Here is a 56,589-nt window from a genome sequence, read left to right as displayed (position 1 = left end):
ACGCCGCCGAGCGTCGCGCCGACGGCCGTGCCCACGTAGGCCATCGCCCCGTTCAGGCTGAGCGCGACGGCGGCGACGTCGCCGCCCGCCACGAACACCCGGTCCGCCTGCGGGATGAACAGGAAGGATCCGATGAGGCCGAGGACGAACAGCGCGGCGAGCGTCGGCACGAACCAGTGCTGGACGACGCTCAGGACGACGTTCGCGCCGACCGCCACGGCCAGCGCGGCGGTGAGGGACGTCAGGGAGTCGAACCGGTCGGCGAACCGTCCGACCAGGCGGTTGCCGATGAAGAAGCCCGCCCCGAAGACGCACAGCGCGGCCAGGACGGCGCCGCCGGCCGAGGTGCTCACCCCCACGACGACCGCCGCGTACGCCGACACCAGGTAGAGCGGCGCGAGCACGAGCGCACTGACGACGAGCAGGATCAGGATGCGCGGGTCGACGAGCACGGCGAGCCTGCTGCGCAGTGACGTCGCCGGCAGGGTGACGGAGGGCAGGCCGGCCGCGGCCAGCACCGCGGCGGCGGCCGCGAGGGCGGCGATCGTCCACATCGCCCCTCGCCAGCCCAGCCACTGCCCGACCAGCAGCCCGAAGGGCACGCCGAGCACCGAGGCCAGGCTGGAACCCGCGCCGATCACCGCGAACGACCGGGCTCTGCGGTCCGGCCGGGACAGCACACCCGCCACGGCGAAGGCGTTGGCCTGGAACGCCGCCGCACCGAGCCCGGCGACGACGCGCCCGGCCAGCACGACCGCGTACGAAGGACCGGCCGCCTGCAGGACCATGCCGGCCAGGAAGGCGAACATGCCCGCGCCGATGACCACGCGACGGTCCATCCGGCCGGTCGCCGTGGCGATGATCGGCGATCCGACCGCGTAGGCGACCGCGAACGCGGTGGTCAGCTGGCCGGCGGTGGCGAGGCTCACGGACAGGTCCGTGGCGACGTGAGGAAGCAGCCCCGGCAGCACGAAGCCGTCGACGCCGAGCACGAAGGTGCCGACGGCGAGGATCAGCAACCGCCAGACGCCAAGTTCATTCGATGATTGTCGATCGGTCACACGATGGGACGTTAGGCTACGATTCGATGAGCGTCAAACAATTGAGAGGAGGCGACAGATGCCGCGCACGCTGCCCGAGCCCTCGGTCGACTCCTTCGACCTCACCGTCATCCTCAGCGCACTCGCCGACCCCGGCCGGCGGGCGCTCATGACCGCGCTGTACCAGAGGCCGGATCCGATCGACTGCTCCGTGCTCGCGGAGGAGGCCGACCTCGGCCTGAGCAACCCGACCATCTCGCACCACTACCGCGTGCTCCGCGAGGCCGGTCTGACCAGGACGCTCGTCGTGGGACGCCAGCGGATCGTCAGAGTGCGGCGCGACGACATGGAGAAGCGGTTCCCCGGGCTCCTCCAGGCGGTCCTCGGGGGCGAGTGAGCGCGCCGCCTCCCGAAAATTCACTTTCCTCGCGCGTCGGCCGCTGCCACAATCCGCAGCGGAGGTAAGTAACCGCAGTGGCCTTTGAACCTTACCGACGCGTGCTGGCCGTTCCGGGGGTCCGGCCGCTGCTGCTCGTCGGCATCCTCGCCCGCATCCCCGTCGTCGCCATCGGGGTGACCCTGACCCTGCACGTGATCACCGGCATGAAGCTCGGCTTCCTCCAGGCGGGCCTGGTCGGCGCGGCCTCGACGGGCGGTGTGGCCCTCGGCGCGCCGATCACCGGGCGATTCGTCGACCGGCACGGCCTGCGGCCGGTGGTGGCGGTCACCACGGTCGCCCAGCTGATCTTCTGGTCATCGGCCGCGTTCCTGCCGTACTGGCCGCTGGTCGGCGGGGCGTTCGCCGCCGGGGTGCTGGCGCTGCCGGTGTTCAACGTGATCCGCCAGTGCCTGGCCGCGGCCGTCCCGACCGAGCGGCGTCGTGCCGCGTTCGCGCTCGACGCGATGCTCGTCGAGGTGAGCTACATGGTCGGCCCGGCCGTCGCGGTCGCCGCCACGACGACGTTCGGCAGTGACCTCACCATGGCTCTCGTGGGACTGGGCCTGGTCGGGTCCGGTACGGCCCTGCTGGTGCTGAACCCGGCGACGCGCGGCGGAGACGAGCCGGAGGCGGGCGGGGCCGCCGTCCCCCGGCGGCAGTGGCTGACTCCCGCTCTGCTGGCCCTGTTCGGGGTGACGTTCGCGGCGACCTTCGTGCTGACCGCGACGGAGCTCAACCTGGTCGCGGTGCTCAAGGCCGACGCCGCCACCCGGTGGACCGGTCTGGCCATCGCCGTGTGGAGCCTGTCGTCGCTGGTCGGCGGCTTCGCGTATGGCTCGCTGCGCCGTGGCCTGTCCCCGCTGGTGACGATCGGCTGCATGGCCGCGCTCACCGTACCGGCCGGCCTGGTCGGCCTGGTCGGTCCGTGGCCGCTGCTGTGCCTGGCCCTGGTGCCGTCCGGGATACTGTGCGCCCCCGCCCTGTCCACCACGGTGGACACCCTCAGCGGATGGGTGCCCGCCGCCGCCCGCGGCGAGGCCGTGGGCCTGCACAGCACCGCTCTGACCTTGGGAATCGCCGTGGCCAACCCCGTCACCGGCTTCCTCATCGACCGTACGGGCACCGGCTGGGCGTTCGCGGTCACGGGCCTCGGCAGCCTCCTCGTGGTCGGGCTGGCCGTCCCGCTGTGGCGGCGCGCTCCCCGGCCCGCGCAGCCAGAGGCCGTCGCCGCCACGGCCGGTTGAGGCCGGGGGTCAGGCGCCGCCCCTCGCGCACAGGCCACCGTCCAGGGTGAGGATGACGCCGCTGGTGTAGGCGGACCGCTCGGAGGCCAGGAAGGCGATCGCGTCGGCGATCTCCCGCGGCTCGGCCGCCCGCCCGTACGGCAGGCCGGCCATCAGCTCGCGGTATCGCCCCTCGTCGCCGAGGCGCGTACGGGCGCGGGTCTTCATCAGTTCGACGATCCGCTCGGTCGCGACCGGCCCGGGGTTGACGCCGACGACGCGGATGTTGTCGTCGCGCAGGCTCCGCCCGCCCAGGGAGCGGGTGAACGCCATCAGCGCGGCGTTGCCGGAACTGCCGGCGATGTAGTCGAAGTCGAACCCCTCGCCCGCCGCGCCGATGTCGTTGACGATGACTCCGTGCCCGCGCGCCTTCATCCGCGCGTAGACGAGCCGTGTCAGGTTGATGTAGCCGAACACCTTCAGCTCCCAGCCGTGCCGCCAGGCGTCCTCGTCGACCAGGTCGAGGGATCCCCCGGGGATGTCGCCCGCGTTGTTGACGAGGATGTCGATGCCGTCGGTGGCCTCCGCGAGCCGGGCGAGGTCGCCGGGGTCGCGCAGGTCGGCGGGGTGGACGTCGACCGTCACCTCGTGCCGCTCGCGCAGCCGCTCGGCGAGCGCGTGGAGTCCGGCCTCGCCGCGCGCGGCGAGGTGCAGATGGCAGCCCTCCTCGGCCAGCACCTCGGCGGTCGCCGCGCCGATGCCCTTGGAAGCACCGGTGATCAGAGCCTGCTTGCCGCGAAGGGCGAGATCCATGGCCGTAGTCCTTTGCTGTTCGTGACAATCAACCGAGCGCACCCGCGACCGGCCTCGCGAGCCGGCCGTACTCCGCGAGACGCCCGCCCAGCTCGACCGCCGCGGGTACGACGGACCGCGCGTCGTCCGCGGCGCCGGTGTCGGGCTCGGCTCCCTCTACCGACGCCGGCCGACCAAGTATGCGCCGGCCGTCGACGCGTCGCGCACGGCCGCCCCGGCACGCGAGGTGTGAGGCGAAAGGTATGCGGCGGGGTGCGCGCGAGGATCCCGGGCGCGAGATTCGCGGCGTCGCCGGCGCTCTCCCGCCGCCTCCTCGGCGGGCCGGGACCGGGAAATCGGGTTGATCCGCCGTCCGGGCGGGGACAGCATGCGACCTGTGAGATCGCGCGAGATCAGGGCCGACTACGACCGTACGTCGATCGTCGTGTACCAGGCGTACGGGCCGCACATCGGACGGCCGGCGGTCGAGCAGGGGCGTTTCGTGCCGCCGTTCTCCCGGACGCGGATGACCTGGATCAAGCCGTCCTTCCTGTGGCTGATGGAGCGGAGCGGCTGGGCTCGCAAGGCCGGGCAGGAGATGGTCCTCGCCGTACGGATCTCCCGCGAAGGCTGGGAGGAGGCGCTGTCCCAGGCCGTACCCACGAGCGCCGACCGCCGCGTCCACCGGGACAATGACGAGTGGCGTGCGGCGTTCCGGCACGCTCGCGTGCACGTCCAGTGGGATCCGGAGCGGACGCTGCGCGGGCGCGCGCTGGACGCGCGCAGCATTCAGGTGGGGCTCAGCCGGCATGTCATCGACCGGTACGCCGATGAGTGGACCCTGGACATCCGCGACCTGACGCCGACGGTGCACCGGATCCGGCGCCTGCTCGGCGACGGCCATACCGCCAGAGCCGCCGCCCTCCTCCCCCGAGAGCGCGTCTATCCACTCCCGGCCGAACTCGCCCGGCGCATCGGCGCCGACGCGTGACCGACGGCTCCCCGGCCGGGAGCCGTCACGCCTGGTACGGCAGACGGCTCGCCATTGAAGTTCGTGGCACGAACTAATACAGTTCGTGCCACGAACTTGCTCTTTTTTGGGGGGAATCATGGGCAGAACCGTCGCGGTCGTCGGCGGAGGCTATGGCGGCGCCGCGGTCGCCAAGGCGCTGGACGAGGAGACCGACGTCGTACTGGTCGAGCCGAAGGACGCGTTCGTGCACGCCGCCGGATCGCTGCGCGCGCTGGTCCGGCCGGAGTGGGCGGGCAACATCTTCTTCCCGTACGCCCGGCTGCTACGGCGCGGCACCGTCGTCCGCGAACGGGCGGTGTCGGCGGACGCGGGCGGCGTCACGCTCGCCTCCGGCCGGCGTGTCGACGCGGACTACCTCGTCCTGGCCTCCGGCTCGACCTACCCCTATCCGGCCAAGATGGACACCGACGACTCCGGCGAGGCACGGGAACGGCTCCGCGCGACGCACAAGGGACTGGCCGACGCGACACGGGTGCTGATCACCGGGGCCGGGCCGGTCGGCCTGGAGCTCTCCGGAGAGATCAAGGCGGTATGGCCGGACAAGCACGTCACGGTGATCGACCCCGTCGGTGAGCTGGTGCCCGGCTTCGCCCCGGAGATGCGGGCGGACCTGCGCCGCCAACTGGACGCGCTGGGCGTCGAGGTACGGCTCGGCACCACGCTGCTCACACCGCCACCGACCGAACCGGGCGAGCCGAGGCCCTTCACCGCCGACGTCACCGGCGGCACGATCTCGGCCGACATCTGGTTCCGCTGCCACGGCGTACGCCCGAACAGCGACTACCTCGACGGCACCCTGACCACGGCCCGCAACGCGCGCGGACAGGTACGGGTCACCGAGAAGCTCAACGTCGACGGCCACGACCGCGCCTACGCGATCGGCGACCTGACCGATCTCGACGAGGCGAAAATGGCCGGCCACGCGATGCGGCACGCCGAGGTCGTGGCACAGAACATCCTCGCCCAGGTACGGGGCGAGCCACCGGCGGCGATCTACGAGCCTTCCAGGATCAACGCGATCCTGCTTCCGCTGGGCCCGACCGGCGGCGTCGGCCAGATGCCATCCCCCGACGGCCCGGCCGTACTGTCCGCGCTCGCGGTGAGCGAACGCAAGGGCACGGACCTGTACACGGGCCGATTCACCGCCCTGTTCGGCACCGCCTGACCCAACCCGGCCGAACGCGCGATCGACTTGTCCACAGCCGCCAAGGCACCCTTCCGCGAACGGATCCGAGCCCTGGACAATGGGAATGGGATGGAAACCCCGGGCGGGAGGGCTCCGCCACCGCACGGCTCCGCCACCGCACGGCTCCGCTGCCGCACGGCTCCGCTGCCGTGAAGGGGCTCTGTCATCAGCGGGCGTTGGTCACCGAGCCCGGGGCGTTGGCGGCTCGGGTCAGCTCTGGGCCGGGGGCACCGCGCCGAAGTCCATGAAGACGACCGGCACCCTGTTGTCGAACACGACTCTGGCGAGCAGGGCGGACAGCACGCGGCGGTCGGTCTCGTCGAGGTTCTCGGCCAGGCTCTCGACTCGGCGCGTGGTCTCGGCGTAGAACTCCTTGGCCAGCCGGGCGCCCTCCGAGGTCAGCGCGACGCGTACCGCGCGTGCGTCTTCCGGGTCCGGCTCCCGGCGCACCAGACCGCGTTGCGCGCTCCGGTCGACCAGGCCCGTCAGGCTCGACTTGGCCAGGCCCAGCACGCCGCCCAGCTCGCTCATGCCGTACGGCCGCGGCATCAGGACGCACAGAAGCTGTCCCTGCTGAGGGGTCAGGCCGTGCTCGCGGCTCGACTCGGCGTACACGGCGTTGACCAGGAACGATGAGCGGACCAGGGCGGTCGCGACACCCATCCGTTCGCCCTCCGCCTCGCTCATTCGCCCACGATAACACCGCCGGTTCGCGGCACGAACTTTCTAGCAAGGATGTCGACGCCGCAGGTCACACCTGACCAGACGGCGGGGCGCCATCGGCCCCCTTCGCCGTCCCGAGGTCGCCGGGTCGAGCCGGCGACCGCCGCCCGTACCTCTCTCGCCACTTTTTATGAGCGCGTTCAACCGTTATCGTGGCAGTAGGAAATGGACGGCCGGCAACTCTGTTAAATGGATGTTAATTGTTCGTGTCTTTCCGGATGAAAACGGAGAACTGTCGGCGAATTCTTGGTGAACCCCGGGTGGCCGGCCTGGTCGGCGCGGCCATCATCACGCCGACCTGCGATGGCATGCCGACGACCGGAGGGAAGTAGCCCATGTCCGGATACCTGGCGCATCCCAAGACCTGGGTGGGGTCGGGGCGCGGGATGCTGGATTCGGGAGACACTCTCGGCACGGTGGTTGACGCCTTGTGTTATGGCCTGATGGGCACGGGCGACTGCTGGGGTCAGGACGACATCGGCCGCGCTTTCTTCAATGGTGATGAAAAGACGCCGGGGTATGGGGCGTCGCGGACCCAGGTGCTGGACGCGCTGGCGGACATGGTGAACCTCCTGCGCGCCACGGGCGGGATGCTGATCGTTTCGGGTCACACCTATGCGCTGGCGGAGGAGGCGAGCACCGTCGGGTCCGCGTTGCCGCCGGGAGCGGACAAGGGGGCGTTGGCGGAGACGCGGCCGTACACGTTGCCGCCGGAGACGAAGGCCTTCCCGCAGTCGGACCCGGAGCCGTCGTCGTTGTCGCAGATGGCGGCGTTCCTGGAGACGCTGGTGGGCGGGTGCCCGTGGCCGGACGGGAGTCTCGGCTATATGAGCGGGCTGGCGCGGGAGTGGCGGATCGCGGCCTATCAGGTACGGCTGGTGGCCGAGGACGTGTCGGGCCACGCGCGGGCGGTCACGGCGAACAACGCGGGTGAGGCGACGCAGCAGTTCGCCTCGTACGCGGACGCGCTGCAGGGCGGCGGGGAGGAAGGCGGCCTGGTCTGGCTGGCGGAGGCGTGTGAGGGCCTGGCGGGCTCGGTGGACAACCTGATCGCGCAGAAGAAGGCAGCGCGGTTGCAGTGGACCCTGACCCTGGACTTCCTGGTGGCGACCTGGGCGATCGCCATGGCCTGGTCGGCGTTCACCGCGGGTGGGTCGGTGGAGTCGGCGACGTTGGTGTCGCGGGCCGCGGGCCTGACGCTGAAGCAGTTCTTGCGGAACGTGGCCAAGGCGGTGCTGATGGGCGCCTGGTACGCGGGGGGAATGGACGCGGCGGGACAGTACGCGCGCATTCAGTACGGGCTGCAGGACGGCTTCGACGGGGGCGAGTTCCTCAAGGCCGTGGGAGAGGGCGCGATCGCCGGTGCGGTGATGGGCGGCGCGGGCTCGTGGGTGGCGAAGCGGGGAAACCGGCTGACCACGGCATTGGCGAACCTCATGGGCGCCGACGGATTCAAGGGCGGGGCCGCGCGGTTCCTGTTCTCCGGCACGACGGGTACGGCGGGCAACCTGGCGGGCCAGGAGGCGGTGGAGCATCACATGGATGTGGGGCAGGCGGCCGCGTTCGGCTTCGGGATGGCCGCGCTCGACGCGGGCAAGCACGGGGTCGCTTCGGCCGCGCTCTCCGGGAAGAGGGGCTCCACCGGCACTGGTGGCGACGAGGTGGTCGAGGGCGAGATCGTTCCCGACGAGCCGACGCCCCCGCCCACCGGGCCGTCGGCCCGCCCCCACGACTTCTACTCCGAAACCGGCGAGGGCTACGACCATGAAGGCGAAGTCGTCTCCGATTCCGGATGGCAGCTCGAGCCCGGGCCTTCCAGCAGCGAACCGGCCCGGCTCACGACCGGCCCCACCGGGCCCGTACCGCACACCGAACTCGCCAGGGCCCCCGAGCCGCCCGCCTCTCCCTCCACCGGCCGAACACCGCCCGGCCACGGCGTGGGAACGGTCCATCCCGACACGCCGACTCCCAAGCCGTCCGCTCCCGTGGTCCCCCACGCTGGAGACGTTCTCGTCGCCGGCCCCCACCCGGAGAACTCCGCGTCCGCCGGGTCGTCGTCGAACGGCGGCTCCGGGAACCGGATCGCCGACGTCCTGAACCGCCCGGTACGCCGCGGCGGGCAGGCGGTGACGCCCGAGCAGCCGCCGCCTCACGAGCAGGGCACCGCCGCTCCGGCACAACCGCTCCAGCCGGGCGAAGGCGCGTCCCCTGCCGGTTCCGCGGGAGGCACCCACGGAACATCGGGTGACCGCCCCGAGGTCATCTGGCCGGACTACGCGAAGGACGGCGTGGCCGGGGACGGAATGGACGTCCGGACCGCCGAGCTTCCCGCCGACCCGCTCGCCGCGGCCCGGCGCTGGGGCAAGGGCTTCGCGCCCGATCTGGATCCGCGCGTCCGCGACGCGATCGAACGGCACCTCGCGGACGTGCTCGCCGACGGGAGCCCGGACCGGTTGCTCGACCTGCTGAAGAACGGCGAGACCTTCACCGTACGGGGCAAGGACGGCAAACACGCGGTGACGCTGTGGCTCAACCCCCGCGATCCGGTCCACCTCCAGGGGACCGGCGGAGCCCGCAAGTACTCGGTCGAGTTCGGAAGCTGGGAAGCGGCGGTACGGGAGGGCCGGAGCAACGAGAAGGATGCTTCGATCGGCGCCGCGCACAACGAAGAGATCTCCGACATGACCGACGACAATGCCCTGCCCGGCGTCGCACGGTCGAAGACGTCGAGTGAGACCCACGCCAGAGTGACGCGTGTCATGCCCGGTCACAAGGTGATGGTGGCCGCCCACGACGCCTTCGACGTCCGCGGATCGGTCGAGGTGTACCTCGACGGGGCCAAGGTCGCGAACGACGCCCGCGTCCCGGACCTTTCCATGACCATCGCCTACCCGGAGAACTTCCGGGGAGAGAATCCGGCCGACGGCACGCTGCCGCCGCTCCCCCGGCACGCGGTCCCGGACGACAGGGCGGGCGCGGTACGGCCGTACCGTCCCATCCTCACCGCGGTGGACAACCGCCCGATCGTCGCGAAGCTGGTCAGCCACGCCATCGCCAAGGGCATGCGGCCCGAGGCCGCGAAGGAACTGGCGAACAGGCTGGCCGCCGGACCACTCGGCCAGCAGCAGCTGGCGAACCAGGGCGCGGCCCTGCTCGACGGTTTCAGCGTCGGCGGCATCGAGGTCCGGGCGAAGGTCGTGCGTATAGAGCATCTGGCCAGGACCCACGGGACGATCCGGGACGACCTCGCGACCAGCACGATCCACCGGGACGGGGAACGCAGCAAGGCGAAGTGGCAGGCCGCGGGCCGGATCAAGATCAGCTGGTTCTTCGACCCGTCCGGCCGGACCCTCAAGTGGTCCCTCGGCGGGCACTACCAGAAGGGCCATATCCACGTCACCATGAACACCGACACGAGCATGGTGAAACTGACCGCGCTGCAGAAGCAGGTGCCGCTCGACGTGTACCGCGCCCGGCTGGAAGTCGAGATCAAGTACAAGGACCTGGGCACGTTCACGACCGAGGCGCCGAGCTGGCTGACCGTACGAGCCGAGGACGCCGCCCAGATGGAACGCGACATCTGGGGCGCGGAGAAGACCGACGGCCTTCTGCCGCCCCCGCCGAGCGCCCATTCCGCGGCACCGGCCCTGGCGCATCACGGGCCCGCGCGGATCCCGGAGGAACCACCGGCTCTGGCCGCCGGCCGTGGTACCGGCCGGGCGACCCTGCACGAGCTGCCCGGAGCCGAACGCATCGTTCCGCAGATCAGGGAAACGGTCACCGGCGCGGTCCCGGGCCTCACCGACGCGGATTCCAGCCGCCTCGCGGAACTGCTCGCGCCCTCGTTCGGCCAGAGAGGTCTCGAAGGACGCACGGTCGCCGATCTGGTGAACGGCGTGGACTTCAGCGCCGTGGTCAAGGGGCATCGCGTCGACGTGTCCCTCACCGCGAATCTGGGGGACGTCGTGAGCCGCTCCACGTCCGACGTCACGGTGAACACCCGGGACCTCACCATGTCCGGGGTCGTGGTGGGACACGGCAAGGTCTTCGGAGTCGGGGCGGACACCGTCGGCGCGGTGGAGCTCAAGCTCGACGGCGTGGCCGACATGCCCGGCAGCCCTCGCCTCCGCCGGCTTCTCGCACCGCTGAAGTGGGTCAAGGTCAGCCCCGCCAAGCTCACCGGAAGCGTGGGGCTCGACCGGACCAGGGGCGACGAGCTCGTGAAGAACATGACCACGTACTCGCGGAGGGAGACGAGCGGGCCGACCATAACGATCAAGAAGAGCGTCTCGTACACGGCGCGGGTGCGGGTTCACGGACCGGACGGGTCCCCCATGACGGACGTCTCGTGGAACATACACGGGAAGGACATGACCGCCAATGTCCTGGTGCCGGAGGTGCACGTCCCCCGCGGCGCCGACGCCGACGTCGCCGACATCGGCCGGCTCGAACGGACCACGGACTTCCCCGAGAACTCCCTGGACCTGTCCGGTCAGGTCACCGGCATCACGCCGACCATCGCCGCCATCCGGGGCCTGGACCTGGAGGTCGCCAGAACCCTGGCGGACCTGAACGGCCACGAGGCTCCGCACGACCGCCTCGACGTTCCCCTGCGGATCCGCGACGCGACCCAGCCCTCGCGGCTGCAGACCGACTTCGGCAGGTACACGGCCCCCGGCGGTCTGAAGATCCCCGTCGGCGAGACGGCGGACGGCTGGCAGCAGGCCGTACGGATCGAGCTCAGAGTCGGTGCCCCGCGCGACCAGTTCCCGGTCCGGGGGATCGAGAGCGAGCACTACCGCACCACGGGCTATGAGGGCGTCGCCACGACGGAGGGCGGCTGGCACCTGGCCGGGCAGGCACGGCTCCTCGGCGTCCACGTCCACGCGGGAGACGTGGAGGGCCTGCACGAGGTCGGCCTCACCCGGGGCATCGGACGGAACACGAGCGTCACCGCGGCGGAGGGCTCGACCGGCGTCCTGCGCGGAACGTACTCGGATGAGAGCGTGTCGCACATCATCGACCGCGCGGACCTGCACATCAAGGTCACGCCGGTGCGCTGGAAGGGGCACACGGTCGAGGAGGGCACGCCCGTGCACCTTCGCGCCCACGAGAGCGTCGACCTGACCATGCCCGACCGCATGGCGCAGAGGCACGCCCTCGCCGGGCCGCCTACGGCCGTGGTCCCGGCGACCGAGCCGCGGACCTATCTGCCCGAGGCGGCGATGCCGTCGGCGTTCCCCGAGGTCGTGGAGGCGCCGCACCTGCTCGACCGGATCGTCGGCGCGCTCGAGGACGCCGGGACGCTCTTCGAGGGAGAGCGCCTCACCGCGAGCCAGAACATGCGGATCCTCGAGAAGCGGTTCGCGCCCGAGGCCCTCGCCGCGGACCTGCCGACGCTGGTCGACCACGGTGTGACACAGGTGTTCCACACGCCGATCGGCGACGGCCACACCCGTGTCACGCGCGTCTCCGTCCGTGCTGAGCTGAACGAGGGCAGGCACACCGGCGATCGCCCCGAGCTCCGTCAGATGATCCGGACCCAGCCCGAGGACGCGACCAGCACGACGAGCAAGGCCACGTCCAGCCGCGGGTTCAAGTGGCGCGTCCGCGGGATCGTCGGCTACCACGACGTGGGCATCGGCGGTCAGCACACGTACGGGAGGAGCTCCCAGACGGAGACCGGCCACAGCGCCAGGGAGAGCCGGCGACGGTACGACCGGCGCCAGACGCTCGAGGGCTCGCAGGAGTTCACCCACGACGTCGACTTCGAGGTCTCGATCCGGTCCGTGGACCTGCCGGCCAGGGTCGCCGAATCCCTGGTCGACACGGCCCGGAACGCCAGCGGCTGGGTCGCGGCGCGGACCGGCAACCGTACCGCCGCGGCGTTCGGCGACCACCGGCAGAACGTCCGAACGCACACCGAGCACACCTCCGGCCGGATCGTGGTGGCGGTCTCCAACCACCTCACCCGGCCCGCCACGGCGGGCGAGCCGGTGCCCGGATGGAGGCCGGTGGCCGGCGAGGCGCACCGCTGGGCGAGGTACACCCCGCCGCTGGCCCACCAGGCCACGCTGCTCGAACCCGGCCTGCTCCACCGCATCGCGCTCCCCGGGGCGCCGGCGATCCGGGAGATGGCCGCGATGGCCGCGGTGCCGAAGAAGCTGCGCGGCCCGGTGCCGCAGCTGTCCGAGCCGCTCCGGGAACCTGAGCTCAACCGGTACCTCGACGCGGACCTCGATGAGAGGTTCAGCGAGCGGAACCTGCTGGCCCACGTGGACCAGCTCCTCGCCCATGAGTTCACCGTCGAGGGCGGTGACCACCGTCCGGGCGAGAAGATCCGGCTCGGGATCAACATCTCGAGTCTCGTCAAGGTCACCGACGCGACGTACAAGATCCGCATGTACCAGCAGGACACCACGCTCCACAAGGACACCCAGGCACAAGGGAGGAGCACGAACCACCAGACCGGCGTCTCGGGCGGCCCGGAGGTCCTCACGGGCCTGGGCAGCCGGGGCGGCGAACGCGGCACGACGTTCTCGAACGACGCCGGCGCCACCGACATCCGGGAGCGGGACGAGGAGGCGGTCTCCCCGACCAACCTCTTCGCCGCCAACGTGACCGGGGTCGCTCACCTGCCGGACGGCACGGACCTGCTCGTGGACATCCCGCGCGGGTTCTACCTGGCGCTCACCGAGGCCGACCTCGCCTTCCTCAGAAGCCGGCACCCCTCGTTCACCATCGTGGCGTGAACGGAACGCGGAGCCGTCAGCGGCGCCCGCGGCGGGTGACGGTACGGACCAGGTCGCGGGCGCGGTCGGTCACCGAGGCGAAGACACCGAAGATCATGTTGCTCTTCGCCGACTCCACGCCCGGGTGCGGGTGCGTGGGCGCCATGGCCTCGGCCGCCTTGATCGCGGCGGCCAGCCCGCGCAGCTCCGCCTGACCGCGCCGGCTCAGCACGGGGAACTCCTGCTGCTCCTCGCGCTCGGCGTGCTCGAGAACCGCCGCGCGGAAGCGCGCGAACATCGGCGGGAAGCTCGGGTCGTGGGTGCCCATCCGCTCCAGGTCACGGAGCATGATCTTGCCCCGCTTCTCCTCCTCCAGCAGCCGGTCGACGATCTGGTCGCCGCGCGGGGCGATGCGCCGGACGATCGGGTGGACGACCTGCTCCTCCGCGGTCTCGTGCACGGCGAGCAGGCGCCGGAGGCTCTCGAACGCCTCCTCCCGGCGCCGGCCGGTGTTCGCCTCGACCCGGTGACAGAGGCGGCGGATCTCCTCGTGCTGACGCAGCAGCAACGCGACGGCGCCGGTCTGCGGCATCGTCTCCGGACGTTGGGCCATGGCCGGACTTCCTTTCTCCGCGCATCGCCGACTCGCCCAGGGACCTACCCGGTGCCGATCGGCGAAACCCTGAGCCCGCCCAGGTCACCACCGCAGGACGCTGGCGGACAGGGTGAGCGCGAAGGCGACGCCCACGAGCACGAGCATCGCCCAAGCCTGGGCCCGCAGCCGCCGGCGGAAGCGCGGCAGCTCCTCCGGAAGGGCGAAAACGCGAGCCGGCCAGTGCCGCCAGGAGACGTTCACGAAGACGCCCGTGGCGGCGGCGTACGGCACGAGAGCGACGGCGTAGGCGGTCGCGACGGCCGGCCAGGTCGCCATGACGGCGACGGCGCTGAGAGACAGCCCGGTCACCACCGCGACGACGCCACGCCGGTTGCCGTGGGCGAGCACGAGGAGGAACTCCTCGCGGCGGCTCTCGTCGGTGAAGAAGCGCGCCACGCGAGGCTGGACGACGAACATGCTGTAGGCCATCGAGCCCAGCCAGACGGCCGCGATCGTCAGGTGGACGATGGCCGCCGGCATGCACGACACCGTACTCCGGGTAAGAGCCGGACGGCATCGGTGCCGGGAAGCGGGCGCGGCCCGTGCCCGCCACGCCGCGGGGACCGCGGGCGGGAGGAGGCCGTCGCCGTGACTCCGCTCAGAGCTTGGTCATCTTGTTGTACGGCGCCGTGATGCGCTCGCGGCGCGGGCGGAAGTCGACGAGTACGGCGACGTCGTCCTCGACACCGATGACGACGCCGAGGCCGAACTGGTCGTGGACGACCTGGTCGTCGACGGCGAACCGCTCGACCGGCGGAGCGTCGGCCGGAGGCTTGAACGGGCTGGTGGGCAGATGTCGCCGGTTCGCGGCGCGGGGTGGCTTCACTCTTCTCAGTATGGTCCTGTGCGGCCGCCGAGGATACGAATACCGTCAGGCCGGTCCACTAATTCACGACGCGGCGAAACTCGCCGGCCGGGTTCGGAGGCGGCCTCGCGGCGGTTCACACCGCCGCCGGGACGGCGAGACGCGCCGTCGACGGGGTGGTGGCGACGACCCGAGGGTCCACCTGAAGACGCGTCACGCCGAGCGGCGCGAGCATCGCGCGCATCGCGCGTTCGTGCAGCCGGATCCACGCCTGGCCGGCGCCCATGGCCTCGACCAGGCGCGCCTCGGTCGTGAAGGCGATCCCGACCCGTTCGCCGTTGGGAAGCCGGCCACAGCGGAGCGAGACCATCCCTGACCCGCTCCGTACCGGCACGACCATTAATCCCGTTTCGCTCATGACGGTCACGCTAGGGACGCATCAGACATCCCGGCGGCCCGTACACGGAGCCTTCACAGCGCCGCGGCGGTCCTTAACGCGACGCGAACGACCCGTCGCCCAGCTCCGCCAGCAGCGCGGTGAGCGTGGGCCCGAGCGGGGCGTCGAACGTCACGAGGGCGTGCTCGTCGCCCCGGGTGACGCCCTGATTGATGATGGCCACCGGGATGCCGAGCCGGGCCGCGTGGCGGACGAACCGGTAGCCGGACAGCACCGTCAGCGACGACCCGAGCACGAGCAGCAGCCCCGCGCGCGCGGTCAGCGCGTAGCACTCGTCCACCCGCGACTTCGGCACGTTCTCGCCGAAGAACACCACGTCGGGCTTGAGCAGGCCGCCGCAGTCGACGCAGTCCACCACGCGGAACGACGCGACCTCCTCGTCCGCGAGGACCGCGTCGCCGTCGGGGTTGATCGCGCTGACCTCGGCGCTCCACGCGCGGTTCGCGGCGGCCAGGCGTTCGTCGAGGACCTCGCGGGAGGTGCGCCGGCCGCAGCTCAGGCACATGACCCGGTCGAGGCTGCCGTGCAGTTCGATCACGTGGTGCCCGCCCGCGGCCTGCTGCAGGCCGTCGACGTTCTGGGTGATGATCCCGCCGACGAGACCGCGGCGCTCCAGTTCGGCGACGGCGCGGTGCCCGTCATTGGGCGCGGCGCGCGCGACGTGCCGCCAGCCGAGGTGGCTGCGCGCCCAGTAGCGGCGGCGGGCGGCGGCGCTCCCGGTGAACGTCTGGTAGGTCATCGGCTCGGCCCGCCGCTTCCGGCCGGTCTCGCCGCGGTAGTCCGGGATACCGGACTCCGTCGACAGGCCGGCGCCGCTGAGCACCACCACGTCGCCGTCCGCGACGAGGTCGGCCAGTGCCGCCAGGCCTGCTCGGGCGCGCTCCGGCGCGTCCCGGCGTTCGCCCACAGTTCCGGTCGCATCACTCATGTCGCTCATGTAACGCCATGGCCCGGCGATGCCTTCCCGGCCGTACGGCCGAGGGCGTTAGATGGGCGGCATGTGCAGAAGCATCAAGACCCTCCGGCCACCGATGACCGATGAGGTCACCGACGACGACATCCGCGCGGCCGCGCTGCAGTACGTACGCAAGATCTCGGGGTTCCGCAAGCCGGCGGCCCACAACGAGGCCGTCTTCGAGCGCGCGGTCGACGCCGTGACGCGGGCCACCGCCGATCTCCTGGCCGACCTCCAGGTCCGTGGCGCCCGCACCTGACGCCCGAGTGGCCACCGGCGCGCGACGCGTGTTATCCACAGCCTGTGGACAACGGAGTCGGGCCGGATTCCGGGGATCGTCTCCCCGGACCGGGCCGGTCCGGCGCGACAATGTCAGCGGATGCCTGCACAATGCATCCCAAGCTCAGTGAGAGGGCAAGGGATCGTGTCGACGTCTGTTCACCAGAAGATCGCCGAAGAGCTCGGCGTGCGCGAACGGCAGGTACAGGTCGCCGTCGAGTTGCTCGACGGCGGTGCGACCGTGCCGTTCATCGCCCGCTACCGCAAGGAGGCGACGGGCACGCTCGACGACGCCCAGCTGCGGACGCTCGAAGAACGCCTGCGCTATCTCCGCGAGCTGGAGGAGCGGCGCACCGCGGTCCTGGAGTCGATCGAGTCCCAGGGCAAGCTGACCGACGCCCTGCGCGCGCAGATCAACGAGGCCGACACGAAGGCCCGGCTCGAGGACATCTACCTGCCGTACAAGCCCAAGCGGCGCACCAAGGCGCAGATCGCCCGCGAGGCCGGCCTCGAGCCGCTCGCCGACCGGCTGCTCGCCGACCCGTCGCTGGACCCGCAGGCGGCGGCCGAGCCGTTCGTCAAGGACGACCTGGACGCCGCGGCGGCCCTGGACGGCGCCCGCGCGATCCTGGTCGAGCGGTTCGCCGAAGACGCCGACCTCATCGGTGAGCTGCGCGAGCGCCTCTGGTCCAAGGGCCGGATGGTCTCACGCGTACGCGAGGGCAAGGAGGAGGCCGGCGCGAAGTTCTCCGACTACTTCGACTTCGCCGAGCCGCTGACGAGCCTGCCCTCGCACCGGATCCTCGCGCTCTACCGCGGCGAGAAGGAGGAGGTCCTCGACCTCACCCTGACCCCGGAAGAGGAGGACGGCGAGGTCACCGCGTACGAGCGGTCGATCGCGCGGCGGTTCGAGGTGCCGCTGAGCAGCCGGTGGCTGGCCGAGACGGTGCGGTGGGCCTGGCGCACCCGCATCCTCGTCCGGCTCGACCTGGACCTGCGGCTGCGCCTGCGACAGGAGGCCGAGGACGAGGCGGTGCGCGTGTTCGCGGCGAACCTGCGCGACCTGCTGCTCGCCGCGCCCGCCGGCACCCGCACCACGATGGGTCTGGACCCTGGCTTCCGCACGGGCGTCAAGGTCGCGGTGGTGGACTCCACCGGCAAGGTCGTGGCCACCGACACGATCTACCCGCACAAGCCGCAGGGCCGCTGGGACGAGGCGCTCGCCACGCTCGGCAAGCTCGCCCAGCTCCACGGCGTCGACCTGATCGCGATCGGCAACGGCACGGCCTCCCGCGAGACCGACCAGCTCGCCGCCGACCTGATCAAGCTGATGCCCGGGCTCACCAAGATCATGGTGTCGGAGGCCGGGGCGTCGGTGTACTCCGCCTCGCAGTACGCCTCGCAGGAGCTGCCCGGCATGGACGTCTCGCTGCGCGGCGCGGTCTCGATCGCCCGCCGCCTGCAGGATCCTCTCGCCGAGCTGGTCAAGATCGACCCCAAGTCGATCGGCGTCGGGCAGTACCAGCACGACGTGTCGGAGACCAAGCTGTCCCGCTCGCTCGACGCGGTCGTGGAGGACTGCGTGAACGCGGTCGGCGTCGACGTCAACACGGCCTCGGTGCCGCTGCTGACGCGGGTGTCCGGCATCGGCTCGGGCCTCGCCGAGAACATCGTCCTCCACCGCGACGCCAACGGCCCGTTCCGATCGCGGAACGCGCTGAAGGAGGTGCCGCGGCTGGGCCCCAAGGCGTACGAGCAGTGCGCGGGCTTCCTCCGCATCCGGGGCGGCGACGACCCGCTCGACGGCTCCAGCGTGCACCCCGAGGCGTACCCCCTGGTCCACCGGATCTTCGAGTCGACCGGGCTGAAGAAGGACGGCGGCGACGTCTCCGCCCTGATCGGTAACACCACGGCGCTCCGGACGGTCCGGCCGGAGGATTTCGTCGACGGCACGTTCGGCCTGCCGACGATCACCGACATCCTCAAGGAGCTGGACAAGCCGGGCCGCGACCCGCGCCCCCAGTTCAAGACCGCGACCTTCAAGGAGGGCGTGGACAAGATCGCCGATCTCGAGCCCGGCATGATCCTCGAAGGCGTGGTCACCAACGTCGCGGCGTTCGGCGCGTTCGTGGACGTCGGCGTTCACCAGGACGGGCTCGTGCACGTGTCGGCGATGTCCAAGACGTTCGTCAAGGACCCACGTGACGTCGTCAAGCCCGGCGACATCGTCCGGGTCAAGGTGCTCGACGTCGACATCCCGCGGGCGCGGATCTCGCTGACGCTCCGGCTCGACGACGAGGCCGACCGGCGCAAACCGGGCGAGGGCCGACGCGACGGCGGCGGACGACGCCAGGGGGGCGGCGGACGCCAGGGCGGCGGCCGGAACGGCGGCGGACGCCAGGGCCGCGGCGGCTCGGGTGGTTCGGGTGGCTCGAGCGGCTCGGGCGGCGGCGCGCTCGCCGACGCCCTGCGCCGCGCGGGCCTCGACAAGGGCCTGCCCGGCCACTGAGAGCCCGGACGGTCCGGCGTCCGGCTTAACGGGCGTGCCCAAGACCCTGTGAATCAGCGGGCGAGCTCCGGCCCGCTCTCAGAGTCCACCGACACCCTGCGCCGCGCGGCCACTGAGAGCCCGGACGCTCCTGGCATCCGGCTTAACAGGCGTGCCCAAGACCCCGTGGATCAACGGGCGAGCTCCGACCGGCTCTCGGAGTTCGCCCGGCACATGACGAAGGCTGCGACCAGGGCGACGGTCAGCGTGCCGTCCCAGCCGACCGTCTTGGCCGCCTCCGCGATGCCGCCGTGGGCCGAGTAGGCGGCCGCGGTGACCGTCAGTGCCGCCTTGTTGGCGATCACCAATGCCCAGACCGCGCCATGGACTCGCGGCCTCAGCGCGAGCAGCGCGAACATCCCGCCGCACAGGAACAGGCCGTACATCCGCCAGGTCTGCACGACGAGGGTGGCATGGTCCGCCGCGGTCACATCGGAAACCGCGGTGACCGCCGCGAGCAGTGCGGAGACCGCGGCCAACCCGGTCAGAAGCTGCCCGGTGGTCCGCCACCGAGACGATGTGCCGGCCGTCGAAGCGTTCACGATCCACTCCCCTGACAAATCCATGCGCGACGAACTGTCGCATTAACGGCTACGATGACATGACCGAGCCCTTAATGCAACGATTCGTCGCATCAGATGTCGAGGCGGACATGACCCAGACCCGGCCCGGTGGCCGCACCGCACGCACCCGCGCGGCCGTGCTCACGGCGACCGTCGACGAGCTCATCGAGACCGGCTACGCGGGACTGAGCATGGAGTCCGTCGCCCACCGCGCCGGCGTCCACAAGGCGACGGTCTACCGGCGCTGGGGCACCCTCGAGGGTCTCCTGGTCGACGCCCTCACGTTCTTCGCCGACCAGTCCGTACCGACGCCCGACACCGGCGACATCGACGGCGACCTACGCGAGCTCGCCCGCTCCGCGCTGGCCGTACTCGCCGACCGCACCGGGCAGGCGCTGGTCCGGGCCATGGTCTCGGCCGGCCACCACAGCCAGGTCGCGCAGGTCATCCGTGCGTTCTGGGCCGACCACACCACGATGGTCGCCGAGATCGTCGCCCGGGCCGTCCGCCGCGGCGAACTTCCCCCTGACACTCGACCGGCGGACGTGTCCCGAGCCATCGGAGCGCCCCTCTACATGCGGCTGCTCGTCACGGCCGAACCACTCGACAGCGCCGCGGCCGACCAGGCGGCCGCGGCCGTCGCCGCCGCCGCACGCGCGGGCGTCTTCGCCTCGTCGTGACCGAAAGGGCGTGAGACTCCAGGCTTCCGCCGCGCTGATCGTCTGGCGGAGGGGTCGGCCCTGACCCGCTCGGCGGCTGTCGGCAACCGCGAACGCGGCGTGGGGATCTCCGGCAGCCACTTCGACGTGCCGTGCGCCCAGTGCAGGATCAGCCTCACGCCGATGTCGACCTCCCGCGGGCGCGGATCTCACTGACGCTCCGGCTCGACGACGAGGCCGACCGACGCAAACCGGACGAGGGCCGACGCGACGGCGGCGGACGACGCCAAGGCGGCGGACGCCAAGGCGGCGGCCGGAACGGCGGCGGACGCCAGGGCCGCGGCGGCTCGGGTGGTTCGGGCGGCGGCGCGCTCGCCGACGCCCTGCGCCGCGCGGGCCTCGACAAGGGCCTGCCCGGCCAATAGCGCTCAGCACTCCGGTGCCCCTTCGCTGCCGCCGGTTGCCCACAGCCGTGCTGCGGGCCTTCCGCCACCGGCTCACCGGCCGGACACTGGAGGGGAACTTGGGGCCGGAGGATCCGATAGCGGCGGGCCGGCCGGTGCAGGACGTGTTCAGCGCCCTGCACCGGCTCGCTCAGATCCGCCCCAGCCCGCCGCGCACCGCACCGACGCCGCCCGACACGCGGCGACCACGACCGCGCGCCCGCGGTGATCAGCCCAGTGGCGGACAGGCCAGCCAGATGCTCCGGGCGGGCCTTCTCGCGCCGTTGACCCTGACAGCCTGCCACCCGGCCGGCACGGTGGCCGCAGTGGCTTGAACGGTCGCTCAAGGAGCACCCGGGGCGGGCTTTCCACTGGGCGAAACTCGCCGCTTCCGCCCCGGGATGGGCGCCGACCAGGCTGGTGCGCATGGAAGATCTCTTGGATCGGCTCTCGGTCCGTGAAGTGGTGGAGAACTGGGCGGTGTGGCGCGACGCCGCCGATTGGGAGCGGTTCGCCACCGTCTGGGCCCCGCACGGACGCATGATGGCGACGTGGTTCCAGGGCTCCGCCGAAGAGTTCATCGAGGCCAGTCGCGCCGGATTCGACCGCGGGGTGCGCATCCTGCACTTCCTCGGCGGGTCACAGATCGACGTCGTGGGCACGCGCGCGGTCGCGCAGACGAAGATGACCATCTCCCAGCGCGGGAGCGTGCACGGGGTGGAGTGCGACGTCGTCTGCACCGGGCGCTTCTACGATCTGTTCGAACGGGTGCAGGGACGATGGGCGATCGTTCACCGGCAGCCGATCTATGAGAGCGATCGGCTCGATCCGGTCGACCCGGCCGCCTCTCTGACCCTGGACGGCTCCCTGCTGGCGGCGTTTCCCGCCGGATACCGACATCTGGCCTACCTCCAGACCCAACTCGGATACGAGGTCAAGCGCGACATGCCGGGCCTCACCGGGCCCGAGGTCCGCGCGTTGTACGCGCGCGGTGCGTCGTGGCTGGAGATCGACGACGCGAACCCGGCGGCGTCCGGCTCCGCCCCCGGCACCGAGCCGGCACGGGAGCTCCGATGAGACTGCACGTCGCCGAATGGGGGGACGGAGACCGGTACGCCCTGCTGGTGCACGGCCTGTTCAGCGACGCGAACTCCTGGCATCGCCTCGGTCCCGCCCTGGCGGAGCGGGGGTACCACGTCCTCGCCCCGGAGCTTCGCGGGCACGGCCGGAGCCCGCGCGGCCGGTACTCCCCGCACGACTGGGCGATGGACCTCATCGACACGGTCCGGATACGGCCCCACGTCGCCATCGGGCACTCGCTCGGCGGGCTGGCGCTCGGCATGGTCGCCGAGGTCCTCGAACCGGCCACGGCCGTCTACCTCGACCCGGCCTGGCGGATGTCGGCGGACCAGGACCGGTCGCTCGGAGCGGTCTGGTCGAGCTGGCTCGCGTGGACCGACGTCCAGCAGCTGCGCGACCACCTCGGCGCCCGCTGGCCGGAGATCGACGTGCGCCTGCGCTGGGCGTCGATGTGGCGGGCCGACCCCGCCGTCGTCCCCGGTCTGGCGGCCGGCTGCGGGTACGACCTGTCGCCCGAGCGGGCGAGCATGCCCTCTCTGGTGCTCGCCGCCGACCCCAGCGGGTTCATCCCGCCGGACCACGCCGCGGACCTGCGGCGCCGCGGCCTGCGGGTGGAGACCGTCACCGGCACCGGCCACTCGCTGTTCCGTGAGGACTTCCCCCGATTCTTCGGGCGGCTGGACACCTGGCTGCGCGAGCACGCCTGACCGGGCGCCCCCAACACTTACGAAAGGTCTCATCTCATGACACGACTGCACGTACGGGAATGGGGCGAGGGCGACCGGGTCGCCGTACTCGTCCACGGCCTCAGTGGAGACTCGTCCGGCTGGCTCCAGGTGGCTCCCGAGCTCGCCCGGCGCGGATACCGCGTCCTCGCCCCGGACCTCACCGGGCACGGCCAGAGTCCTCGCGGGGAGTACAGCCGCGAACGCTGGGCCGACGACCTCCTCGAAACACTGCCCGCGCGCCCCGACCTGGCCATCGGGCACTCGCTCGGCGGCGTGCTGCTGGCGATGATCGTCGACCGGCTTCACCCAGCCCGGGCCGTCTATGAGGATCCGGCCTGGTATCCCGCCGAGGGCGGTTACGGGGCGGGCATGCCCGCCATCGCCGACGCCAAGAATTGGACGATCGACGACCTCAAGAGGGCGTTCCCGCACTGGTCCGCGCAGGCCCACGAGGCGAGGCTGGCCGCGTTCGAGCGGTGGGACCCCGCCACGACGCATATGCGCTACGTCGAGACGGCGTACGTGCCCGTCATCCCGAGCGTCCCGTCTCTGGTGCTGCTGGCGGATCCCAGCGCGCTGATCCCGCCGCACCGCGCGGAGGAGTTCACCGCCGCCGGATTCGAGCTGCGGACGGTGCCCGGCACGAGCCACAACATCCACAACGACGATCTCGACGGCTTCCTCGCCGCCCTCGACGGCTGGCTGTGACGCGGTGGTGAGCGGGAGGACCGGTCCGGCCCTCCCGCTCACCGTGCTCAGTCTCGGATCGGCGTTCGGTCGCCGTCGCGCTCCGGGTCGACGAGGAGGGCGAAGGTGATGCCACCGATCGCCACCAGGGCTCCGAAGCAGCAGAACACGCTGCCGTACCCGGCCCGGGCCGTGGTGCTCGCGTCGAGCAGCATGCCCGAGACGACGGGGCTGAAGGCGCTGGCGCTGATGCCGAGCCCGGTCATCACCCCGATGATGGCCGGACGCTGGTGAGAGGGCACGATCTCGGCGAGTACGGGGTTGGTGAAGGTGTTGACGGTCACCGAACCGCCGTAGCCGAGCATCAGGAGGGCGATGGCCGGCACCGGGCGGTCGGTCCAGGGAAGGAAGACGAGCACCAGGCCGGCGCAGGCCGGCACGGCGCCGCCGAACAGCCCTCTCGCGCGTCGTGACCGTACGCCCCGCCGCACCAGGCGGTCGGCGATGAATCCGGTGGCGAACAAGGCGATGACGCCGCCGACGCTGGGGAGCCCGAGCAGCGAGCCGGATGACAGGGCGGAGAAGCCGAGCACATTGTGGAAGTAGGACGGCAGCCAGGTGATGACGACGGCGGCCAGGGCGTTCTGGGTGAGACAGGCGGTCAGACAGCCGATGAAGGTCCGGTTGAGCAGCGCCCTTCGCCAAGGCACCGAGGCCGGACGGGACGGCTCACCCGGCTCGGCGGAGGTGCGCGGCGACTCCGCCCCGTACGGGCCGATGCGCGCCGCGGCGAGACACGCTGCGCGGTGAAGCCCACGATCAGGCAGGTAACCCCGAACAGGGCGTACGAGGCGCTGGCGAGCGCGCCGAAGTCCGCCGCGGCGAGGTGCAGCTCACGGCTCATGGGCGTGGCCACGAGCCCGAGCAGGACCTTGTCGAGATAGACGACGACGGCGGAGGCCACCACCAGAGCGGTGACCACTCAGGCGCGAAGCCGGTCCGTACGGTGCCAGGCGGTGGTGAGCCCATCGCTTCCGGTGGGGGTCACATTCTCTGAGACGGCCATCACCGCTCCTCACCGAACGCGTCCCGCGACGAGACGTCGCCGGACGAGAGGGACAGTGTGGCGAGCCAGCGATCGATCTCGGCGTTCACATATTCGGGAATCTCCTGGTGCAGGCAGTGGCCGGCGCCCGAGACGAGGATCGCCCTGCTGGCCGGGTGGGCGAACGACCGCTCGTCGGCTCTCAGCCGTTCCGGGTCGCGGTGCAGGGCCAGCACCGGCTGGGAACGCTCCCGCAGCACGGCGTCGGCCTCGTGCCGGAACCGGAGGCCGCCCGGGCTGAAGGCGTTCTGCCGCCACGTACGCGCACGCGTCTCCGGCGACAGCCGCAGGACCGCCAGCCGCTGCCATTCGCCCACGTGCGGTGGCGTGTCCGGCCCTTCGACCAGACGGTCGACGATGTCCAGGGCGGTGGCCTCGGCGTCCGGGCCGTCCAACGCGTCGGCCAGTGCCCGCATGCGGGCACGGTCGTCGTCGGCGCCGGCGTAGTCGGGGTCCACTGAGACCACGGCGTGGACGAGGTCGGGCCGGCGCGCCGCGAGCAGGCTCGTCACCGAGGCTCCCATCGAGGCGCCGATGAGGACCACCGGGCCGGTCGCGAGCCGTTCGATCAGCGCCGCGACGTCGGCGGCGTACCGGTCGGTGGAGTATGCGTCGGCCAGGCCGGAGCGGCCGTGCCCCCGCAGGTCCACGGCGATCGTGCGGCAGCGGGCGCGGAAGTGCGGGAGCTGGTGGATCCAGGCCTCGGCATTGCTCCACAGCTCGTGGACCAGGACGGTCGGTGTCGCGAGCGCGCCGGTACGGGTGGGATCGGCCGGTGGGTGGTCGACATAGAACAGGCGGGCTTCGGGCAGATCGAGGAAGGGCATGCGGATACTCCTGCCGTGTGCGCGGCTCCGTGTGTGTCGGGATGTGGGTTCGGGGGTGCCGGGGGACCGCGCGTCGGCGACGGTGGTTCAGGGGGCGGGGGCCAGCTGGGCCCCACCGCAGACGTGCAGCACCTCGCCGGTGATGAAGCCGGCCCCGTCCGAGGTGAGGAACACGACGGCCTCGGCCACGTCCTCCGGTGTGGCCAGCCGTCTCATCGGGGTCATCCGCCGGTGCCGCTCGGTGAGCTCGCGCAGCCGGGCCTCGTCGCGTCCGGCGCTGGTGAGTGCCGTGACGATCATGCTGGGCGCCACCGCGTTGACCGTCACGCCGAGCGGGCCGAGCTCCACCGCGAGCGTACGGGTGAGACCGACGACGCCGGCCTTGGACGTGACATAGGACGTGGGGCCGCCGCCCAGCCACGTCCGGGAGGCGATGTTCACCACGCGGCCCGATCCCGTACGGCGCCACAGCGGCAGTGCGGCGCGGCAGAGCAGCATCGGTCCTCGCAGGTTGACGGCCATCACCTCGTCCCAGATCCGGGGATCCTGGTCGGCGAGGGTGTCCCGCCGGTTGACGCCCGCGTTGTTCACGAGCCGGTCCAGGCGGCCGTGCGTACGGGCGATCCGGTCGACCGACGCCCGGACGTCGTCCTCGTCGGCGACGTCCGCGCGCCAGCCCACGACCGAACCTCCCGTACGTGCCGCGACCTCGTCCGCCGCCGCGCGGGCCGCGGCTTCGTCCCGGTCCAGGAGCACGACGGCGTTCCCCTCTTCGGCCAGGCGCGTGGCCATCGCGGTGCCGAGCGTCCCGCCACCGCCGGTGATCACGGCCACCGGGCCCGGTGCGGCGCCGCCGGAAGCATGCCCGCTCATACCGCGGCCCGCGCGGCCGGGGCGGAGCCGGTGAAGGCCACGTGCCGGGACAGGAACGACGCGTTGAACCGCAGGGCATCCGCCGGCGGCCGGTCGGTGGACAGGTCCTCGACCGAGATCCAGCCCTGGTATCCGGCGGCGGCCAGCACGTCCAGGACCCGGGGAACGTCCAGGACCCCATCGTCCAGAGGCGTCCACTCCGGCCGCCACACACCCCCGCCGGGCGGGCGGGTGAAGGCGGCGTTCTTCAGATGCACGTGGGCGAGGTACGGGCCCAGGATCTGCAGGGCCATCGACGGGTCCTCGCTGCCCTCGAGGACGACGTTCCCCGCGTCGTAGATCACCCCCACGTGCTCGGCCGGCAGCTCGCCGACGACCCGTACGGCCAGGGACGCGCTGGGGCAGACGGTGCCCTGGTGCATCTCCAGCAGTGCCTTGATCTCGTACCGGCGGGCGAGCTCCGCCGCCGCGGTGAAGTACTCCGTCGCCGTCGCGACCAACCGGTGAAAGCCCGCGTCGCCCATCCGCGGCGCGCGGAGCCGGACACCGGCCGCGCCGGCGATGACGGCCAGTCGCATCATCTCCTCCAGCCCGGCCAGGTCACCGGGCTCCAGGTACGGGTTGAGGCCGATGATCCGCAGCCCGGCCTCGGCACAGCGCTCGCGTACGGCGCGGACGGCGGCGTCGGTGGGAGGCACGGTGCACCGGTTGTTCGTCAGGAAGTGCGCCGGGCCGGGGCCGCCCACTTCCGGAGACACGCGCCATTCGATTCCGGCATAGCCCGCCTGAGCCGCCAGGGGGATCGCCTGGTCCGGCGTCAGGTCGGGAAGGCCGACGGAACACACCCCGAGTCTCATCCACTCACCCTCAATTCGGTACCGGCCATGGCTTCTGCACGCCGAGTCGCTTCATTAGAGACCTTGGCCAGGACCGTCGTCCAAGTCCTGTCCAGCAGACCCGCTATGCTCACGCCGCATAACTCGGACACCCGGAGGCCGGACAGATGGAACTACGGCATCTGCGCTATTTCGTGGTCGTCGCCGAGGAGGGCTCGATGAACCGGGCCGCCCAGCGCCTCCTGACGTCCCAGCCCTCACTCAGCCGTCAGATCATCGACCTGGAGCGGCAGCTCGACGTCCGGCTGCTGGAGCGGACCTCCCGGGGCGTCCGGCTCACCCCGGCCGGAGAGACACTGCTGCCGCACGCCCACCAGCTGCTCGCGATGGCCGACGCGACCCGGGAGACCGTGGCCGGGACGACGGCCCTCCGCCAGTCCGTCACCATCGGGGTTCCGCCGGGAACCGACGGCCCATGGCTGATCGAGGTCGTCGACACGATCCGCGAGCGGGTGCCGCGGGCGGCTCCGGACTTCGTCGAGGCCAACAGCTCCGAGCAGCTCCGCATGCTCAGGCAGGGGCGCCTCGACATCTGCATCGTCCACCAAGCTCCGCCGGACGGGCACACCGTGCGGAAACTGCACGAGGAACCCCTGGGAATCGCCGTCCGGCCGGGGCACCCGCTCTCCGCCAAGGCCACCTATCGGCTCGGTGACCTGGACGGACTCCGCACCCTCCTGCACTCTCAGGACCAGGTGCCGACCCAGCAGCACGGCCTCATCGCGGCCGCGCAGGCGGCCGGCGTGCGGCCCCACTGGCACTTCGCCCGGTTCACCGAACACGCGTACGCGCACGCCTACGCGACCGAGGCCGACGCCGTCCTGGTCGGCGCGCACACCGCCGCGGCCCAGCTGCCCGCCTGGCGCTGGGGTGCCCTCACCGACCTCTCCCTGATGATGACCACCTGGCTGGCCACCGAACCCAACACCCGCGCGGTCGTACGAGAGGTCGCGGAAAGGATCATCGGCCGCTGACCCGCGTACCCGCTCAGCGGCTGTCGGCGACCGCGGACGCGGCGCGCCGGCGGCTCGCGTGCAGGCTCGTCAGAGTGACCGTCAGCAGGGTCACGACGATGACGGCGAGAGAGACCGGCGTGGGGATCTCCGGCAGCCACTTCCACGTGCCGTGCGCCCAGTGCAGGATCAGCTTCACGCCGATGAAGGCGAGGATGACCGCCAGGCCGTACCCGAGGTGGACCAGCTTGCTCAGCGTGCTCTGCAGCACGAAGAACAGGGCGCGGAGGCCGAAGAGCGAGAAGGCGTTGGCGGTGAAGACGAGGTACGGGTCCTGGGTGACGCCGTACACCGCGGGGATCGAGTCGACCGCGAAGACCAGGTCGGTGCCGAACACCGCGACGACGACGACCGCGAGCGGTGTAAGGGCCCGCCGGCCCTCGTGGCGCGCGGTGAGGTGCGGGCCCCGGTAGTCGTCGGTCACCGGCATCAGGCGGCGTACGAGACGGACCGACCGCAGGGACGACACGTCGACCTCGTGCCCCGCCCCCGTGACCGTGTCCTTCATGATCTTGATGGCGGTGAACAGGAGGATCGCGCCGAAGATCACGAAGGTCCAGGAGACCGCCTGGACCGCCGCGGCGCCGATCGCGATGAAGACGCCGCGCAGCACGAGGGCGCCGGCGATGCCGTACAGCAGCACCCGCTGGGTGAGCGCGGCCGGCACCGCGAAGGCGGCGATGAGCAGCATGAACACGAAGAGGTTGTCGACCGACAGGGATTTTTCGACCAGCCAGCCGGTGAAGTAGTCGACCGCGGTCTCCGAGCCCCACCGCTGCCAGGCGAAGAAACCGAAGACGATCGGCAGGGCGAGATAGAAGGCCGTCCACGCGAGCGCCTCACGAAAGGCGACCGCGTGCGGGCGGCGGGTCAGCACGAAGTCCACCGCGAAGAAGAACAGCACCCCCGCGAGGGTGACGCCCCAGACCAGAGGTGAAGCGACGGAAGATACGGCAGTGGGCATGCGGGCTCCTCGAACGGCTCATCGTCCGAGGTCTCCTTCACCCGCGAGGCGGGCCGCCGCCCGGGGCCACCGCAGGGGTGTCCGTGCTGACCGGGCCGACGCTGAGAAGTACTCCCCTCATTTGGAACGATAGCCGCTGACCGCGGGTTCCCGCTGGCAGAAGGGCGATCAGGCCCCGGCCGAGTCCCTGAGCCGTGCCGGTGCCGCTCAGGCCCGGCGGCAGTCGACCGCGACGGCTTGGCCCTGTACGGCGCTCCACGCCCTGATCCCGCCGCGCGGGTCGCGTGCGGCGGGATCAGGGGCCGGGAGAGGCCGGGGCCCGCGGGTGCCGCGGGCCGGGCCGGGAAGGTCAGTCGGAGCTCACGACCCAGCCGTTCGTGACGAAGCGTGCCGCGTCCGATGGGCGTTCGCCGTTGAGGACCACGTGGCCGTGGGCGTCGTAGGCGCGGACGCCGTCGACGTACACGCCTCGGCCCTCGTACAGCGGGTCGGTCGTGTAGCGCCAGCGCACCTGCGTGGTGCCCGCCGGCAGGGTCGCCGTGGCCTTCGCCCAGCGGCGGTCCTCGAAGCCGGAGAACGTGCCGTCCGACGTCCAGGAGCTGCGGCCCGCCTTCAGCGAGAACGGCGCCGGCGTCCAGTTGGCACCGTCGGACGAGGTCTCCAGCACGCCGAGGTCGGTCTCCTCCGTGTCGTACCACAGGTCGAAGGAGAGCCTCGTCGCGCCGGTCACCGGGGCGGTGAGCGTCGCGGTGGTCTTGTCCCTGGTCTGGGAGAACCACGCCGTGCGGCCCTCGGCCGGCCGTACCGGGATGGCGCGGGCCAGATCCTGGGCGACCGCGACGCGCGCCGGGTTGATGCTGCCCCAGTTGCGGCTCGGATGCACCCGGTTGGTCAGCAGGATGCTGAACGACCGGGACAGCGGGTCGATGACGATGTCGGTCCCGGTGTAGCCGGTGTGGCCGGCGGTCACCGGGGAGGACAGGCCGCCCATGTACCAGCGCTGGTCCAGCTCGAATCCGATGCCGTGCGAGTCGGAGGGGAACTTCTGGTTGAAGTTCGTGAAGATCTGCCGCACCGACGAGTCACCGAGCACCCGCGCGTGCCCGTACCGGCCGCCGTCCAGGATCATCTGGGCGATGACCGCGAGGTCGTGGGCGGTGGAGAAGACCCCGGCGTGTCCGGCGACGCCGCCGAGGGCGTAGGAGTTCTCGTCGTGGACCTGGCCCCACACGAGGCCGCGGTCGAGCGCGGCGACCGGCTTGTGCTCGTACTCCGTCGCGGCGATCCGCTGCTTCTTGGAGGCGGGCGGGTTGTAGCCGGTGTCCTTCAGCCCGAGCGGTCCGGTGATCCCGTCGTGTACGAGGACGTCGAGGGTCTTGCCGGTCACCTTCTCAAGGATGAACTGCATCGTGATGAGGTTCAGGTCGGAGTAGACGTACGCCGTGCCGGGAGGGTTCTGCAGTTGCTCGTCGTACAGCGCCTGCTCCTGCGCGGCGCGGCCGGTGTAGTTGTAGAAGGGCAGGTCCGGACGCAGGCCGCTCGTATGCGTGAGGAGCATGCGGAGGGTGATCGGGTCCTTGCCGTTCTTGGCGAAACCGGGCAGGTACGTCGCGACAGTGCTGTCCAGATCGATCTTGCCGCGCTCGACCTCCTGCAGTGCCACGATCGTGGTGAACAGCTTCGACATCGACGCCAGGTCGAAGATCGTGTCGTTGCGCATCGGGATCCACTGGTCCCGTGGCAGTTCGGTCGGCTTGTCGTCGGAGTAGCGCAGCGCGTAACCGGACGCGCTGTGCTGCACGATCGTGCCGTCGTGCGCGGCGAGCACGACCGCGCCCGGGTACAGCGGGTGCGCCGCGCCCGGCAGGGCGGTCTCGTACGCGGCGGCGTCACGGGCGATCGCCGCGACCTGGTCGGGCAGCAGCCCGGCGGAGGCGGCCGAGCCGTAGTGCAGGGTACGGCCGGAAGTGAACTTCAGGTCCGAGGCGGTGACGGTCGGCGGGCCGCTCGGGGGCGCGGCGGCGGGGGCGGCCTGGGCGACCGCCGGCGCGCACAGGCACGCGGCGGCCGTCAGGACCATGAGGGAGCGACGTGGGGGGCGACGCATCGGTTCCTCCTCAGCGGTACAGCAGATAACGGGCCCGCTGGGCGCGGAACCGTGCCAGCTCCCCCTGCCAGGAGGCGACGATCTGATCCGTGGTGGAGCCGCCGTCGACCCCCTTACGGACGAGGTCGGAGCCGGTGAGCTTGTCGATCCAGTACGGCGGGGCGCTCTCGCGCCAGGCGAAGTCCTTGGGGTAGAGCTTCTTCGCGGTCACGATCATCGCGATCGCGGTACGGATCGGGTCGAACCGGCGGCGGTCGGTCACCGTGACCTGGACGCCCGCGCAGTTCTGGTTCGCCCACTTGTTGAACGTGGGCACGAAGTACATCTCGCGGAACCGCACACCGGGCAGGGCGAGCGCGTTCAGGGCGTCGGCGTAGTGCCAGTCGAGGAACGGCGCGCCGATGATCTCGAACGGCCGGGTCGTGCCGCGGCCCTCGGAGATCGTCAGGGCCTCGAACAGGCCGAGACCGGGGTAGACGATGGCCGTGTCGAGGGTCGGCATGTTGGGCGAGGGCATGACCCAGGGCAGGCCGGTCTCGTCGAAGAACACGCCACGCCGCCAGCCGCGCATCTTGACGACCTGCGGCTTGACCTTCCCGCCGAGGAACTCCTTGTCGAACAGCAGGGCCAGCTCGCCGACGGTCATGCCGTGCTGTTCGGAGATCGCCTGCTTGCCGACGCCGGAGGTGTACTCCGGGTGCATGACCGGGCCGGTCGCCTCGGTGCCGCCGAGCGGGTTCGGCCGGTCGAGGACGACGAAGCGCTTGCCGGCGAGGACGGCCGCCTGCATGCAGTCGTACATCGTCCAGATGTAGGTGTAGAAGCGCGCACCCGCGTCCTGGATGTCGAAGACGACCGTGTCGATGCCGGCCTTGGTGAAGTCGTCCGCGATCGCCTGCACGCTCTTGGCGTACGCGTCGTACACGGGGATACCGGTCCGCGGGTCCTTGTAGGAGCCCTCGGAGCCGCCGGCCTGCGCGGAGCCGCGGAAGCCGTGCTCGGGGCCGAACACCGCCACGAGGTCGACGGCGCCGGAGCCGTGCATGACATCGACCTCGTGGGTCAAGTCGCGTACGACCGCGGTCGGGTTGGCCACCATGCCGACCTTCTGGCCCTTGAGCTGCTGGTAGCCGCTCGCGTGCAGCACGTCGAAGCCGGTCTGCACGCCGCCGGCCTTCTTCGCCTCGGCGGGCGCGGCGGCCAGGGAGGCGAACGGTGCCGCGGCTCCGGTGACGGCGATGCCGCGCAGTACTCCTCGTCGAGTCGTCATGTGATCCCCCTTCAGAAGGCCGTCAGGTCGGTCACGACGGGCCGGTGGTCGGAGGCGAGCGTGTCCGGCACGTGGGCGCCGACGGTACGGATGCCGTACCCCGCCGAGTAGGTCACGTAGTCGATCCGCTTGGTCGGCGTGTCGGCGGGCCAGGTCGGCGTGGTGCGCTGTCCCGCGACCGTCATGGCGTCGGTCAGCCGCGTCCACAGTGGCGCCAGCTCCGGGTCGTCCGGCTGGGCGTTGAAGTCGCCGAGGAGCAGCTTGGGGCCGTGCCGGCGGTCCATGATCGCGTCCATGTCGGCCACCTGCGCCTCCCGTACGCCCGGATCGGCGCGGTAGTCCAGGTGGGTGACGTACACCCAGAGCGGCACGCCGTGGGCGTTGACCAGCACCTCGGGGAAGCCCGGGCCGGGCGCGGGCACCGGGTCGGGCACCTGCGTGGACAGCCGGGTGATCTCGTGGTTCTTCGCGTACATGATCGGGAAGCGCGACAGCAGCGCGACGCCGAACTTCCGGTCGGGCGCGCCGTCGCGGTCCGGCGGGAGGTCGTAGATGGGCGCGAAGAAGACGTGCATGCGCAGCCGCCGGGCCAGCCACGCGGCCTCGTCGGTGTAGTCGCTGCGGGTCCCCCAGTCGACGTCGACCTCTTCCAGACCGACGACGTCGGGGTGCTCGGACTCGATGGCTTCGGCCTGTCGTTCCAGGTCGAACACATGATCGGAGCCGGCGCCGGCCTGGATGTTGTAGTTCATCACCCGCAACCGTACGCCTCGGCCGTGGTCACTCTGCGTGGCGGCGTGGGCGGATGGGCCGGTGGCGAGCGCGCCGAGCAGCAGTGCCACGAGGGCCGGTACGGCGGCGCTGTGGCGTACGAGGCGCGGGGAGGGCGAGGCGGGCCGGAACATGGATCTCCCGGTGGTTCTGGAAAAAACCAACGTCATCACGTGGTCGTATGGAAGTTAAGTACTAACGATCACGGCGTCAATAGCCTGCGACGTCAAGGTTGGCCGACATCGGCGCGCGGGCCGGGCCGCACGACCGCCCGTATCCGGCGATGCGGCCGCGAGCACATAGGCCGTACACCGATAATTGAGGCGTCATGCCGACCCGTCCGACGTACCGTGCCGCGCGCGCGGTGGTGTTCGCCACCGTGTGCGTCGCGCTGGCCGTCACCGGACACATGATGGCCTCGCACGCCACCGTCTCCCCGGTGGCGGCGATCGGCGGCCTCGCGGTCATGACCGCGGTCGGCACGGTCCTCGGCGGCGCCGAACGCTCCCTCGGGACGATCTTCGGTGGACTGCTGGGCGGGCAGTTCGTCCTGCACGCCCTGTTCTCGGCCGCCGAGCACGGGCAGCACCTGGCCCACGGCCACACCATGGCACCGTCGACGGCCGGCTGGACCATGACCTTCGCGCACGTCGCGGCGGCGGCCGTGTCCGCCTGGTGGCTCCGGCGCGGCGAACGCGCGGTGTGGAGGCTGGCCCGGCGCGTCGCCGCCGCTCTCGTACGCCCGGCGCGCGCCCTGCTGTCGGCGGAGCCGCCGGTGTGCGTGGCGCCGCGCCTTCAGACCGCCGCTCCCGGCGCCGCGCCGCGCGGCGCCCTCCTGCGTCACGTCGTCATTCGACGGGGACCTCCCGCTGCTCTCACGGCGGCGCTCGACGGCTGAGCGCCGCACCGCTCCCGGATCCTTACCGATCCGGCACTTCGGCGTTCCACCATCAAATGGAGAGAAGTCCCCTTATGCGCATGTCACAGCGCGTGGCGACCGTGGCCGCCCTGGCCGGGCTCACGATCACCCTGGCGGCCGGAGCCGCCTCGGCGCACGTCACCGCCAACCCGAGCACGGCCGAGCCCGGCTCGTACAGCAAGGTGTCGTTCCGCGTCCCGAACGAGCAGCCGGGCGCCGACACCACGAAACTGGAGGTCGACCTGCCCGCCGACCACCCGATCGCGTCCGTGTCGGTCCGCCCGGTCCCCGGCTGGAAGATCAAGGTCGAGAAGGCCAAGCTCGCCACGCCGCTCAAGACCGACGGCGGTGAGCTGACCGAGGCCGTCTCGAAGATCACCTGGAGCGGCGGGAAGATCGCGCCCGGCGAGTTCCAGGAGTTCGACGTCTCGATGGGCCCGCTGCCGACCGGCGTGGACCGGCTGATGTTCAAGGCGGCCCAGACCTACTCCAACGGCGACGTGGTGAACTGGAACCAGGACCCCGGCAACGGCGGCCAGGAACCCGAGCACCCCGCCCCGACCATCCACCTCGTCGCCACCGCGTCCGACGCCAAGGACGCGACGGCACGGGTGAACGCGGCGAAAGCCCCGGCGTCCTCGGACGACGGCACCGCCCGGCTGCTCGGCGGCCTGGGCCTCGCCGTCGGGATCGTGGGCCTGGCGGTCGGCGCGTACGGCCTGACCCGGAAGCGCGCGTCATGAGGTTCGCGGCGGCGGCGGCCGCGGCGGCGCTGCTGGGCGTACTGGCCACGGCCGCGCCGGCCGAGGCCCACACGACCCTGACGTCCTCCGACCCGGCCAAGGGCGCCTCGGTGGCGGCCCCGGCCCAGATCCGCCTGACCTACGCCGACCCGGTGCGCTTCCCCGGCGTCGTCCTGCTGGACGCCAAGGGCGGCCACCACGAGGCGGGCAAGGCGAGCGCGGTCGACAACCACGTGACCCAACAGGTCGGCGGTGCACTGGCGCCGGGCGTCTACACGGTCGGCTGGCGCGTGGTCGCCGAGGACGGCCACCCCGTGACCGGCGAGTACAAGTTCACGGTGACGGGCGGCGGCTCTCCGTCCGCGGCCCCGGCGGGCCCCACGTCGTCCGCACCGGCCTCCCCCGCCGCCGAACCGGTACGACACACCTCCAGCGCGGGCTGGTGGTGGATCGGGCTGGTCGTCGTCATCCTCGCCGCCATCGCCGGCGTGGTGGCACTGCTCCGCCGCCGCACCCCGAACGGCCGAGCCTGACACCACGTGGTCCCCGCTCCCAGCGAGCGGGGACCACCCCGACCGGCCGGGCGGCTCTCCGTCCGCCGCCCCAGCGGGCGCCGCACCGACCGCACCGACCGCACCGGCCGCCAAGGGCTTGATGTCAGTGGTCCCTACCGTTGAAGCATCCGGCCCGGCATAGGGTTCGGATGCCCCGGGAGGGGCGGGTGTGGCTTTCAGTGGTCTGCCCATCGGTGGCTTCCAACGACTCGCCGCCCGCCTCTCCGTGACGGACTCGGCCTCTGATTGAGAGTTGCGAGCACATCGCTGTGTAGGGACCTGACGGCGAGGTCGTCTGCGGGCTCGATCACGGTCAGAACGTCGTCTACGTGCCTGGGATGACCGTCAACCGGGCCGCTGAGGGGTACCGGGGAGCGGGCAAGACCGATGCCGAGGACGCCTTGATCATCGCTGACCAGGCCCGGATGCGCCTCGACCTGACGGTGCTGGATGCCGATGACGAGCTCATCGTCGAGCTGCGGCTGCTGGTGGCCCGCCGCCGGGACTTGGCCGCCGACCGCACCCGCGCGGTCAACCGGTTGCACGACCAGGTGCCGGCCATCTGCCCGGCACTGCAGCGTGCCTTGGACCTGACCAACCGCGGTCCGCTGGTGCTGCTGACCGGCTTTCAGACACCCGCGGCGCTGCGCGAGATCGGTGTCGCCGGTCTGACCGAATGGCTGCGTGTCCGCAGGGTCCGCGGCGCCGCCGCGCTGGCCGCCAAAGCGGTCACCTCTGCGAAGTCCCAGATGAGGGCGCTTCCTGGCGAGCAGATGGCCGCACGTCTGGTAGCCCAGCTCGCCGAGGGGGTGATCACCCTCACCGAGCAGATCAAGGACATCGACCAGCTCATCGAGGACCGGTTTCACCGCCACCTTTCCGCCGAGGTGATCACCAGCCTGCCGGGCATCGGTGTCCTGCTCGGTGCCGAGTTCCTGGCCGCCACCGGCGGTGACATGGATCGATTCGGCTCGGCCGACAAGCTTGCCAGCTTCGCCGGCGTCACACCCGTGCCCCGCGACTCCGGACGCGTCAGCGGCAACCTGCACCGACCCCAGCGCTACAACCGCGCACTGCAACGGGTGTTCTACACCTCCGCGCTGATCAGCGTCCGCTGCTGCCCGGACTCCCGGCGCTTCCACGACCGCAAGCGCGCCGAAGGCAAACGCCATACCCAGGCCGTGCTCGCCCTGGCCAGACGCCGCGTCAACGTCTTGTGGGCCCTGCTGCGCGATGGACGCATCTACCAACTCACGCCCCCGCTCGCTGCTGCGGCTTGACAACGTCATTGAGAGTCGTAGGCGGCCGGACGAGTCGGACCGGACGAGAGGCGGATGTTCCTCTCTCCGCCGCCGCACCACGAACGGCCGAGCCTGACATCACATGGTCCCCGGCCCCGGCGGGCGAGGACCACGCCGGACGGGCGGGCGGCCTTCTGTCCGTGCCTCCAACGGGCTCCGCGTCGACCGCACCGACCTTCCTCGCCGCCGAACCCCTATGACACCTCCAGCGCCGCCTGGTGATCGGGCTGGTCGTCCTTGCCGCCATCGGTGAGGTGGCGGCGCCGGGCGGGCGTTCGGCGCGGGCCGTGGGCCTGCGCGCATGCCTGCCACCGCGCACATCAGGAGCAGTGGCGTCAGGGCGCGGCTCCAGGTGCCGGTGGCCGTGCGCAGGGTCGGTGGCGGGTGGACAGGGCAGTCAGGTGATCCGGGCCAGCACTCCGGTGGGCGTACAGCACGTCGCGAAGCGCCTGCGCGGCGGATCGGCGCGAGGGTCTGTCTCCTAGTCCCCGCCATTTGCGGCCGCGGTGATGGACCGCGAGAAGGCACGGGACGGCACCTGATCCCGAGCGCGTCGGCGAACTCACCCGGGCCGCCGACGCGCCGCACTGCCGACCGCAATGACGACAGACGCCTAATCCACCTTTCCGGCGAGCCGAAAATCGCCTCGGCGGTCAGCCCTTCAGCGCGTTGAAGGCGACGCGCTGACCCGCTTTGCCGGGTGGGCGCAGTCGGCCGTTCACATAGACGCGCGCGGCGCTCGCGTCGCTCAGGACGACGCTCAGGCGCTGTTCGTCGAAGCGCAGCGACTGGCCGCGCACCAAGCTCCGGTTGACCAGGATGTCGCCGCCCGGCACCCGGACGAACACCTCGCATTTCGGTCCCGTCACCGTGAGCGCGAGGGTCAACGTGACCGGGGTCGGTGAGGGCGACGGCCGGCCGTGCCGGGACAGCGGCCGGCCTCGGGTCTCGTCCCAGATCCGGTAGCCGGCGAAGGCCGCCAGGCATACGAGAGCCGCGATCGCGAGAAGCGCGAGGAGGAACCGGCCACGAAGCGCACGTCTTCGCCCGGAAGAGACATGACGTCCCACAACCGCGAAGCTTAGTCAGTGACCTATGCGACGTCAGGTATTCCCATTGGTCAAGAGCCGACCGGCGGAAAGTCCTCCCGGTATCAGCTGTTAACAGAATGGCGTAAGGAAAGTTCTGTGACTCGTGTGACGACGGTCATCTCACTCCCCGGACACACTCCACCGGAATGTCAGGAAAGGGGCATTGGTCGGCGCTTAACCGGATAATCTCCGGGGCAAATGACGGGATGCCGTCGATGATCGGGGACGGGTGTTGGATGTCATACCGTCGCGGTGGCGCCGCCTGCGCCAGAGCACTGTTCCTCCTGCTGACCATCGTCCCTGGCTCCGCCGCCTGCGGCCTCGGCTCCCACGCCGACGGGTGCCGCGCCGAGGCGATCACCGTGGCGGCGGCGCCCACGATCGCCCCGGCCGTCGAGCAGACCGCCCGCCGCTTCAACGCCCGGACGACCTGCGTCCGCGTCACCGTGCGCAGCGAGGAGCCGGCGGACGTGGCCGGCGTCCTGTCCGGGCAGGGTTCCTCTCCCGGCGCCGTACGGCCCGACGCGTGGATTCCGGACTCCTCGCTCTGGCTGCCGGTCGCCCGGCGCACCCGCCTCGGCGCCGGCGCCGTACGGGCCGCGGGCACCTCGATCGCGTCCTCGCCTCTGGTGCTGGCCGCCGCCGAGGGGCGTTCGCCGAACGACGTGAGCTGGCGGCTGCTGCTGTCCTCCCGGCTGCCCGGCACCGGCGCGGCGCGGCCGGCGGTCCGCGTACGGTTCCTCGACCCCACGACGCAGGCGAGCGGCCTCGGCGCGCTGATGCTCGCCCACCAGGCGTCCGGATCGGGCAAGTCCGGGCTCGGCACGTTCGCGATCACCCTGTACTCCGACCTCGGCTCCGCCCTGCCCGACGACAAGGCCGCGTACGAGACGATGTTCCGTGGCGGGGACCCGCCGACCGCCGTGGTGCTGTCGGAGCAGTCGGTCTGGCAGCACAACCACGCGGACCCGAAACGGCCGGTCAGCGCCCGTTATCCGAGTGACGGCGCGCTCACGCTGGACTTCCCGTACGTCTCGGCGACCACCGACCGCGAGCGGTCGCGGACCGTGGAGGACTTCGGCGCCGCGCTGTCACAGTCGCCGACGCGCGAGGCCCTGCAGCCGCTCGGCCTGCGGACCCCGGACGGCGTCGCCGGGGCCGGGTTCGGCGCCCGGTACGGCGTCACGGCCGAGGCGCCGGCGCCGACGCGTCCCCAGGACCCGGCGACGGTCGGCCGGATCCTGCAGATGTGGCAGCGGACCGTGCTCGGCGCGCGCATGCTGATCCTGCTCGACGTCTCCCCCTCGATGGCCGATCCCGTGCCGCGCGGCAAGGAGACCCGCATGCGGGCGACGACCAGCGCCGCCATCGGCGGCACCCGCATCCTCAGCGGCAACTCCCAGGTCGCCCTCTGGGAGTTCTCCACGCGGCTGGACGGTGACCGCGACTACCGACAGCTCGTGCCGTACCGGCAGCTGACCCAGCGGGTGGGCGCCGGCACTCAGCGCGACGCCGTGATCGCCGCGTTCAACGCCGCCCAGCCCGCGCCCGGCACCCGCACCGCGCTGTACGACTCGGTGCTGGCCGCGTACAAGGAGGCGGTGCGGACCTACCAGCCGGACCGCAACAACGTGCTGGTCGTGCTCACCGACGGCATGAACTACGACCCCGGGCACACGATCCTCCTGCAGGAGCTGCTGAAGGAGCTGGAGCGCATCGCGGACCCGCTCAAGCCGGTGGCGATCGTGCCCATCGCCTTCGGGCCCGACATCGACCCCGGCCCGCTCCAGCAGATCGCCGGGCGGACCGGCGGCCAGGCGTTCGTCACCCTGGACCCCGGCGGGATCCAGCAGGTGTTCCTGGAGATGCTGATCCGCCTCACGTGCGGCCAGGAATGCCCCATGTCCTGATCAGACGGGTAAGGTCGAGTTTCTGTGAGCGAGCGTGGCGAGCGAACCAATGAACACGCGCATCTGGTCACTCTTCCGACGAAGGAGGACTCCTGAACGAAGTGGAGTGGCTGGCGATGGCCCGGCACGGGGAGAGCGTCGGCAACGTCGCCTGGCGCGAGGCCGAGACGCAGCGGCTCGAGGAGATCGACATCGGTCTGCGCGACCCCGACGTGCCGCTGTCGGAGACCGGCCGCCGGCAGGCCGAGGCGCTGGGCCGGCGGCTGGCCGCGATGCCGCCGGACGAGCGGCCCACGGTGGTGTACTCCTCGCCGTACGTCCGCGCCGCGGAGACCGCGCGCATCGCGCTGGCGGAGCTCGGCGACCTGCCGATCCGGTACGACGAGCGGCTGCGCGACCGGGAGAACGGGGCGCTGTACGCGCTGACGTGGCGGGGCATCACCGCCCGGTTCCCCGAGGAGGCGGCGCGCAAGCGGCTCACCGGCAAGTTCTACTACCGGCCGCCCGGCGGCGAGTCCTGGGCGGACGTCGCCCTCCGGCTCCGCAGCGTGCTGGCGGAGATCCAGGGTGAGCACCCCGACGGCCGGGTGCTCGTCGTCGCCCACGACGCGGTCGTGGTCCTCACGCGCTACATCGTGGAGCGGCTCAGCGAGAAGGAGTTGCTCGAGATCGAGCGCACGCTCGTCCCGAACGCCTCCCTCACGCTGTGGGCCCGCAAGGACGGCGAGCTGCGGCTGGTCACCTCCAACAGCACCGAGCACCTCGACGCCGCGGACCTGCCCGCCTGAGATCGCCGGGGCTCACTCCTTGTCGTCGTGGACGAACAGGTTGAGGAGCCAGCTCACGACGCCGACGACGATCGCGCCCCAGAACGCCGGCCAGAAGCCGTTCACGTGGAAGGGCAGGTTCATCTTGCCCGCCGACCAGCTGGCCAGCCACAGCAGCAGGCCGTTCACCACGAGCGCGAAGAGGCCCAGCGTCAGGATGTAGAAGACGCAGCCGAGCGTCTTGACGATCGGTTTCAGGAAGGCGTTGATCAGACCGAAGACGACGGCCACGGCGATGAGAGTGCCGACCTTCTTCGGTGTGGAGGCCGTCGTCAGGTCGATGCCGCTGACGATGAGTGTCGCCACCCAGAGTGCGATTGCGGTCGTAACCACTCGAATCAGGATCTTCACATACCGATCGTCGCACGAAACACTTCGCGGATGAACGCGGTCCGTGACGTCCTGGCCTCAGACGCCGACGCCCTCGCGGCGGTGCTGGGACGCGCCTTCGCCGACGATCCGGTCTGGACGTGGATGTTTCCCCGCCATCCGGAGCGGATGGCCGCCATGTTCGCCCTGCTGCTCCGCCACGCACACCTGCCGAACGGGCTGAACGAGCTGGCCGAGGAGAACGGGCGGGTCCGGGCGGGCGCGCTGTGGGACCCGCCGGGCCGCTGGCAGATCTCCCTCACCGCCCAGCTCCGGCAGTTCCCCGCCATGCTCCGCGTCCTCGGCACCCGGACGTACACGGTGCTGCGCGGGCTCGGCGAGATCGAGCGGGCCCATCCGATCGAGCCGCACTACTACCTCGCGGTGCTCGGCACCGACCCGACGGCCCAGGGCCACGGGTTCGGCTCGGCCCTGCTGATGTCGCGGCTGTCCCGCTGCGACGACGGGCGCTTCCCCGCGTACCTGGAGTCGTCCAAGGAGTCGAACATCGCCTACTACGAGCGCTTCGACTTCCGGGTCACCGGGGAGATCCGCGTGTCCGGGGGCGGGCCGCGCGTCTGGCCGATGTGGCGGAACCCGCAGTAGCTCAGGCGTTCAGGCCTCGGGCTCCTCCAGAAGCGGGAGCGTGAGGACGAACCGGGTGCCGAGGTCGTCGTCGGCCAGTTCCAGGGAACCGCCGTACGCGTCGGCGATGTCACGTGAGATGGCCAGCCCGAGCCCCGTACCGCCCGAGTCCCGCTTCCGCGAGGCGGGCAGCCGGATGAACCGTTCGAAGATCCGCTCGCGGTCCTCGGGCGCGATCGCCTCACCGTCGTTGAAGACCTCCACGACCGCGACGTCGCGGTCGCGCCGTACGGTCACGATCACCTCGGAGTCGGCGTGCCGGGCGGCGTTGTCGAGCAGGTTGGTGAGCACCCGGCCAACGTCGACGTCGTTCACCCGGGCGATCACACCGGGTTCGGCGGCGACCTTCGCCGAGATGCGGCGGGGCCGGCGGGCCACCTCGCGCTCGGCGAGCTCGCCAAGGTCGACGCGCTCGGTACGGCCGGGCAGGCCCGCCTCTCTACGGGCGAGCACGAGAAGCTCGGTGACGATGTTCTGCAGGCGTTCGGTGTTCTTCAGCGTGCGGGTCAGCGCCGACCGCAGGTCGGTGCCCTCCGGGTCGATCAGAGCCGCCTCGAGCTCGGCGCGCAGGCCGGCGATGGGGCTACGCAGGTCGTGCGAGACGTCGGAGACCAGTCGCCGCTGCTGCTCGACCGCCGCCTCCAGCCGGTCCAGCGTGGCGTTGACGGCCTCGACCAGCGAGAAGAACTCATCGCGCCGGGGCGGCACCGACACTCGCCGGTGCAGGTCGGCCGCGTTGATCTCGTCGAGTTCGGCGCGGATCAGCTCGACGGGCCGCAGCCTCCGCGCGGCGAGCCACCATCGCCAGACCCCGGTCACCCCGATGCTGAACGGGATGCCGAGGGCGAGGAAGACGGCGAGGCCCGGCCGGGGGAACAGGCCCAGCTCCGGCGCCAGGACGTACACGGTGAGCGGGCCGTCCGGGCCGGCCACCCGCATCGAGACGGCGCGGAAGCAGCGGTTTCCCGGGCAGACGCGTTCGAAGAGACGGGCGTCGCCGGTGGGCGCCTTCGCCCGCAGCGCGGACAGGCCGACCAGCGAGCGGCTGGCCGCGACGACCTGCCTGCGGTCGTTCTGCACCTGGATCAGGCCGGGGTTGCCGAGGACGATGGGGTTCTCCAGGTGACCGGCACGGACGAGGGTGGCGACCTGGCGCGCGGTGAACGTCAGCTGGTTGTCGAGCTGGATGCCCGCCTGGATGCGGATGAAGGCGAGCAGCCCCCCGTACCCGAGCATGGCGAGGAAGCCCGTCACCACCATCGCGATGACGGTGACGCGCACTCTGATGAGTTGCTCGTTCGAAGGCCGCACGGTTTTCGGCCGTGAGCGGCGCCCCCCGACGGCCACGCACGGCAACGATGAGTTACCCGGCGGGCACTTAGTTCATGCATTTGCGCAGGCCAGAGGGGCCGACCGGCCCTCCGTCCGCCGGGTCGCGGCGGTCGGACGCCCGGTCGGCGGGCGTCTGGCGGTCTCACCGTTGACCGGGGCACGGGCTGTCCGAAAGCGGCCGGGGCCCGGCTGCCGCCGGCGACGAGAAGATGGGCGATATATACATCTGTTCCCGTTTCACGGCGGCGATACGGTTCGCGAACCGGGAGTGATCACCGGACACGCTCCGCGACGGAACCGTCGGCATATCTCACACTTCCGCGCCATCTTGTTCGCGCCACACCGGCCGCCGCGAAGGAACGCATGACATCGCCACTACACCGCCGTGACCAGTACATTTGATGTCATTAGCGAAACCTCAGACGGGGTCTCGACTCTTGGTCGCCCCCTCGCACCAATGTGTGTCAAAGTTGACACGCGACAGAAGGCAGCGAAGCGGTGATACTCGACTATGAGACACGGACGATCGCGATGAGGGTCCGCCCACCGGGCGGCTCGCATCACTACAACTGAAACCGGAAGGATGCCGTCCGCGCCACACGTTGGCGGCAAATCGGCGTTCATAGGGAGGCGGGAGCGCCAATGAAGAAGTACCTTACCTGGGCACTCGGGGCCTTTGTTGTGTTCTACCTGCTGACTTCTCCGTCCGGCGCGGCTCGCGTGGTGCACAACGCACTCGGCAGCCTCTCCGACGCGGGCCACTCTTTGTCGAGGTTCGTGAACGCACTGTGATCCCCGGCGCGGCTCAGGCCGCGCCACCTCAACGCTTCAACGGCGGTTCTCCGCTGTCGTCCCACCGTGGTCTCCCGCCACGGAGCACCGGTTTCTCGTATCCCCCTTCCCCGAAGGCGGTGCTCGGCGCTCCAGAACGACGTTCTAGAGTGTTCCGCAGCGACCGACCTAAGAGGTGAGCATGGGACCGCTGAACGGTGTCCGCGTCATCGAGATCGCGAGTCTCGCACCCGCGCCCTTCGCGTGCATGGTGCTGTCCGACCTCGGTGCCGACGTCATCCGCGTCGACCGCCCGGCCGGTGTCGGCGGTGAGGCGCCGACGGACCCGCTCGGCCGCGGCCGCCGCTCCATCGGCCTCAACCTCAAGGACCCCGCCGGAGTCGACGTACTCCTGCGCCTGGTCGACGACGCGGACGTCATCGTCGAAGGCTTCCGCCCGGGCGTGACCGAGCGCCTCGGCTTCGGCCCGGACGTCTGCCTCGCCCGCAACCCCGGCCTCGTCTACGGCCGGATGACGGGCTGGGGCCAGGAGGGCCCGATGTCCGGAATGGCCGGCCACGACATCAACTACATCGCCGTCGCGGGCGCGCTGGACCCGATCGGCCGCGCCGGCGAGCGGCCGCTGCCGCCCCTCAACCTCGTCGGCGACTTCGGCGGCGGCGGCATGCTGCTCGCCGTCGGCATCCTCGCCGCGCTGTACGAGCGGTCGCGCTCGGGCCGGGGACAGGTCGTCGACGCGGCCATGGTCGACGGGGCCGCCCTGCTGACGTCGTTCATTCACGGCATGCGGGGCCAGGGCCTGTGGTCGGACGCCCGCGGCACCAACCTGCTCGACAGCGGCGCGCCGTTCTACGACACGTACGAGACGGCCGACGGGCTGTACATGAGCGTGGGAGCCCTCGAACCGCAGTTCTACGCCGCGCTGCTGCACGGCCTGGGACTGGCGGACGAGGACCTGCCGGGCCAGCTGGAGACGGACCGCTGGCCGGAACTGCGCGCGCGGTTCACCGAGGTGTTCAAGACCCGTACCCGGGCGGAGTGGACGGAGATCTTCGACGGCACCGACGCGTGCGTCGCACCGGTGATGAACCTGGGCGAGGCCCCGGGCCATCCGCATGTGACGGCGCGCCAGGGGTTCGTGGAGGTCGGCGGCCTGACGCAGCCCGCCCCGGCCCCGCGCTTCAGCCGCACCGCCGCCGAGGAGCCGGCACCGCCCGTACGCGCGGGCGAACACACCGACGCGACGCTGACCGAACTCGGCCTGTCGCCGGAGGAGATCGCCGACCTGCGCGACCGGGGCGCCGTCGCCTGATCCGGCCGCCCGGTTCTCCGAGGGGCGGTCTCCAGCAAATGCGGGATCCGGGATCGGGTCGGGTGCGTCATCCTGGCCCGCATGAGGCCTATCCGCGTCCTCATCGTCGACGACCAGGCTCTGTTCGCCGAGGCGCTCGCAGCGCGGCTCGGAGCCGAACGTGACCTTGAGGTGCTGCCCGTCGCCCATGACATCCGGCGTGCCACCGCGCTCATCGCGACTGAGGCGCCCCAGGTCGTCGTGCTCGACCTCGTGCTCGGCGAGGAGAGCGGGCTCGACGCGCTCGACCTGATCCGGCGGCGTCATCCCGACGTCCGGGTGGTCGTGCTCAGCGGCATCACCGACCTCGACCCGATGGTCACCGCGCTGCGGCGCGGGGCGGTGGGGTGGCTGCCCAAGACCGAGAGCGCCGACCTCGTCTCGCAGGTGATCCGGGGGGCGGCCGGGCGTGGCGGCTGGATCCCGCCGACGGTCCTCGGCGAGGTGCTGCGGCGGCTGTTCGCCGACGGCGCGCCGGACGCCGACGACCTCGCCGAGCTCACACCGCGCGAACGCGAGGTGCTCCGCTGCATGGTCGACGGGCTGAACCGGCCGGAGATCGCCGACCGGCTCGGGCTGTCGGCCAACACCGTCCGCACCCACACCCAGAACCTTCTCGGCAAGCTCGACGCGCACTCCGCGCTCGAAGCGATCACGGTGGCGATGCGTGCGGGCATGCGCCCGTCGAATCCCGGTGATGATCCCCCGATGTGAAACGGCGTCCACCATATGGCGTAGGTCCTCATCGTCCTGATGCGCGTTCAGGCGCCGGAGCGGCGGCCGTACTCTCGGCGCAGGCGAGAGGGGTGTTCGTGAGAATCGGACGGGTCTGAGCTTGCGCAGGCGACGGTGCCGTGGCGGTGACGGCGTCCGCACTGTGATCGTCGGTGCGGGCGGCGCCGGCCGTACGGTGGCCAGGGCGCTGCTGGAGAGGGACGGCGGCCTGACTCCGGTCGGGTTCCTCGACGACGGGCCGGTGGGCGACACGGTCGGCGGCCTGCCGGTGCTCGGCGGCACCGCGGACATCGCCGGCGCCACCTGGCCGGTCCGCGCGCACCTGGTCATCGTGGCGATCCCCTCGCTGCCGCCCGTACGCGTCGCGCGGCTCATCGACGACGTCTGCGCGGCCGGCCTCGACGTGCGCTACCTCCCGCCCGGCGCGGGCCCGCGCGAGACGCCGCTCAGTCTGCTCGGGCGGCGGGAGCTGCTCGTGGCGAGCACGCGGGCGCGGCGGTTCGTCTCGGGACGCCGCGTGCTGGTCACCGGCGCGTGCGGCACGGTCGGCGCACGGCTGTGCCGGCGGCTCCGTACGCTCCACCCGGCCGCGCTCGTCCAGCTCGACCACGACGCGGACGGCCTGGCCAGGCTCGCCGCCGAGAGCGAGACCGGCCGCTCCGCGGTGGTGGACATCAGGGACGCGTCACGCGTCGACGCGCTGTTCGAGGACGTACGGCCCGAGCTGGTGCTGCACGCGGCGGGGTTCAACCACGACCCGCGCCCGCTCGAACGCCGCCCGTCCGCGGCGGTGCGCACGAACGTCCTCGGCACGCGCAACCTCGTCCGCGCCGCCCTGCGTCATGACGTCGAACGCTTCGTCCTCGTCTCCACCGACCAGGCCGCCGAGCCGGTCTCCGTACTCGGCGCGACCCGCCGGCTGTCGGAACTGGTGCTGCACGCGGAGGCGGGCGGCTCGACCTGTTTCGCGGCGGTACGCGCCGGCGGGGTGCTGGGCTCGAGCGACTCTCCGCTGAGCACGGTCGCCGGCCGGCTCGCCGCGGGCCAGCCGGTCACCGTGGCCCATCCCGACGCCACCCGGCACCTCATGTCCGCGCGCGAGGCCGCCGAACTCGTGCTGGAGGCGACGGTGATGGCCGAGGACGCCGAGACGTTCGCCCTCGACACGGGTCCGCCGTCGTCGGTGCTGGCGGTGGTGGGCGCGCTCGTCGACGGGCTGCGCGTGCCGGACGCGACGATCCGGTTCACCGGGCTGGGGCCCGGCGAGCGCCTGCGCGCCCGGTCGTTCGCCGACTCGGAGGAGCGGGTGCGGACCGCCCATCCGCTGATCTGCGCGACCCGCGCCACCCCGCCGGCCCAGGGCCGGAGCGAACCGCTGACCGCCCTGCTCGACGCGGCCGCGCGCGACGCCGACGACGAGGTACGGATGCTGATGCGGCGAATCCTGCCGGAGTACCGGCCGTACGAGGAACGCCCATGAGCGAGCGAAGCAGACGACCCGCGTGCCTGGTCTCTCTTCCGACCAAGGAGGGCCCATGAGCGAGCGGAGCGAGCGAATCAGACGACCCGCGCCCCTGGTCTCTCTTCCGACCAAGGAGGGCCCATGAGCGAGCGGAGCGAGCGAATCAGACGACCCGCGCCCCTGGTCTCTCTTCCGACGGAGGAGGGCTCATGACTGAGCGCGGCGGGGGAACGGGCGCGCCGCTGCGTGTCGCCCTGGTGCTCGACCGGTTCGAGGGCGGGCCGGCGCGGGCGGCGGTGACGGCGGCTCTCGCGCTCGACCCGGACGCGTACACGCACACCGTGATCACCGGCGAGCGCGGGGGGCTCGAGGCGTGGGCCGAACGCTCGGGGGTGGAGGTCGTGCGCGCGCCAGGGCGGTACGCGCTGGCCGAGGTCATCGGGGCGGGCGCGTACGACGTCGTGCACACGCACGAGGGAACGGCCGGGCGGCTCGCGGCCGCGCGGGCCGGCGTCCCGCGCGTCGTGCACACCTGGTACTTCCCGCCCGCGCCGACGCTCGCGGAGCGGCGGGCCGCGCGGCACACCGGCATGTTCCTCGCGGTGGGGACGCGAACGGCGTCCCGCGCGCTCCGGCTGGGCCTGGCGTCTCCGGAGCGGCTACGCGCGATCTGGCCCGCCGTCGCCCTGCCGGACCGCGCCGGCACGCGTACGCGGGCGCGGCAGCTGCTGGGGCTGCCGCTCGGCGCGCAGGTGGTCGGGGGCATCGGCCCGGCGCACGGAGCGCGGCGTCCGGACGTGTTCGCCCGCGCGATCGCGCGGCTGCCCGGAGGCGTCTACGGAGTGTGGGCCGACGGCGACGGCGGGCCGGCCGCGCGCCTGCCGGGGCGGGTCGGCCGCGGGTTCACCGAGCGGCTCGGCGGTGAACGCCTGATCTGGCTGGGCCGGCGCGACGACATCGCCGACCTGCTGCCCGGTTTCGACGTGCTCGCGATGACCGGCCGGCACGAGGGCGTGCCGTACGCCGCGGTGGAGGCGGCCGCGGCCGGCGTGCCCCTCGTGGGCACGGTGGCGCCGAGCGGGCCGGACATCATCCGGGCCGGCGAGACGGGCCTGCTCACCGCGCCCGGCAACCCGGCGCAACTCGCCGGCGCGATCGGCTACCTGCTGGACAACCCGGCCGAGGCACGCCGAATGAGCCGCGCGGCCCTGAAACGGGTGGCCGACCGGTGCGATCCGCGGTCACTTTCTGTGACGTTGGACCTGGTTTATCGCGGATCCTCCCCCGCCGTTTGAGGCAAGGAGACGCATCGGATCGACGCGTAGTTTACCCTCAGTGACGACATGACCACCTCCGGCCAGCAACCCTGTCTTTACCGCCGGCTGCCTGGACACCGGCGTCTTACCGAGTGACGGTCGACAAGGTTGGTACATGTTTTCCCAAGACGGGGGTCTGCCATGATCGATGGACAATCGCGTTCCTCACCGTCCGCGACCACTCCGCGGCTCGGCTGCCGTGCGGTCGTGACGGCCGGTGACGCTCTGGCCCTGCCGGCCCCACCGGCCGACGACCCGGTTCTCCGGCGGCGCAGGATCCGTCATGACATCCGCCATGAGCTGGGCACCATCATCATGCTGGCCTCCGCGGTCTCCGTCGCCGACGACGTCGGGCCGGCCAGCCGCGACCGCGTGGAGGCGCTGCTCGGCGAGACTCGCTGGCTCGACCACCTGCTCCGCCGCCTCGACGAGGACGACGACGGTCCCCCGGCCGACCCGCCGCGTCCGGAACGGGTCCGCGTGGACGAGCTCGTCGGCGAGATCGTCGCGGGGGTGCGTCTCGCCGCGATCCGCCAGGTGGGATACGTCGCGAGCCCGGCGTGGGCGCACATCGACCCGCTCGCGCTGTGGCGCGCCGTGCGCAACATCCTGGACAACGCGTGCCGCATCGCCGCCGAGCGCGTCGACGTGAGCGTTGTGAGCGAGGACGGCTGGACCGTCGTCCAGGTCGACGACGACGGGCCGGGCTTCGGCGGCGGTGCCGGGGGGCTCGCCTCGCTGGGGCTGGGCATCGTGCACGACCTGGTCACCGGCTACGGCGGCGGGCTGGAGGTCCGCCGGTGCGAGCTCGGGGGCGCGCGCGTACGGATCCTGCTGCCGTCGGCGACCGGCCCATGAAGGTCGTGGTCTGCGACGACCACGCGGTGTTCGCGGACTCGCTCGCCCTCGTGTTAGCCGAGGCCGGGCACGACGTGGTCGGCGTGGTCTACTCCCCGGACGAGGCGCTGCGCCTGCTGTCGTCGGCACCGGCCGACGTATGCCTGATCGATCTGCAGTTTCCCGGCGGCTCGGCGCTCGACCGCCTGCCCGAGCTCCTGCGCACCGCGCCCGCGACGCGGTTCGTCGTCCTGTCGGGATCGATGGACGCCGAGCTGCTCGACGCCGCGCTCGCGGGGGGCGTGTGCGGCTTCGCGCACAAGGGTCAGCAGGCCGACGAGATCGTCGCGATGCTGGACCGCGTCCACGCCGGTGAGGTGGTGGTCGACTCGGCCGCCGGCACGCGCATGCCGCTGCGCCCGCGAAGCGAGGCGCAGCGGCTCGCGCACTACCTGACCCCGCGTGAACGCGAGGTGCTGACCCGGCTCGTCCGCGGCGAGAGCACCGCGTCCCTGGCGCGCACCATGAAGATCACTCGAAGTACCGCCCGCAGCCACGTGCAGAGCGTGCTGACCAAACTGGGCGTGCACTCCCAGCGTGAGGCGGTGATCGCCGCCGCCCGCTATGGCCTCGTCAGCGTCAACACCGGGGAATGGCTGCTGGGCTGACGGCCCTTTTGCCTACCTTTTCGGCATTGAAAGTGATGCCTGGTCGCTCATGCACATTCGTGCGCGGTGCGAGGGATGTACGATCAGTAAAGCTCATCGGCGGCAGCTGGTCTAATCCCTGACCTGGACCCTGCCTCCACGACCGAGCACGCGGACGGGAGACGTGGTTGAGCGCGCACCTGGTCCCTCCTCCGCCGAAGGAGGACTCATGAGCGAACGCAGTGAGCGGACCGGCGACGCCGTGGTTCTTCCTCCGGAGGAGTCGTGAGCCGTTACGAGCGGTGGAACGGCCTGCTGTCGCTGCTCGCGAGCCGCGGCCGGCTCAGCGTCGAGGAGGCGGCCGACGAGCTGAGCGTCTCCGCCGCGACGATCCGCCGCGACTTCGACCAGCTCGCCCAGCAGCAGATGCTGACCCGTACCCGCGGCGGCGCCGTGGCCCACACCGTCACCTACGACCTCCCGCTGCGCTACAAGAGCGCCCGCCGCGCGTCGGAGAAGCAGCGCATCGCGGCGGTCGCCGCCGACCTGGTCGAGCCCGGCGCGGTCGTCGGCGTCAACGGCGGCACGACCACCACCGAGGTGGCCCGCGCCCTGGCCACCCGCCCGGACCTGCCCGCCGACGGCGGCTCCCCCGCGGTGACCGTCGTGACGAACGCCCTCAACATCGCCGGCGAACTCGTGGTACGCCCGCACATCAAGATCGTGCTGACCGGCGGCGTGGCGCTGCCGCAGTCGTACGAGCTGGTCGGCCCGCTCGCGAACGGCGTGTTCGACCAGGTGACGCTGGACATGGCGTTCCTGGGCGTCAGCGGCCTGGACATCGAGCGCGGGGCGACCTGCGCGAATGAGGACGAGGCAAGCATCAACCGGCAGATGGCGGTCCGCGCCGAGCGCGTGGTCGTCGTCGCGGACGGGTCCAAGCTGGGCGAGCGCGCGTTCGCCAAGATCTGCGGCATCGGCGAGGTCGACATGCTCGTCACCGACGAACAGGCGGACACCCGCCCGTATGAGGAGGCCGGCATCAAGGTCGTCCGCGCCTGAGGCCGTGCGCGGCCCTCCGGCGCGGCCGGAGGTCAACCGCGTTCGCCCGCGCTACGGGAGATCGTCGCCGGCGGGTGAGCCGTGCGGTTTCCAGCGGATCGGCAGGCGCTTGATGCCGTTCTGGAAGTTCGAGCGCAGGCGCATCGGCTCGCCGGCCGGCTCGATGTCGTGCAGGCGGTCGAGGACGGCGGTGAACATCGCGCGCATCTGCAGCCGCGCCAGGTGCGCGCCGAGGCAGAAGTGCGGGCCGTGCCCGAAGGTCAGGTGGTCGCCGCCGGCCCGCGCGACGTCGAATCGGGACGGCCGGTCGAAGACCTCCTCGTCGCGGTTGGCCGAGGAGAACCAGACGACCACCTTCTCGCCCTTGCGCACCGGGACGTTGCCGACGACGGTGTCGGCCGTCGCCGTGCGCCGGAAGTTCATCACCGGCGTCCACCAGCGGAGCATCTCCTCGACGGCGGTGTCGAGGAGGGAGCGGTCGGCGCGCAGCCGGGCGAGCTCGGCCGGGTTCTTCAGCAGCGCGAACATCCCGCCGGGCAGGCCGTTGCGCACCGTCTCGTTGCCGGCCACCGCGAACAGCCAGAAGAGGTTCTCGAACTCCTCGACCGCGACGGCGCCGTCCTCGTCGTCGACGTGGTGCATCAGCGCGGTCATGACGTCGTCGCCGGGACGCCGCCGCTTGTACTCGCCGAGCTCGTGGGCGTAGGCGTACAGGTCGGGCATGCCGGCGCGCGAGCGCGGGTTCACCGGGCCGGAGGGGCGTAGCGCGATCGCCCGGCGGGCCATGTCGGTGGCCTGGGAGGGGTCGAACGCGGAGCTGATGGAGTACTCCGCGTCCTGGTAGCCGATGACGCGGTTGGACCAGTCGAACAGCAGCCACCGGTCGGACTCGGGAATGCCGAACACGTCGGCCAGCGTGAGCAGCGGCAGGTCGGCGGCGATCTCCTTGGCGAAGTCCGCCTCACCCTTCTCGGCCACCGCGTCGACCAGGGCGCGCGCCCGCCGCTCGATGCCCGCGGCCAGCCGCGCCACCGCGCGCGGCGTGAACGCCTTGGTCAGCAGCCGCCGCAGCCGCGAGTGCTCCGGCGGGTCCATGTTGAGCATCATGCGGCGCACGTAGTCGAGGTCCTCGGCGTCGCGGATCTGCGTGGCGCCAAGGTGTGAGGAGAACAGCCGTGGGTCGCGCAGCACGTGGCGTACGTCCGCATGCCGCAGCACCGCCCAGAACCCCGGTCCGGCCGGCCAGTCGTCGACGGGCCGCTCCTCGACCCAGACGACGGGGGTCGACCGCCGCAGCCGGGTGAGCGCGTCGTGGGGCACGGAGCGTACGTAGGTGTCCGGGTTGTAGATCAGCTCCGTGTCGGAGATCGGACGGCTGACTCGCCGTTGAGTCATCTTTTTCCTCCCGCGTCTAAGGACCGTAACCCGTATCCGGCGCTCGGACCAAGGCCGGTTCAGGACGCAGGGGAAGAGGAACGGAATGCGCCGCCGTCGCCGGGGGTTGCCGCAGGTATGAGCCTCACTTTGCCTGGAGCACCCCTGTCGGGGCGACCGGCGGGCGTGTTCAACGGAGACGTGAACGCCCCACGGCATCTGCTGTACTTCGAGCCGGTGCACAAGCGGATCCGGGCCGAGTTCGGCGGGGAGACGATCGTCGACACCACCGGCGCCCGCCTGCTGTTCGAGACCAGGAACCTGCCCGTCTACTACGTCCCCGAGGGCGACGTACGGACCGACCTGCTGACGCGCACCGACCACTCGTCGCACTGCCCGGTGAAGGGCGACGCCGCCTACTGGACGGTGTCGGCCGGCGGGCGTACCGCCGAGAACGCCGTCTGGGGCTACCCGGACCCGATCGCACCCTGGCTCAAGGGTTACGTCGCGTTCTACTGGGACTCGATGGACGCCTGGTACGAGGAGGACGAACAGGTCTTCGGGCATCCGCACGACCCGTACCACCGCATCGACGTCCTCCGGAGCTCCCGCCGTGTGAAGGTGAGCCTTAACGGCGAGGTGCTGGCGGAGTCCTCCCGCCCGGTCATGCTGTTCGAGACGGGGCTGCCGGTCCGCTACTACCTCCCGCGCGAGGACGTACGGCTCGACCTCCTGGAGCCGTCACAGACCACGAGCCACTGCGCCTACAAGGGCGAGGCGACCTACTGGAGCCACGGCGGCGAGGACGTCGCCTGGACGTACGAGCGGCCGCTCCGCGAGGCCGAGCCGATCCGTGACCTGGTCTGCTTCTGGAACGAGCGGACCGACATCGAGGTCGACGGCGAGCCGCAGGAGCGCCCGGAGTCGCCCTGGTCGTGAGCGGTGGCCCGCGGGGAGGCCGCGAGGCCTCCCCGGGCGTTCTCTCCTCGCGTCAGACGCCCTCGTGCACCAGATGCCGGCTCATCCACTGCAGGGCGCTGGGCAGGACGCGGCGCCAGGTGCGGGGGTTGTGGCCCCCGCCCGGCACGAGGATCTTGTCCGTCATCAGCGGCTCCCGCGCGGCCTGCAGGAACTTGCGCGCCTCGCCGTAGTCGCGCTCGCCGTCCGGGCTGGTGGTGACCAGGACCGAGATCGGCGGAGGCGGCAGGTGCTGGAGCCGCCAGATGAGGCTGTTGTCGTTCTTGACCTGCTTGTTTCCGGCGTACAGGTCGCCGGTCTGCCAGTCCTGGCGCGGGTAGAAGTAGCCCGCCATCGACACCGCCGCGGTGAACCGGTCCGAGGCCTTCATCGCGAGCTTGACCGCGCAGTACCCGCCGGTCGAGTCGCCCATCGCGCCCCAGGCGTGCGGGTTGGCCGCCACCCGGTACGTCGACATCAGGGCCTCGGCGACGTCCTGGGTGTAGAAGGAGAGGACCTGTGGGCCGCCCGGCACGTCGGTGCACTCGGTGTCCTTGGGCATGACCGAGGTCGGCGAGGGCCGCATCATCACGATGATCATCGGCTGGACCAGCCCGGCGTTCATCTCCTCGGCCGCGGTGGCGGGCACCTTCAGGCGCGTCACCAACTGTTGCGGCAGGCCCGGAAATCCGGTGAAGTCGTACATCACCGGGAAATGGCGCTTCTCAAATTGCTTCTGGAAGTACTGCGGCGGAAGGAAAACGTACGCGTCGGTGGTCAGGCCGGTGCGCGGGCCCTGAATCTGCACCTGCTCGATCTGACCGTCGTGCGCCGGGTCGGACTTCTTCTTGGCGAAGGTGGTGGCCTGGCGGGCGAGCGGCTGACCCGTGCCCATCGGCTTGACGGCGACGATGCTGTTGTTGGCCTGGACGCGTACCGGCTGGTGGTTCGTCCCCAGCAGGTCCGACCAGGACGCGTAGAACAGGAAGTAGTTGTTCACCGCGACCAGCAGCACCATCAACAGCGTGAACTGAGCACCGGCGAACAGCCCGAGACGGGAGAGCAGCATGCGCGGTCCCGGCCCGGCGAACCTCGGCCACCACCAGATCGTGACCGCACCCAGACCGACGGCCACCAGAATCAAAAAGGCGAGGAGGACCCCGCTCGTCAGTCCCACCGATGTCCTCTCAGGATCCGGCTCGTTCCCGACGGGGAACGCACCAGGGCTCAGGAAGGGGAAGGGGCGCACGCACACCCCGGCCGGATTACGGTATCCGCCAAACCGACCGTTCCCGTCCACTCAACGCGCCCGAGTCGCCGTGAAGACCGCACACTCCTCCCGAAAATGGCGACACGTGTCCGGCCCACAGTGTTGTGGATGGCCGGCAAACGACTGGTAAATACCAGGTCAGTGGGCGGCTACTCCCGGCGGCGTAGTCGCGATGTCCACCGGCGCACGATGTTTTGACGCCCACCGGCCTCCTAAAGTTCACATGTGACCGGCGAACGTGGGACCCGATGGCGCCCTGGCGACCTTCCGGTCTTCGTCGTGCCGATCTTCGTCGGCTTCCTCCAGCTGGTGGGGTCGTCGGGCGCCGACGTCCACATGCCGTACCCCCACATGCTGCTCGACGTCCTGGCGTACGCGCTGCTGGCCACCGGGCCCTTCGCCCTCCTTTTCCGTCGCCGTTACCCCACGGTCGCACTCTCCGTGGTGATGACGGCCACCGTGCTGTACCTCCTGCGCGGATACGTCTTCGGCCCGGTCTTCCTCAGCCCGGTCGTCGCGATCGTCGCGACCGTGGGCGCGGGGCGCCGCGTGGCCGCCTGGGCGATCCCGGGCGGCGCGCTCACCGTGCTCGGGGTGGTGAGCCGGTTCACGCCGTTCGGCCCGTTCCGGCTCGCGTACTGGTCGTTCGGCCACACTCTGGTGGTCTTCACCTGGCTGGTGGTGCTGCTGACCGGGGCGGAGATCCTCCGGGTCCGCCGCGAGCGCGCCGACGAGGTCCGCCGCACGCGCGCCGAGGAGGAACGCCGGCAGGCCAGCGAGGAACGGCTGCGCATCGCACGCGAGCTGCACGACGTGCTCGCGCACAACATCTCGATGATCAACGTCCAGGCCGGGGTGGCGCTGCACCTCATGGACGAACGCCCCGAGCAGGCCCGTACGGCGCTCAGCGCGATCAAGGAGGCCAGTAAGGAGGCCCTCACCGAGGTGCGGTCGGTGCTCGGCGTGCTCCGCCAGGTGGACGAGAGCGCGCCCCGCTCGCCCGCCGCCGGCCTGGCGCGGCTGGACGACCTGCTCGCCCGGGCACGCGTCGCCGGCATCACCGTGCACACCGAGACCAGCGGCGAGCCGCGTCCGCTCCCCGCCGGCGTCGACCTGGCCGCGTTCCGGATCATCCAAGAGGCGCTGACGAACGTCACCCGGCACGCCGGCCCCGGCGTGACGGCGACCGTACGCCTGCGGTACGGCGACGAGGGTCTGTTCGTCGAGGTCCTCGACGACGGACGCGGCGCGCCCGGCGACCTGCCCCGCGGCGGCAACGGCATCCCGGGCATGCGCGAACGCGTCGCCGCGCTCGGCGGTGAGATCTCCACCGGTCCCCGTACGGACGCCGGCGGCTTCCACGTACGGGCCCGGCTGCCGGTCCCGCACCCCGCCGGAAGCCCGGAACCGCGGTCATGATGGCAGGCGAGGTCCAGATGAGAAGAGGACACGGTTGATCCGCGTACTGCTGGCCGACGACCAGGCACTCGTCCGCGCGGGTTTCCGCGCGCTGCTCGACGCTCAACCGGACATCGAGGTGGTCGGCGAGGCCGGCGACGGCGAGGAGGCCGTACGCCTCGCGCGGCGGGAGCGCCCCGACATCGTCCTGATGGACATCCGCATGCCCGTGCTCGACGGGCTGGCGGCCGCCCGGCGGATCATCGCCGACGAGCGGCTCTCCGACACGAAGATCATCATCTTGACGACGTTCGAGCTGGACGAGTACGTCTTCGAGGCCCTGCGGGGCGGGGCCAGCGGATTCCTCGTCAAGGACACCGAGCCGGCCGAACTCGTCCGCGGCGTACGCGAGGTCGCCGCCGGCGACGCGCTGCTGTCGCCGGGAGTGACCCGCCGGCTGATCGCGGAGTTCGCGGCCAAGGCGAAGAAGCCGCACGCCGCCACCACCGCGCTGGCCGGGCTGACCGAGCGGGAACGCGAGGTCATGGCCCTGGCCGCCGAGGGCCTGTCGAACGAGGAGATCGCAAGCCGCCTGGTCGTCAGCCCGGCCACCGCCAAGACCCACGTGAGCCGTGCCATGATCAAACTCCACGCCCGCGACCGCGCCCAGCTCGTCGTCATCGCCTACGAGACCGGCCTCGTGAAACCCGGCTGGCTGGGCTAGTAGTGCTTTGTTAGGTGGTTAAGGCGAGGGGCTGTCGGCAGGTGGGGCAGTGGCCTGTCCAGGTGGCGAGTAGTGCCTGTAGCTCGCGGAGGACTTTGTAGAGGGTCAGGCCGCCCCGGTC

At 71.5% G+C, this 56,589-nt stretch carries 52 protein-coding genes and 1 pseudogene (1 of these 53 only partly in view); 31 read left to right on the top strand and 22 right to left on the bottom strand.

Annotated elements, in window-relative coordinates:
- A protein-coding gene (locus QSK37_RS26895; protein WP_285626312.1) for an MFS transporter crosses the window boundary here: on the bottom strand, positions 1 to 1,019 show its 5' portion. The gene continues 157 nt to the left of window position 1, outside the view; 1,019 of the gene's 1,176 nt are visible here — the first part of the coding sequence; its start codon is at positions 1,017 to 1,019; its stop codon lies off the left edge, out of view.
- 100 nt (positions 1,020 to 1,119) lie between these two features.
- Between QSK37_RS26895 and QSK37_RS26890 the strand changes: the two genes are divergently transcribed.
- Entirely contained in the window at positions 1,120 to 1,437 is a 318-nt protein-coding gene (locus QSK37_RS26890) for an ArsR/SmtB family transcription factor (RefSeq protein ID WP_285626310.1), read from the top strand.
- Between the two features lie 101 nt (positions 1,438 to 1,538).
- Positions 1,539 to 2,723, top strand: coding sequence for an MFS transporter (locus tag QSK37_RS26885; RefSeq protein WP_285626306.1), 1,185 nt, complete (start codon positions 1,539 to 1,541; stop codon positions 2,721 to 2,723).
- A gap of 9 nt (positions 2,724 to 2,732) precedes the next feature.
- Here QSK37_RS26885 and QSK37_RS26880 read toward each other — a convergent pair whose 3' ends face one another.
- A complete protein-coding gene (locus QSK37_RS26880; protein ID WP_285626304.1) occupies positions 2,733 to 3,515 on the bottom strand; it encodes an SDR family oxidoreductase in 783 nt (260 codons plus the stop codon).
- Positions 3,516 to 3,882: 367 nt separating this feature from the next.
- Here QSK37_RS26880 and QSK37_RS26875 point away from each other — a divergent pair, with 367 nt between their 5' ends.
- On the top strand, positions 3,883 to 4,485 hold the full coding sequence (locus QSK37_RS26875; protein ID WP_285626301.1) for a DUF4291 domain-containing protein: 603 nt from the start codon (positions 3,883 to 3,885) through the stop codon (positions 4,483 to 4,485).
- Positions 4,486 to 4,603: 118 nt separating this feature from the next.
- A complete protein-coding gene (locus QSK37_RS26870; protein ID WP_285626298.1) occupies positions 4,604 to 5,692 on the top strand; it encodes an NAD(P)/FAD-dependent oxidoreductase in 1,089 nt (362 codons plus the stop codon).
- A gap of 231 nt (positions 5,693 to 5,923) precedes the next feature.
- On the opposite strand, the gene QSK37_RS26865 is transcribed toward QSK37_RS26870, so the two are convergent.
- On the bottom strand, positions 5,924 to 6,400 hold the full coding sequence (locus QSK37_RS26865; RefSeq protein WP_285626296.1) for a MarR family winged helix-turn-helix transcriptional regulator: 477 nt from the start codon (positions 6,398 to 6,400) through the stop codon (positions 5,924 to 5,926).
- Positions 6,401 to 6,771: 371 nt separating this feature from the next.
- Here QSK37_RS26865 and QSK37_RS26860 point away from each other — a divergent pair, with 371 nt between their 5' ends.
- The gene (locus tag QSK37_RS26860; RefSeq protein WP_285626294.1) at positions 6,772 to 13,188 is read left to right on the top strand and encodes a WXG100-like domain-containing protein; all 6,417 of its coding nucleotides are present in this window, start codon (positions 6,772 to 6,774) and stop codon (positions 13,186 to 13,188) included.
- 16 nt (positions 13,189 to 13,204) lie between these two features.
- Here the strand turns inward: QSK37_RS26860 and QSK37_RS26855 are convergent, their stop codons facing one another.
- The 5 genes from QSK37_RS26855 to QSK37_RS26835 all read right to left on the bottom strand — a co-directional run bounded on the left by QSK37_RS26855 (position 13,205) and on the right by QSK37_RS26835 (position 16,012).
- Complete coding sequence (locus QSK37_RS26855) at positions 13,205 to 13,780, bottom strand: hemerythrin domain-containing protein (protein WP_285626292.1); 576 nt, start codon at positions 13,778 to 13,780, stop codon at positions 13,205 to 13,207.
- 84 nt (positions 13,781 to 13,864) lie between these two features.
- A complete protein-coding gene (locus tag QSK37_RS26850; RefSeq protein WP_285626290.1) occupies positions 13,865 to 14,302 on the bottom strand; it encodes a hypothetical protein in 438 nt (145 codons plus the stop codon).
- A 118-nt stretch (positions 14,303 to 14,420) separates the two neighbouring features.
- Entirely contained in the window at positions 14,421 to 14,648 is a 228-nt protein-coding gene (locus QSK37_RS26845) for a hypothetical protein (protein WP_285579528.1), read from the bottom strand.
- 115 nt (positions 14,649 to 14,763) lie between these two features.
- Positions 14,764 to 15,045: an SAV_915 family protein gene (locus QSK37_RS26840; RefSeq protein WP_285626288.1), complete on the bottom strand. Its 282-nt coding sequence runs from the start codon at positions 15,043 to 15,045 to the stop codon at positions 14,764 to 14,766.
- Between the two features lie 73 nt (positions 15,046 to 15,118).
- Positions 15,119 to 16,012 carry an NAD-dependent protein deacetylase gene (locus tag QSK37_RS26835; protein ID WP_285626286.1) on the bottom strand — a complete coding sequence of 298 codons (894 nt, stop codon included), beginning with the start codon at positions 16,010 to 16,012 and terminating at the stop codon, positions 15,119 to 15,121.
- 70 nt (positions 16,013 to 16,082) lie between these two features.
- Between QSK37_RS26835 and QSK37_RS26830 the strand changes: the two genes are divergently transcribed.
- Both QSK37_RS26830 and QSK37_RS26825 read left to right on the top strand, forming a co-directional pair.
- Positions 16,083 to 16,298: a DUF2277 domain-containing protein gene (locus QSK37_RS26830; protein ID WP_285626284.1), complete on the top strand. Its 216-nt coding sequence runs from the start codon at positions 16,083 to 16,085 to the stop codon at positions 16,296 to 16,298.
- Between the two features lie 165 nt (positions 16,299 to 16,463).
- The gene (locus QSK37_RS26825) at positions 16,464 to 18,827 is read left to right on the top strand and encodes a Tex family protein (RefSeq protein WP_285626281.1); all 2,364 of its coding nucleotides are present in this window, start codon (positions 16,464 to 16,466) and stop codon (positions 18,825 to 18,827) included.
- Positions 18,828 to 18,997: 170 nt separating this feature from the next.
- Here QSK37_RS26825 and QSK37_RS26820 read toward each other — a convergent pair whose 3' ends face one another.
- Positions 18,998 to 19,408, bottom strand: a complete 411-nt coding sequence (locus tag QSK37_RS26820; RefSeq protein ID WP_285626278.1) for a hypothetical protein — start codon at positions 19,406 to 19,408, stop codon at positions 18,998 to 19,000.
- Positions 19,409 to 19,518: 110 nt separating this feature from the next.
- Between QSK37_RS26820 and QSK37_RS26815 the strand changes: the two genes are divergently transcribed.
- The 5 genes from QSK37_RS26815 to QSK37_RS26795 all read left to right on the top strand — a co-directional run bounded on the left by QSK37_RS26815 (position 19,519) and on the right by QSK37_RS26795 (position 23,047).
- Positions 19,519 to 20,109: a TetR/AcrR family transcriptional regulator gene (locus tag QSK37_RS26815; RefSeq protein WP_285626277.1), complete on the top strand. Its 591-nt coding sequence runs from the start codon at positions 19,519 to 19,521 to the stop codon at positions 20,107 to 20,109.
- A gap of 140 nt (positions 20,110 to 20,249) precedes the next feature.
- Positions 20,250 to 20,513, top strand: a complete 264-nt coding sequence (locus QSK37_RS26810) for a hypothetical protein (RefSeq protein WP_285626274.1) — start codon at positions 20,250 to 20,252, stop codon at positions 20,511 to 20,513.
- A gap of 444 nt (positions 20,514 to 20,957) precedes the next feature.
- Complete coding sequence (locus QSK37_RS26805) at positions 20,958 to 21,608, top strand: nuclear transport factor 2 family protein (protein WP_285626271.1); 651 nt, start codon at positions 20,958 to 20,960, stop codon at positions 21,606 to 21,608.
- A complete protein-coding gene (locus QSK37_RS26800; RefSeq protein ID WP_285626269.1) occupies positions 21,605 to 22,318 on the top strand; it encodes an alpha/beta fold hydrolase in 714 nt (237 codons plus the stop codon). Before QSK37_RS26805 ends, QSK37_RS26800 begins: the two co-directional genes overlap by 4 nt.
- A gap of 36 nt (positions 22,319 to 22,354) precedes the next feature.
- Entirely contained in the window at positions 22,355 to 23,047 is a 693-nt protein-coding gene (locus tag QSK37_RS26795; protein ID WP_285626266.1) for an alpha/beta fold hydrolase, read from the top strand.
- 47 nt (positions 23,048 to 23,094) lie between these two features.
- Here the strand turns inward: QSK37_RS26795 and QSK37_RS26790 are convergent, their stop codons facing one another.
- From QSK37_RS26790 to QSK37_RS26775, 4 genes are all read right to left on the bottom strand, one after another.
- Complete coding sequence (locus tag QSK37_RS26790) at positions 23,095 to 23,805, bottom strand: MFS transporter (RefSeq protein WP_285627561.1); 711 nt, start codon at positions 23,803 to 23,805, stop codon at positions 23,095 to 23,097.
- Between the two features lie 286 nt (positions 23,806 to 24,091).
- Entirely contained in the window at positions 24,092 to 24,958 is an 867-nt protein-coding gene (locus tag QSK37_RS26785) for an alpha/beta fold hydrolase (protein WP_285626262.1), read from the bottom strand.
- Between the two features lie 87 nt (positions 24,959 to 25,045).
- Entirely contained in the window at positions 25,046 to 25,831 is a 786-nt protein-coding gene (locus QSK37_RS26780; protein ID WP_285626260.1) for an SDR family NAD(P)-dependent oxidoreductase, read from the bottom strand.
- Positions 25,828 to 26,688, bottom strand: coding sequence for a sugar phosphate isomerase/epimerase family protein (locus QSK37_RS26775; protein ID WP_285626257.1), 861 nt, complete (start codon positions 26,686 to 26,688; stop codon positions 25,828 to 25,830). The genes QSK37_RS26780 and QSK37_RS26775 overlap by 4 nt, the downstream gene beginning before the upstream one ends.
- Positions 26,689 to 26,834: 146 nt before the next feature.
- Here QSK37_RS26775 and QSK37_RS26770 point away from each other — a divergent pair, with 146 nt between their 5' ends.
- Positions 26,835 to 27,701, top strand: coding sequence for a LysR family transcriptional regulator (locus QSK37_RS26770; protein WP_285626255.1), 867 nt, complete (start codon positions 26,835 to 26,837; stop codon positions 27,699 to 27,701).
- A 13-nt stretch (positions 27,702 to 27,714) separates the two neighbouring features.
- On the opposite strand, the gene QSK37_RS26765 is transcribed toward QSK37_RS26770, so the two are convergent.
- The 4 genes from QSK37_RS26765 to QSK37_RS26750 all read right to left on the bottom strand — a co-directional run bounded on the left by QSK37_RS26765 (position 27,715) and on the right by QSK37_RS26750 (position 32,986).
- On the bottom strand, positions 27,715 to 28,704 hold the full coding sequence (locus QSK37_RS26765; RefSeq protein ID WP_285626252.1) for a TerC/Alx family metal homeostasis membrane protein: 990 nt from the start codon (positions 28,702 to 28,704) through the stop codon (positions 27,715 to 27,717).
- Positions 28,705 to 29,053: 349 nt separating this feature from the next.
- Entirely contained in the window at positions 29,054 to 30,811 is a 1,758-nt protein-coding gene (locus QSK37_RS26760) for a serine hydrolase domain-containing protein (RefSeq protein WP_285626250.1), read from the bottom strand.
- Between the two features lie 10 nt (positions 30,812 to 30,821).
- Positions 30,822 to 32,081 carry an exo-beta-N-acetylmuramidase NamZ family protein gene (locus QSK37_RS26755; protein WP_285626248.1) on the bottom strand — a complete coding sequence of 420 codons (1,260 nt, stop codon included), beginning with the start codon at positions 32,079 to 32,081 and terminating at the stop codon, positions 30,822 to 30,824.
- Between the two features lie 11 nt (positions 32,082 to 32,092).
- Entirely contained in the window at positions 32,093 to 32,986 is an 894-nt protein-coding gene (locus QSK37_RS26750) for an endonuclease/exonuclease/phosphatase family protein (protein WP_285626246.1), read from the bottom strand.
- A 194-nt stretch (positions 32,987 to 33,180) separates the two neighbouring features.
- On the opposite strand from QSK37_RS26750, the gene QSK37_RS26745 reads away from it, so the two are divergent.
- From QSK37_RS26745 to QSK37_RS26730, 4 genes and pseudogenes are all read left to right on the top strand, one after another.
- Positions 33,181 to 33,750, top strand: coding sequence for a hypothetical protein (locus QSK37_RS26745; RefSeq protein ID WP_285626244.1), 570 nt, complete (start codon positions 33,181 to 33,183; stop codon positions 33,748 to 33,750).
- Between the two features lie 80 nt (positions 33,751 to 33,830).
- Positions 33,831 to 34,514: a YcnI family copper-binding membrane protein gene (locus tag QSK37_RS26740; RefSeq protein WP_285626242.1), complete on the top strand. Its 684-nt coding sequence runs from the start codon at positions 33,831 to 33,833 to the stop codon at positions 34,512 to 34,514.
- On the top strand, positions 34,511 to 35,047 hold the full coding sequence (locus QSK37_RS26735; RefSeq protein ID WP_285626241.1) for a copper resistance CopC family protein: 537 nt from the start codon (positions 34,511 to 34,513) through the stop codon (positions 35,045 to 35,047). Before QSK37_RS26740 ends, QSK37_RS26735 begins: the two co-directional genes overlap by 4 nt.
- 338 nt (positions 35,048 to 35,385) lie before the next feature.
- A pseudogene (locus QSK37_RS26730) lies at positions 35,386 to 36,348 on the top strand (IS110 family RNA-guided transposase); the annotation flags it as partial.
- Between the two features lie 674 nt (positions 36,349 to 37,022).
- Here QSK37_RS26730 and QSK37_RS26725 read toward each other — a convergent pair.
- Positions 37,023 to 37,439: a hypothetical protein gene (locus QSK37_RS26725; RefSeq protein WP_285626239.1), complete on the bottom strand. Its 417-nt coding sequence runs from the start codon at positions 37,437 to 37,439 to the stop codon at positions 37,023 to 37,025.
- A 257-nt stretch (positions 37,440 to 37,696) separates the two neighbouring features.
- Between QSK37_RS26725 and QSK37_RS26720 the strand changes: the two genes are divergently transcribed.
- Positions 37,697 to 39,370, top strand: a complete 1,674-nt coding sequence (locus tag QSK37_RS26720; RefSeq protein ID WP_285626237.1) for a substrate-binding and VWA domain-containing protein — start codon at positions 37,697 to 37,699, stop codon at positions 39,368 to 39,370.
- A 101-nt stretch (positions 39,371 to 39,471) separates the two neighbouring features.
- The gene (locus QSK37_RS26715) at positions 39,472 to 40,158 is read left to right on the top strand and encodes a histidine phosphatase family protein (RefSeq protein WP_285626235.1); all 687 of its coding nucleotides are present in this window, start codon (positions 39,472 to 39,474) and stop codon (positions 40,156 to 40,158) included.
- A 12-nt stretch (positions 40,159 to 40,170) separates the two neighbouring features.
- Here the strand turns inward: QSK37_RS26715 and QSK37_RS26710 are convergent, their stop codons facing one another.
- A complete protein-coding gene (locus QSK37_RS26710) occupies positions 40,171 to 40,548 on the bottom strand; it encodes a phage holin family protein (RefSeq protein WP_285626232.1) in 378 nt (125 codons plus the stop codon).
- A gap of 30 nt (positions 40,549 to 40,578) precedes the next feature.
- Between QSK37_RS26710 and QSK37_RS26705 the strand changes: the two genes are divergently transcribed.
- Positions 40,579 to 41,172, top strand: coding sequence for a GNAT family N-acetyltransferase (locus QSK37_RS26705; RefSeq protein WP_285626230.1), 594 nt, complete (start codon positions 40,579 to 40,581; stop codon positions 41,170 to 41,172).
- Between the two features lie 9 nt (positions 41,173 to 41,181).
- Here QSK37_RS26705 and QSK37_RS26700 read toward each other — a convergent pair whose 3' ends face one another.
- Positions 41,182 to 42,492, bottom strand: a complete 1,311-nt coding sequence (locus QSK37_RS26700) for a sensor histidine kinase (RefSeq protein WP_285626226.1) — start codon at positions 42,490 to 42,492, stop codon at positions 41,182 to 41,184.
- Between the two features lie 693 nt (positions 42,493 to 43,185).
- Between QSK37_RS26700 and QSK37_RS26695 the strand changes: the two genes are divergently transcribed.
- The 8 genes from QSK37_RS26695 to QSK37_RS26660 all read left to right on the top strand — a co-directional run bounded on the left by QSK37_RS26695 (position 43,186) and on the right by QSK37_RS26660 (position 50,745).
- Positions 43,186 to 43,335 carry a hypothetical protein gene (locus QSK37_RS26695; RefSeq protein ID WP_285582895.1) on the top strand — a complete coding sequence of 50 codons (150 nt, stop codon included), beginning with the start codon at positions 43,186 to 43,188 and terminating at the stop codon, positions 43,333 to 43,335.
- Positions 43,336 to 43,516: 181 nt separating this feature from the next.
- Positions 43,517 to 44,647 (top strand): CaiB/BaiF CoA transferase family protein, encoded by a 1,131-nt coding sequence (locus tag QSK37_RS26690; protein WP_285626224.1) that lies wholly within the window; start codon positions 43,517 to 43,519, stop codon positions 44,645 to 44,647.
- Between the two features lie 81 nt (positions 44,648 to 44,728).
- Positions 44,729 to 45,400, top strand: a complete 672-nt coding sequence (locus tag QSK37_RS26685) for a response regulator (RefSeq protein WP_285626221.1) — start codon at positions 44,729 to 44,731, stop codon at positions 45,398 to 45,400.
- A 163-nt stretch (positions 45,401 to 45,563) separates the two neighbouring features.
- Entirely contained in the window at positions 45,564 to 46,901 is a 1,338-nt protein-coding gene (locus QSK37_RS26680) for a polysaccharide biosynthesis protein (RefSeq protein WP_285626219.1), read from the top strand.
- 191 nt (positions 46,902 to 47,092) lie between these two features.
- Positions 47,093 to 48,178: a glycosyltransferase family 4 protein gene (locus tag QSK37_RS26675; protein WP_285626216.1), complete on the top strand. Its 1,086-nt coding sequence runs from the start codon at positions 47,093 to 47,095 to the stop codon at positions 48,176 to 48,178.
- Positions 48,179 to 48,340: 162 nt separating this feature from the next.
- On the top strand, positions 48,341 to 49,057 hold the full coding sequence (locus QSK37_RS26670; RefSeq protein ID WP_285626214.1) for an ATP-binding protein: 717 nt from the start codon (positions 48,341 to 48,343) through the stop codon (positions 49,055 to 49,057).
- Positions 49,054 to 49,704 (top strand): response regulator, encoded by a 651-nt coding sequence (locus QSK37_RS26665; protein ID WP_285626212.1) that lies wholly within the window; start codon positions 49,054 to 49,056, stop codon positions 49,702 to 49,704. The genes QSK37_RS26670 and QSK37_RS26665 overlap by 4 nt, the downstream gene beginning before the upstream one ends.
- Positions 49,705 to 49,968: 264 nt before the next feature.
- Positions 49,969 to 50,745, top strand: coding sequence for a DeoR/GlpR family DNA-binding transcription regulator (locus QSK37_RS26660; RefSeq protein ID WP_285626210.1), 777 nt, complete (start codon positions 49,969 to 49,971; stop codon positions 50,743 to 50,745).
- 51 nt (positions 50,746 to 50,796) lie between these two features.
- On the opposite strand, the gene QSK37_RS26655 is transcribed toward QSK37_RS26660, so the two are convergent.
- Positions 50,797 to 52,140: a cytochrome P450 gene (locus QSK37_RS26655; protein ID WP_285626208.1), complete on the bottom strand. Its 1,344-nt coding sequence runs from the start codon at positions 52,138 to 52,140 to the stop codon at positions 50,797 to 50,799.
- 180 nt (positions 52,141 to 52,320) lie between these two features.
- Here QSK37_RS26655 and QSK37_RS26650 point away from each other — a divergent pair, with 180 nt between their 5' ends.
- The gene (locus QSK37_RS26650) at positions 52,321 to 53,058 is read left to right on the top strand and encodes a DUF427 domain-containing protein (protein WP_285626206.1); all 738 of its coding nucleotides are present in this window, start codon (positions 52,321 to 52,323) and stop codon (positions 53,056 to 53,058) included.
- Between the two features lie 52 nt (positions 53,059 to 53,110).
- On the opposite strand, the gene QSK37_RS26645 is transcribed toward QSK37_RS26650, so the two are convergent.
- Entirely contained in the window at positions 53,111 to 54,253 is a 1,143-nt protein-coding gene (locus QSK37_RS26645; protein WP_285626204.1) for an alpha/beta hydrolase, read from the bottom strand.
- Positions 54,254 to 54,571: 318 nt separating this feature from the next.
- Here QSK37_RS26645 and QSK37_RS26640 point away from each other — a divergent pair, with 318 nt between their 5' ends.
- Both QSK37_RS26640 and QSK37_RS26635 read left to right on the top strand, forming a co-directional pair.
- Complete coding sequence (locus QSK37_RS26640) at positions 54,572 to 55,765, top strand: sensor histidine kinase (RefSeq protein ID WP_285626201.1); 1,194 nt, start codon at positions 54,572 to 54,574, stop codon at positions 55,763 to 55,765.
- A gap of 34 nt (positions 55,766 to 55,799) precedes the next feature.
- Positions 55,800 to 56,468: a response regulator transcription factor gene (locus QSK37_RS26635; protein ID WP_285582913.1), complete on the top strand. Its 669-nt coding sequence runs from the start codon at positions 55,800 to 55,802 to the stop codon at positions 56,466 to 56,468.
- Positions 56,469 to 56,589 lie beyond the last annotated feature (121 nt).

It is taken from the genome of Actinoallomurus iriomotensis, assembly GCF_030269445.1.
GTDB lineage: Bacteria > Actinomycetota > Actinomycetes > Streptosporangiales > Streptosporangiaceae > Actinoallomurus > Actinoallomurus iriomotensis.
The sequence above is the reverse complement of the archived record's forward strand: the minus strand, read 5'-3'. Positions and strand labels throughout refer to the sequence as shown.

What these genes read in the sequence shown, in the direction of transcription:
- QSK37_RS26890 (WP_285626310.1), top strand. Translation starts at nt 1,120, where the DNA reads ATGCCGCGCACGCTGCCCGAGCCCTCGGTCGACTCCTTCGACCTCACC.
- QSK37_RS26880 (WP_285626304.1), bottom strand. Translation starts at nt 3,515, where the DNA reads ATGGATCTCGCCCTTCGCGGCAAGCAGGCTCTGATCACCGGTGCTTCC.
- QSK37_RS26875 (WP_285626301.1), top strand. Translation starts at nt 3,883, where the DNA reads ATGCGACCTGTGAGATCGCGCGAGATCAGGGCCGACTACGACCGTACG.
- QSK37_RS26870 (WP_285626298.1), top strand. Translation starts at nt 4,604, where the DNA reads ATGGGCAGAACCGTCGCGGTCGTCGGCGGAGGCTATGGCGGCGCCGCG.
- QSK37_RS26865 (WP_285626296.1), bottom strand. Translation starts at nt 6,400, where the DNA reads ATGAGCGAGGCGGAGGGCGAACGGATGGGTGTCGCGACCGCCCTGGTC.
- QSK37_RS26860 (WP_285626294.1), top strand. Translation starts at nt 6,772, where the DNA reads ATGTCCGGATACCTGGCGCATCCCAAGACCTGGGTGGGGTCGGGGCGC.
- QSK37_RS26855 (WP_285626292.1), bottom strand. Translation starts at nt 13,780, where the DNA reads ATGGCCCAACGTCCGGAGACGATGCCGCAGACCGGCGCCGTCGCGTTG.
- QSK37_RS26850 (WP_285626290.1), bottom strand. Translation starts at nt 14,302, where the DNA reads ATGCCGGCGGCCATCGTCCACCTGACGATCGCGGCCGTCTGGCTGGGC.
- QSK37_RS26840 (WP_285626288.1), bottom strand. Translation starts at nt 15,045, where the DNA reads ATGAGCGAAACGGGATTAATGGTCGTGCCGGTACGGAGCGGGTCAGGG.
- QSK37_RS26835 (WP_285626286.1), bottom strand. Translation starts at nt 16,012, where the DNA reads ATGAGTGATGCGACCGGAACTGTGGGCGAACGCCGGGACGCGCCGGAG.
- QSK37_RS26830 (WP_285626284.1), top strand. Translation starts at nt 16,083, where the DNA reads ATGTGCAGAAGCATCAAGACCCTCCGGCCACCGATGACCGATGAGGTC.
- QSK37_RS26815 (WP_285626277.1), top strand. Translation starts at nt 19,519, where the DNA reads ATGACCCAGACCCGGCCCGGTGGCCGCACCGCACGCACCCGCGCGGCC.
- QSK37_RS26805 (WP_285626271.1), top strand. Translation starts at nt 20,958, where the DNA reads ATGGAAGATCTCTTGGATCGGCTCTCGGTCCGTGAAGTGGTGGAGAAC.
- QSK37_RS26800 (WP_285626269.1), top strand. Translation starts at nt 21,605, where the DNA reads ATGAGACTGCACGTCGCCGAATGGGGGGACGGAGACCGGTACGCCCTG.
- QSK37_RS26795 (WP_285626266.1), top strand. Translation starts at nt 22,355, where the DNA reads ATGACACGACTGCACGTACGGGAATGGGGCGAGGGCGACCGGGTCGCC.
- QSK37_RS26785 (WP_285626262.1), bottom strand. Translation starts at nt 24,958, where the DNA reads ATGCCCTTCCTCGATCTGCCCGAAGCCCGCCTGTTCTATGTCGACCAC.
- QSK37_RS26780 (WP_285626260.1), bottom strand. Translation starts at nt 25,831, where the DNA reads ATGAGCGGGCATGCTTCCGGCGGCGCCGCACCGGGCCCGGTGGCCGTG.
- QSK37_RS26775 (WP_285626257.1), bottom strand. Translation starts at nt 26,688, where the DNA reads ATGAGACTCGGGGTGTGTTCCGTCGGCCTTCCCGACCTGACGCCGGAC.
- QSK37_RS26770 (WP_285626255.1), top strand. Translation starts at nt 26,835, where the DNA reads ATGGAACTACGGCATCTGCGCTATTTCGTGGTCGTCGCCGAGGAGGGC.
- QSK37_RS26765 (WP_285626252.1), bottom strand. Translation starts at nt 28,704, where the DNA reads ATGCCCACTGCCGTATCTTCCGTCGCTTCACCTCTGGTCTGGGGCGTC.
- QSK37_RS26760 (WP_285626250.1), bottom strand. Translation starts at nt 30,811, where the DNA reads ATGCGTCGCCCCCCACGTCGCTCCCTCATGGTCCTGACGGCCGCCGCG.
- QSK37_RS26755 (WP_285626248.1), bottom strand. Translation starts at nt 32,081, where the DNA reads ATGACGACTCGACGAGGAGTACTGCGCGGCATCGCCGTCACCGGAGCC.
- QSK37_RS26750 (WP_285626246.1), bottom strand. Translation starts at nt 32,986, where the DNA reads ATGTTCCGGCCCGCCTCGCCCTCCCCGCGCCTCGTACGCCACAGCGCC.
- QSK37_RS26745 (WP_285626244.1), top strand. Translation starts at nt 33,181, where the DNA reads ATGCCGACCCGTCCGACGTACCGTGCCGCGCGCGCGGTGGTGTTCGCC.
- QSK37_RS26740 (WP_285626242.1), top strand. Translation starts at nt 33,831, where the DNA reads ATGTCACAGCGCGTGGCGACCGTGGCCGCCCTGGCCGGGCTCACGATC.
- QSK37_RS26735 (WP_285626241.1), top strand. Translation starts at nt 34,511, where the DNA reads ATGAGGTTCGCGGCGGCGGCGGCCGCGGCGGCGCTGCTGGGCGTACTG.
- QSK37_RS26720 (WP_285626237.1), top strand. Translation starts at nt 37,697, where the DNA reads ATGTCATACCGTCGCGGTGGCGCCGCCTGCGCCAGAGCACTGTTCCTC.
- QSK37_RS26705 (WP_285626230.1), top strand. Translation starts at nt 40,579, where the DNA reads ATGAACGCGGTCCGTGACGTCCTGGCCTCAGACGCCGACGCCCTCGCG.
- QSK37_RS26695 (WP_285582895.1), top strand. Translation starts at nt 43,186, where the DNA reads ATGAAGAAGTACCTTACCTGGGCACTCGGGGCCTTTGTTGTGTTCTAC.
- QSK37_RS26690 (WP_285626224.1), top strand. Translation starts at nt 43,517, where the DNA reads ATGGGACCGCTGAACGGTGTCCGCGTCATCGAGATCGCGAGTCTCGCA.
- QSK37_RS26685 (WP_285626221.1), top strand. Translation starts at nt 44,729, where the DNA reads ATGAGGCCTATCCGCGTCCTCATCGTCGACGACCAGGCTCTGTTCGCC.
- QSK37_RS26675 (WP_285626216.1), top strand. Translation starts at nt 47,093, where the DNA reads ATGACTGAGCGCGGCGGGGGAACGGGCGCGCCGCTGCGTGTCGCCCTG.
- QSK37_RS26670 (WP_285626214.1), top strand. Translation starts at nt 48,341, where the DNA reads ATGATCGATGGACAATCGCGTTCCTCACCGTCCGCGACCACTCCGCGG.
- QSK37_RS26665 (WP_285626212.1), top strand. Translation starts at nt 49,054, where the DNA reads ATGAAGGTCGTGGTCTGCGACGACCACGCGGTGTTCGCGGACTCGCTC.
- QSK37_RS26655 (WP_285626208.1), bottom strand. Translation starts at nt 52,140, where the DNA reads ATGACTCAACGGCGAGTCAGCCGTCCGATCTCCGACACGGAGCTGATC.